The sequence below is a fragment of the Actinoplanes sp. CA-142083 genome (assembly GCF_050942195.1).
In the GTDB taxonomy this organism is placed as follows: Bacteria; Actinomycetota; Actinomycetes; order Mycobacteriales; family Micromonosporaceae; genus Actinoplanes.
This window is the reverse complement of the sequence record NZ_CP192076.1, coordinates 6927914-6983505: the sequence shown is the minus strand read 5'-3', so window position 1 is coordinate 6983505 and position 55592 is coordinate 6927914. Positions and strand designations below refer to the sequence as shown.

Annotated in this window: 52 protein-coding genes and 3 pseudogenes (2 of these 55 running past the window's edge); 33 read left to right on the top strand and 22 right to left on the bottom strand. The window is 70.9% G+C overall.

All coding sequences use genetic code 11. From position 1 onward, the window contains the following. On the top strand, positions 1 to 1001 hold the 3' portion of the coding sequence (locus ACQPZX_RS32185; RefSeq protein ID WP_433363466.1) for a RuBisCO large subunit C-terminal-like domain-containing protein. The gene continues 70 nt to the left of window position 1, outside the view; 1001 of the gene's 1071 nt are visible here — the last part of the coding sequence; its start codon lies beyond the left edge, outside the window; the stop codon is at positions 999 to 1001. Here ACQPZX_RS32185 and ACQPZX_RS32180 read toward each other — a convergent pair. After that, positions 988 to 1428 (bottom strand): cupin domain-containing protein, encoded by a 441-nt coding sequence (locus ACQPZX_RS32180; RefSeq protein ID WP_433363463.1) that lies wholly within the window; start codon positions 1426 to 1428, stop codon positions 988 to 990. The two genes, ACQPZX_RS32185 and ACQPZX_RS32180, sit on opposite strands and share 14 nt — an antisense overlap. A gap of 107 nt (positions 1429 to 1535) precedes the next feature. Here ACQPZX_RS32180 and ACQPZX_RS32175 point away from each other — a divergent pair, with 107 nt between their 5' ends. From ACQPZX_RS32175 to ACQPZX_RS32160, 4 genes are all read left to right on the top strand, one after another. Continuing rightward, on the top strand, positions 1536 to 1820 hold the full coding sequence (locus ACQPZX_RS32175; RefSeq protein WP_433363460.1) for a hypothetical protein: 285 nt from the start codon (positions 1536 to 1538) through the stop codon (positions 1818 to 1820). Next, positions 1817 to 1954 (top strand): hypothetical protein, encoded by a 138-nt coding sequence (locus ACQPZX_RS32170; protein WP_433363457.1) that lies wholly within the window; start codon positions 1817 to 1819, stop codon positions 1952 to 1954. Before ACQPZX_RS32175 ends, ACQPZX_RS32170 begins: the two co-directional genes overlap by 4 nt. Next, positions 1951 to 2118, top strand: coding sequence for a hypothetical protein (locus ACQPZX_RS32165; RefSeq protein WP_433363454.1), 168 nt, complete (start codon positions 1951 to 1953; stop codon positions 2116 to 2118). The genes ACQPZX_RS32170 and ACQPZX_RS32165 overlap by 4 nt, the downstream gene beginning before the upstream one ends. Before the next feature lie 79 nt (positions 2119 to 2197). Beyond that, positions 2198 to 3490, top strand: a complete 1293-nt coding sequence (locus ACQPZX_RS32160; RefSeq protein WP_433363451.1) for an FAD-dependent oxidoreductase — start codon at positions 2198 to 2200, stop codon at positions 3488 to 3490. Here the strand turns inward: ACQPZX_RS32160 and ACQPZX_RS32155 are convergent. Continuing rightward, positions 3487 to 4710: an MFS transporter gene (locus tag ACQPZX_RS32155; RefSeq protein ID WP_433363448.1), complete on the bottom strand. Its 1224-nt coding sequence runs from the start codon at positions 4708 to 4710 to the stop codon at positions 3487 to 3489. The two genes, ACQPZX_RS32160 and ACQPZX_RS32155, sit on opposite strands and share 4 nt — an antisense overlap. Positions 4711 to 4795: 85 nt before the next feature. On the opposite strand from ACQPZX_RS32155, the gene ACQPZX_RS32150 reads away from it, so the two are divergent. Continuing rightward, on the top strand, positions 4796 to 5671 hold the full coding sequence (locus tag ACQPZX_RS32150) for a LysR family transcriptional regulator (RefSeq protein WP_433363445.1): 876 nt from the start codon (positions 4796 to 4798) through the stop codon (positions 5669 to 5671). Here ACQPZX_RS32150 and ACQPZX_RS32145 read toward each other — a convergent pair. Continuing rightward, entirely contained in the window at positions 5662 to 6825 is a 1164-nt protein-coding gene (locus ACQPZX_RS32145) for a glycoside hydrolase family 27 protein (RefSeq protein WP_433363442.1), read from the bottom strand. The genes ACQPZX_RS32150 and ACQPZX_RS32145 overlap by 10 nt on opposite strands. Positions 6826 to 6914: 89 nt before the next feature. Here ACQPZX_RS32145 and ACQPZX_RS32140 point away from each other — a divergent pair, with 89 nt between their 5' ends. Beyond that, the gene (locus ACQPZX_RS32140) at positions 6915 to 7880 is read left to right on the top strand and encodes a cation diffusion facilitator family transporter (RefSeq protein WP_433363440.1); all 966 of its coding nucleotides are present in this window, start codon (positions 6915 to 6917) and stop codon (positions 7878 to 7880) included. Between the two features lie 15 nt (positions 7881 to 7895). After that, a complete protein-coding gene (locus ACQPZX_RS32135; RefSeq protein WP_433363437.1) occupies positions 7896 to 8804 on the top strand; it encodes a PrsW family intramembrane metalloprotease in 909 nt (302 codons plus the stop codon). On the opposite strand, the gene ACQPZX_RS32130 is transcribed toward ACQPZX_RS32135, so the two are convergent. Beyond that, a complete protein-coding gene (locus ACQPZX_RS32130; RefSeq protein ID WP_433363434.1) occupies positions 8785 to 10392 on the bottom strand; it encodes an MFS transporter in 1608 nt (535 codons plus the stop codon). The two genes, ACQPZX_RS32135 and ACQPZX_RS32130, sit on opposite strands and share 20 nt — an antisense overlap. 24 nt (positions 10393 to 10416) lie before the next feature. Then, a complete protein-coding gene (locus ACQPZX_RS32125) occupies positions 10417 to 11160 on the bottom strand; it encodes an esterase family protein (RefSeq protein ID WP_433363431.1) in 744 nt (247 codons plus the stop codon). A gap of 68 nt (positions 11161 to 11228) precedes the next feature. Between ACQPZX_RS32125 and ACQPZX_RS32120 the strand changes: the two genes are divergently transcribed. Further along, positions 11229 to 11801, top strand: coding sequence for a phytanoyl-CoA dioxygenase family protein (locus ACQPZX_RS32120; RefSeq protein WP_433363428.1), 573 nt, complete (start codon positions 11229 to 11231; stop codon positions 11799 to 11801). On the opposite strand, the gene ACQPZX_RS32115 is transcribed toward ACQPZX_RS32120, so the two are convergent. Together ACQPZX_RS32115 and ACQPZX_RS32110 are read right to left on the bottom strand one after the other, a co-directional pair. Continuing rightward, entirely contained in the window at positions 11798 to 12160 is a 363-nt protein-coding gene (locus ACQPZX_RS32115; protein WP_433363425.1) for an ATP-binding protein, read from the bottom strand. The genes ACQPZX_RS32120 and ACQPZX_RS32115 overlap by 4 nt on opposite strands. Before the next feature lie 29 nt (positions 12161 to 12189). Further along, a complete protein-coding gene (locus tag ACQPZX_RS32110) occupies positions 12190 to 14010 on the bottom strand; it encodes a glycosyltransferase (RefSeq protein ID WP_433363422.1) in 1821 nt (606 codons plus the stop codon). Between the two features lie 312 nt (positions 14011 to 14322). Between ACQPZX_RS32110 and ACQPZX_RS32105 the strand changes: the two genes are divergently transcribed. Beyond that, positions 14323 to 15096 carry a dienelactone hydrolase family protein gene (locus tag ACQPZX_RS32105; protein WP_433363419.1) on the top strand — a complete coding sequence of 258 codons (774 nt, stop codon included), beginning with the start codon at positions 14323 to 14325 and terminating at the stop codon, positions 15094 to 15096. 3 nt (positions 15097 to 15099) lie between these two features. Here ACQPZX_RS32105 and ACQPZX_RS32100 read toward each other — a convergent pair whose 3' ends face one another. From ACQPZX_RS32100 to ACQPZX_RS32085, 4 genes are all read right to left on the bottom strand, one after another. Continuing rightward, entirely contained in the window at positions 15100 to 16302 is a 1203-nt protein-coding gene (locus tag ACQPZX_RS32100; RefSeq protein WP_433363416.1) for a PQQ-binding-like beta-propeller repeat protein, read from the bottom strand. A gap of 131 nt (positions 16303 to 16433) precedes the next feature. Further along, entirely contained in the window at positions 16434 to 19502 is a 3069-nt protein-coding gene (locus ACQPZX_RS32095) for a S8 family serine peptidase (protein WP_433363413.1), read from the bottom strand. 98 nt (positions 19503 to 19600) lie between these two features. Then, positions 19601 to 20905, bottom strand: a complete 1305-nt coding sequence (locus tag ACQPZX_RS32090) for an MFS transporter (RefSeq protein ID WP_433363410.1) — start codon at positions 20903 to 20905, stop codon at positions 19601 to 19603. Positions 20906 to 20916: 11 nt separating this feature from the next. Beyond that, positions 20917 to 22092, bottom strand: a complete 1176-nt coding sequence (locus tag ACQPZX_RS32085; protein ID WP_433363407.1) for an extracellular catalytic domain type 1 short-chain-length polyhydroxyalkanoate depolymerase — start codon at positions 22090 to 22092, stop codon at positions 20917 to 20919. A gap of 204 nt (positions 22093 to 22296) precedes the next feature. On the opposite strand from ACQPZX_RS32085, the gene ACQPZX_RS32080 reads away from it, so the two are divergent. From ACQPZX_RS32080 to ACQPZX_RS32060, 5 genes are all read left to right on the top strand, one after another. Beyond that, positions 22297 to 23466 (top strand): substrate-binding domain-containing protein, encoded by a 1170-nt coding sequence (locus tag ACQPZX_RS32080; protein ID WP_433363405.1) that lies wholly within the window; start codon positions 22297 to 22299, stop codon positions 23464 to 23466. 202 nt (positions 23467 to 23668) lie between these two features. Then, positions 23669 to 24406, top strand: a complete 738-nt coding sequence (locus tag ACQPZX_RS32075) for an ABC transporter ATP-binding protein (protein WP_433363402.1) — start codon at positions 23669 to 23671, stop codon at positions 24404 to 24406. Continuing rightward, a complete protein-coding gene (locus ACQPZX_RS32070) occupies positions 24406 to 25161 on the top strand; it encodes an ABC transporter ATP-binding protein (RefSeq protein ID WP_433385518.1) in 756 nt (251 codons plus the stop codon). The genes ACQPZX_RS32075 and ACQPZX_RS32070 overlap by 1 nt, the downstream gene beginning before the upstream one ends. Then, entirely contained in the window at positions 25161 to 26027 is an 867-nt protein-coding gene (locus ACQPZX_RS32065; RefSeq protein WP_433363399.1) for a branched-chain amino acid ABC transporter permease, read from the top strand. The genes ACQPZX_RS32070 and ACQPZX_RS32065 overlap by 1 nt, the downstream gene beginning before the upstream one ends. Continuing rightward, the gene (locus ACQPZX_RS32060; RefSeq protein WP_433363396.1) at positions 26024 to 27004 is read left to right on the top strand and encodes a branched-chain amino acid ABC transporter permease; all 981 of its coding nucleotides are present in this window, start codon (positions 26024 to 26026) and stop codon (positions 27002 to 27004) included. The genes ACQPZX_RS32065 and ACQPZX_RS32060 overlap by 4 nt, the downstream gene beginning before the upstream one ends. Before the next feature lie 171 nt (positions 27005 to 27175). On the opposite strand, the gene ACQPZX_RS32055 is transcribed toward ACQPZX_RS32060, so the two are convergent. Together ACQPZX_RS32055 and ACQPZX_RS32050 are read right to left on the bottom strand one after the other, a co-directional pair. Then, positions 27176 to 27922, bottom strand: coding sequence for a hypothetical protein (locus ACQPZX_RS32055; RefSeq protein ID WP_433363393.1), 747 nt, complete (start codon positions 27920 to 27922; stop codon positions 27176 to 27178). A 68-nt stretch (positions 27923 to 27990) separates the two neighbouring features. Further along, positions 27991 to 29337 carry an APC family permease gene (locus ACQPZX_RS32050; protein WP_433363391.1) on the bottom strand — a complete coding sequence of 449 codons (1347 nt, stop codon included), beginning with the start codon at positions 29335 to 29337 and terminating at the stop codon, positions 27991 to 27993. A gap of 49 nt (positions 29338 to 29386) precedes the next feature. On the opposite strand from ACQPZX_RS32050, the gene ACQPZX_RS32045 reads away from it, so the two are divergent. Further along, on the top strand, positions 29387 to 29809 hold the full coding sequence (locus tag ACQPZX_RS32045) for a universal stress protein (protein WP_433363388.1): 423 nt from the start codon (positions 29387 to 29389) through the stop codon (positions 29807 to 29809). On the opposite strand, the gene ACQPZX_RS32040 is transcribed toward ACQPZX_RS32045, so the two are convergent. Then, positions 29806 to 30486, bottom strand: a complete 681-nt coding sequence (locus ACQPZX_RS32040; RefSeq protein WP_433363385.1) for a response regulator transcription factor — start codon at positions 30484 to 30486, stop codon at positions 29806 to 29808. The two genes, ACQPZX_RS32045 and ACQPZX_RS32040, sit on opposite strands and share 4 nt — an antisense overlap. Before the next feature lie 82 nt (positions 30487 to 30568). Here ACQPZX_RS32040 and ACQPZX_RS32035 point away from each other — a divergent pair, with 82 nt between their 5' ends. Further along, complete coding sequence (locus tag ACQPZX_RS32035; RefSeq protein WP_433363382.1) at positions 30569 to 31939, top strand: ATP-binding protein; 1371 nt, start codon at positions 30569 to 30571, stop codon at positions 31937 to 31939. Between the two features lie 11 nt (positions 31940 to 31950). Then, entirely contained in the window at positions 31951 to 32532 is a 582-nt protein-coding gene (locus ACQPZX_RS32030; protein ID WP_433363379.1) for a DedA family protein, read from the top strand. Between the two features lie 407 nt (positions 32533 to 32939). On the opposite strand, the gene ACQPZX_RS32025 is transcribed toward ACQPZX_RS32030, so the two are convergent. Continuing rightward, complete coding sequence (locus ACQPZX_RS32025; protein ID WP_433363376.1) at positions 32940 to 34394, bottom strand: peptide MFS transporter; 1455 nt, start codon at positions 34392 to 34394, stop codon at positions 32940 to 32942. A gap of 482 nt (positions 34395 to 34876) precedes the next feature. On the opposite strand from ACQPZX_RS32025, the pseudogene ACQPZX_RS32020 reads away from it, so the two are divergent. After that, positions 34877 to 35059 (top strand): annotated as a pseudogene (locus tag ACQPZX_RS32020) (methyl-accepting chemotaxis protein); the annotation flags it as partial. A gap of 50 nt (positions 35060 to 35109) precedes the next feature. Here the strand turns inward: ACQPZX_RS32020 and ACQPZX_RS32015 are convergent. Then, entirely contained in the window at positions 35110 to 36057 is a 948-nt protein-coding gene (locus tag ACQPZX_RS32015) for a GlxA family transcriptional regulator (protein WP_433363373.1), read from the bottom strand. A 30-nt stretch (positions 36058 to 36087) separates the two neighbouring features. Here ACQPZX_RS32015 and ACQPZX_RS32010 point away from each other — a divergent pair. Continuing rightward, positions 36088 to 36900 (top strand): annotated as a pseudogene (locus tag ACQPZX_RS32010) (EamA family transporter); the annotation flags it as partial. 70 nt (positions 36901 to 36970) lie between these two features. On the opposite strand, the gene ACQPZX_RS32005 reads toward ACQPZX_RS32010, so the two are convergent. Genes ACQPZX_RS32005 through ACQPZX_RS31995 form a run of 3 tightly spaced genes read right to left on the bottom strand, consistent with a single transcriptional unit; the run spans position 36971 to position 39539 of the window. Next, the gene (locus tag ACQPZX_RS32005; protein WP_433363370.1) at positions 36971 to 38029 is read right to left on the bottom strand and encodes an NAD(P)-dependent alcohol dehydrogenase; all 1059 of its coding nucleotides are present in this window, start codon (positions 38027 to 38029) and stop codon (positions 36971 to 36973) included. After that, a complete protein-coding gene (locus ACQPZX_RS32000; RefSeq protein ID WP_433363367.1) occupies positions 38029 to 38499 on the bottom strand; it encodes a DUF4334 domain-containing protein in 471 nt (156 codons plus the stop codon). The genes ACQPZX_RS32005 and ACQPZX_RS32000 overlap by 1 nt, the downstream gene beginning before the upstream one ends. 32 nt (positions 38500 to 38531) lie before the next feature. Next, the gene (locus ACQPZX_RS31995; RefSeq protein ID WP_433363365.1) at positions 38532 to 39539 is read right to left on the bottom strand and encodes a LacI family DNA-binding transcriptional regulator; all 1008 of its coding nucleotides are present in this window, start codon (positions 39537 to 39539) and stop codon (positions 38532 to 38534) included. An 80-nt stretch (positions 39540 to 39619) separates the two neighbouring features. Here ACQPZX_RS31995 and ACQPZX_RS31990 point away from each other — a divergent pair, with 80 nt between their 5' ends. Genes ACQPZX_RS31990 through ACQPZX_RS31960 form a run of 7 tightly spaced genes read left to right on the top strand, consistent with a single transcriptional unit; the run spans position 39620 to position 47872 of the window. Next, positions 39620 to 41074 (top strand): alpha-N-arabinofuranosidase, encoded by a 1455-nt coding sequence (locus ACQPZX_RS31990; RefSeq protein ID WP_433363362.1) that lies wholly within the window; start codon positions 39620 to 39622, stop codon positions 41072 to 41074. Between the two features lie 9 nt (positions 41075 to 41083). Next, positions 41084 to 42406 carry an ABC transporter substrate-binding protein gene (locus ACQPZX_RS31985; RefSeq protein WP_433363359.1) on the top strand — a complete coding sequence of 441 codons (1323 nt, stop codon included), beginning with the start codon at positions 41084 to 41086 and terminating at the stop codon, positions 42404 to 42406. 2 nt (positions 42407 to 42408) lie between these two features. Continuing rightward, positions 42409 to 43344, top strand: coding sequence for a carbohydrate ABC transporter permease (locus ACQPZX_RS31980; protein ID WP_433363356.1), 936 nt, complete (start codon positions 42409 to 42411; stop codon positions 43342 to 43344). Next, on the top strand, positions 43341 to 44165 hold the full coding sequence (locus ACQPZX_RS31975) for a carbohydrate ABC transporter permease (protein WP_433363354.1): 825 nt from the start codon (positions 43341 to 43343) through the stop codon (positions 44163 to 44165). Before ACQPZX_RS31980 ends, ACQPZX_RS31975 begins: the two co-directional genes overlap by 4 nt. Before the next feature lie 4 nt (positions 44166 to 44169). Then, positions 44170 to 46341, top strand: a complete 2172-nt coding sequence (locus tag ACQPZX_RS31970; RefSeq protein WP_433363351.1) for a family 43 glycosylhydrolase — start codon at positions 44170 to 44172, stop codon at positions 46339 to 46341. Then, a complete protein-coding gene (locus ACQPZX_RS31965) occupies positions 46338 to 47333 on the top strand; it encodes a glycoside hydrolase family 43 protein (RefSeq protein WP_433363348.1) in 996 nt (331 codons plus the stop codon). The genes ACQPZX_RS31970 and ACQPZX_RS31965 overlap by 4 nt, the downstream gene beginning before the upstream one ends. A 44-nt stretch (positions 47334 to 47377) precedes the next feature. Further along, positions 47378 to 47872, top strand: coding sequence for a response regulator (locus ACQPZX_RS31960; RefSeq protein WP_433363345.1), 495 nt, complete (start codon positions 47378 to 47380; stop codon positions 47870 to 47872). A 40-nt stretch (positions 47873 to 47912) separates the two neighbouring features. On the opposite strand, the gene ACQPZX_RS31955 is transcribed toward ACQPZX_RS31960, so the two are convergent. Beyond that, positions 47913 to 48620 carry a GAF and ANTAR domain-containing protein gene (locus tag ACQPZX_RS31955; RefSeq protein WP_433363342.1) on the bottom strand — a complete coding sequence of 236 codons (708 nt, stop codon included), beginning with the start codon at positions 48618 to 48620 and terminating at the stop codon, positions 47913 to 47915. Positions 48621 to 48728: 108 nt separating this feature from the next. Between ACQPZX_RS31955 and ACQPZX_RS31950 the strand changes: the two genes are divergently transcribed. The 5 genes and pseudogenes from ACQPZX_RS31950 (at position 48729) to ACQPZX_RS31930 (ending at position 51222) form a co-directional block, all read left to right on the top strand. Then, positions 48729 to 49106 carry an STAS domain-containing protein gene (locus ACQPZX_RS31950; RefSeq protein WP_433363339.1) on the top strand — a complete coding sequence of 126 codons (378 nt, stop codon included), beginning with the start codon at positions 48729 to 48731 and terminating at the stop codon, positions 49104 to 49106. Between the two features lie 115 nt (positions 49107 to 49221). Beyond that, positions 49222 to 49959, top strand: coding sequence for an ANTAR domain-containing protein (locus ACQPZX_RS31945; RefSeq protein ID WP_433363336.1), 738 nt, complete (start codon positions 49222 to 49224; stop codon positions 49957 to 49959). 155 nt (positions 49960 to 50114) lie between these two features. Beyond that, positions 50115 to 50354 (top strand): annotated as a pseudogene (locus ACQPZX_RS31940) (ATP-binding protein); the annotation flags it as partial. Positions 50355 to 50496: 142 nt separating this feature from the next. Continuing rightward, positions 50497 to 50808 (top strand): NAD(P)H-hydrate dehydratase, encoded by a 312-nt coding sequence (locus tag ACQPZX_RS31935; protein ID WP_433385515.1) that lies wholly within the window; start codon positions 50497 to 50499, stop codon positions 50806 to 50808. Between the two features lie 75 nt (positions 50809 to 50883). Then, positions 50884 to 51222, top strand: coding sequence for a hypothetical protein (locus tag ACQPZX_RS31930; protein WP_433386071.1), 339 nt, complete (start codon positions 50884 to 50886; stop codon positions 51220 to 51222). Between the two features lie 4 nt (positions 51223 to 51226). Here the strand turns inward: ACQPZX_RS31930 and ACQPZX_RS31925 are convergent, their stop codons facing one another. Together ACQPZX_RS31925 and ACQPZX_RS31920 are read right to left on the bottom strand one after the other, a co-directional pair. Further along, positions 51227 to 53773, bottom strand: coding sequence for an EAL domain-containing protein (locus ACQPZX_RS31925; protein ID WP_433363333.1), 2547 nt, complete (start codon positions 53771 to 53773; stop codon positions 51227 to 51229). Positions 53774 to 53869: 96 nt separating this feature from the next. Then, positions 53870 to 55321: a cellulase family glycosylhydrolase gene (locus ACQPZX_RS31920; RefSeq protein ID WP_433363330.1), complete on the bottom strand. Its 1452-nt coding sequence runs from the start codon at positions 55319 to 55321 to the stop codon at positions 53870 to 53872. Between the two features lie 134 nt (positions 55322 to 55455). Between ACQPZX_RS31920 and ACQPZX_RS31915 the strand changes: the two genes are divergently transcribed. Further along, positions 55456 to 55592, top strand: partial view of a hypothetical protein gene (locus ACQPZX_RS31915; protein WP_433363327.1) — the beginning only. Its footprint extends 322 nt past the window's final position; the window shows 137 of its 459 coding nt (coding positions 1-137); its start codon is at positions 55456 to 55458; its stop codon lies off the right edge, out of view.

The window sequence follows — 55592 nt, the reverse complement described above, 5'->3', positions numbered from 1 at the left end:
CCGTGGAGCAGAGTCACGAGTTGCCGACCGAGCTGGCGCCGGCCAATGCGATTCGCGATTCACTTGCGCATGTCCGCAGCGTCACCGAGCGGGCCGGGCAGCCCGCGCTGGTCACCGTCGACTATCCGGCCGAGCTGGCCGGGGGCCAGCTCGGCCAGCTGCTGGTTCTGCTGATCGGCAACGTTTCGCTCCAAGATGGCGTACGGCTGGTGGACGTCGACCTGCCGGCATCGCTCACCGCGTCGCTGCCGGGACCTCGGCTCGGCGTGGCGGGGATCCGGGCGCTGGTGGGGGAGCCCTCGGGGCCGTTGCTGGCGACGGCGCTGAAGCCGGTCGGGATGACCGTTACGCAGTTGGCCGACCTTGCTTCCGACGTGGCGGCGGGCGGGCTGCACGTGGTGAAGGAGGATCAGGGGCTCGCGAATCAGCCTTGGGCGCCGTTCGCGGAGCGGGTGCCGCGGCTGGCCGAAGCCGTGCGGCGGGCCAGTGATCGGGCCGTTTACCTGCCCGTAGTGGACGGGAGCGCCGAACAGATCGACTTCGCGATGCGGGCCGGTGCTCACGGCGTACTCGTCATGCCTGGTATTGCGGGCTTTGGCGCTCTTGCCCGGGCGGCGGACGGCGGCGGGATCGTGCTGGCGCACCCGTCGTTCCTGGGTGGCTTCACGGCGGCGGCGAGCCACGGCATGGCCCCGGACGTGCTGTTCGGGACGCTGCTGCGGATTGCGGGGGCGGACGCAAGCATCTTTCCGAGTTGGGGCGGGCGCTTCAGCTTCACCCGAGCGGAATGTATCGCGGTCGCCGACGCCTGCCGGCGGCCTTTGCACGGGCTTGCGCCGACGCTGCCGACGCCGGGCGGAGGCATGTCGATCGACCGGGCGCCGGAGATGCTCGACGCCTACGGGCCGGACACGCTGTTCCTCGTCGGCGGCGACCTGCGCCGGGGCGGCGATCCCCGGCGAGCGGCCGAGCGCCTGGTCGCGGCCGTCACGAGCGGATGAACTCGGCGATCTCCGGGTTGCGGCGTAGCTGGGCGAGGTCCGACTCGGTGGGCAGGACCGGGCGGTCGCGATCGATCACGACCGCGCAGAGGAAGCCGAACGGCTCGTCGTCCGCGGCGCGGAACTGGTGCCATCCCCAGCTCGGCACGAAGACGATGTCGTGCGGGGCGAGCGGCACGACCCGGTCGACGATCAGCGCGCCGCCCCGGCCCCGGATCGGGATGACGACGTGGGTGTGCTCGTGGCGCTCCAGCGTGGTGTGCCCGCCCGGCCCGACCTCGAAATACCGAAGCGACGTGCCCTGCCCGTGCTCGGCGCCGGTGAGCTCCTGGCGGGTCACGTCGCGGAAAGTTTCGCCGGTCTCCTTGTAGGCGCGCACCTCCACGCCCTCCCAGCGGAAGGGCGCCGACTGCCCTCGATGCGTCATCAGGCGATGCTAAGTCTTCGGACTCGCCGCTCGTTCGCCGAGGATGGGCCATCGCCAGCGTCGCCGGATTCCGTAAGATCGGGTCATGGCGTATCGGCCGATGACGCTTGTCGAGCTCGCGGGGCACGCCTGCACGGCAGGCGGAGCTGCTGCGCGAGGAGCCGCCCGCGACCGGTGATCAGAAGTGGGACGCCCTGCTGGGCGCGATCGCGGAACACTTGGCGGCCAAGCTCGACGCCGCGCCACCCGAGTGGTCGAGATCCCGGATCCTCGGGACGCCCTGGTTCCCGTCGTCGTTGCCGTCGAAGCGGATGGAAGCCCTGGTCTGGGCTCCTGCCGCGTTCCGGAAACACGGCGTCTATCTCTCCGCACACGACCTGGAAGCGGCATGACCGACGACGGCCTCCTCGGGCGTGCTGAGCTGGAGCGGGCTTTCGCGGCACTCGGCGACCGGCTGGTGCGCAGGGGCGTAGTGGCCGACCTCTTCATCGCGGGTGGCGCTGCGATGGCACTCGTTTCGCCATGAAGGCCTATGCTGCCCGAGCTCGCGACGAGGACGACCTCCGAGCCCTGGCCGGCATCATCGGCGTGACCACGATCGATGCCGCGCTTGAGCATTGCGAGCGGTTCTTCCCTGGTGAGAGGCTCGGTGCCAGGTCGCTGGCGATGCTCGAGGACATCTTCGCCTGAGCCGCGGATCATCATGGTGTGACCACCGTCGCGGGCGAGATTTGGACCTGAAGTCGGGTTTAAGTTTTACCGTTGCGGCGTGGGACGTCAGATCAGGGTTGCTGTTGTCGGGGCCGGGCCGGCGGGGATTTATGCGGCGGACATTTTCGCGAAAGCTGAGCCGGGCGCGCGCGTGGACATCTTTGACCGGCTTCCTACGCCGTTCGGGCTGATTCGGTACGGGGTTGCGCCCGACCATCCGCGGATCAAAGAGGTCATCACGGCTCTGCATCAGGTGCTCGACGAGCCGCGGATCCGGTTTCTGGGGAATGTCGACTACGGCGTCGACGTGAAGGCCGAGGAACTGGATCCGTTCTATGACGCCACGGTGATCGCGACGGGGGCCGACCGGGATCGGGAGCTGGACATTCCGGGGATCGCGCTGCCGGGGAGTTTCGGGGCGGCCGACTTTGTGGCCTGGTATGACGGGCATCCGGACGTACCCGGGGAATGGCCTTTGAGCGCGGAAACGGTGGCGGTCATCGGGGCGGGGAACGTGGCGATCGACGTTGCCCGGATTCTGGCCAAGACAGCGGGGGAGTTGCTCGAGACGGAGATCCCGGACAACGTGCATCGAGGGCTGCTGGCCAGCCGGGTCACGGACGTGCACATTTTCGCGCGGGGTGGGCCGGCTCAGGTGAAGTTCACGCCGATGGAGCTGCGCGAGCTGGACGAGTCGCCGAACGTCGAGGTGATCGTGGACCCGGTGGGGTTCGAGGTCGACGATCAGGCGCTGCGGGGGCGGCGGACGGCGAAAATGTGCGTGCAAACTTTGCGGGGATGGGTGGGGCGGGAACCGCTTGGCCGGCCGCGCCGCGTGCATCTGCATTTCTTTCAGGCCCCGGTGGCGATCCTGGGCGACGAACGGGTCACCGGGGTGCGCACAAACAAGGCGGACTGGGACGTGCAGGCCGTCTATCGCGCGATCGGGTATCGCAGCCGGCCGGTCGCGGATCTGCCGTTCGACCCGGTAACGGCGACGATTCCGCACGAGGGCGGCCGGGTGCTCGATCTCGACGGCAGGCCGGTCCCGGGGCGCTATGTGACGGGGTGGATCAAGCGCGGGCCGGTCGGGCTGATCGGGCACACCAAGAAAGATGCCAAGGAAACTGTCGCGAGCCTGCTCGCCGACCTACCGGAGCTGCCGCCCGCGAGCCGCCCCGACCCGGCCGAGGTGCTCGCCCACCTGGCCCGCCGCGAGGTCGAGCACACCACCTGGGCCGGCTGGCAGCGCCTGGACCGGCACGAGATCGCCCTCGGGGAGCCGCACGGCCGCCGCCGGATCAAGGTCGTGCCGCGCGCGGAGATGATCGCCATCGGACGAAGCGGCTAGGACACGGCCTGGCCGCGCGCCGGCAAAGGCGCGAGGGCAGGAGCCGACGGCCGGGCGGCGGGCGCGAGGGCGGGCACCCGGCGGAGCCGTCCGGCCAGCAGGCCGCTGATCAGGACGAACACTGACGCCAAGGCCACGACGGCCGGCCAGGAACCGAGCGACCAAGCCGTCCCGGACAGGCTGCCGAAGACAGACGAGCCTGCGTAGTAGGCGAACAAATAGAGCGACGCGGCCTGCGCGGGCGGCACCCCGGCCAGGTGCGCGCGGGCCGGCACCCAGCCGCTGGCCAGGCCGTGCACGCAGAAGAAGCCGGCGGTCATCACGGCCAGGCCGGCGATCACCAGCGGCAACCGGTCGGGCAGGGTGAGCAGCAGGCCGGCCGCGGTCAGCAGGCAGCCGAACGGCAGCACGGCGCGGCGGCCGTAGCGGTCGGCCAGGCGGCCGGAGACCGTGGAGCTGAGCGTGCCAACCGGGTACACGAGAAAGATCGCGCCGGCCGCGCCCACGCCCAGTGCGAAAGGTTCGCTGGTCAGGCGGAAACCTATCGCGTTGTAGACGGCCACGAACGCGCCCATCGCGCACGCGCCGATCCCGTAGAGGATCAGGAGCGCCGGATCGGTGAGCGCGCGCCGGTTCATCGCGGCGCCTCGCCGGGCCACGAAATTTCGCGATCGAGGCAGCACTGCGAGCACGAAACCGCTGCAGATCAGGCCGAGGGCCGCCACCGCCGCGAGGGAGAGCCTCCAGCCGTACGCGTCGGAAATTGATCCGGTGATCAGACGGCCCGCCATGCCACCCAGCGCGGTGCCGCCGATGTAGAGGCCGGCCGCTCGGGCGTGCGTGTTGGCGGGCAGTTCCTCGCGCAGATAGGCCGTCGCCACCGCCGGCAGGCCGGCGAGCGCGACCCCCTGCAACAGGCGAAGCCCGAGCAGGACGTGCCAACTCGGCGCGATCGCGCAACCCGCCCCGACGAGAGCCGACAAGATCAAAGACAGATGGATCAGGCGGGTACGGCCGATGCGCTCGGACAGCGGCCCGGTGACCAGGAGGGCGGCGCCGAGTCCGATAGTGGCCAGCGAAAGCGACCACGAGCTTTGCGCGGGAGTCACGTGGAACGCCGCCGAGAGCTCGGGCAGCAGGGCCTGCGTGCTGTAGAGCAGCGCGAAAGTTGCCACGCCCGCGGCGAAAAGGGCGAGGCAGATGCGGCGATATCCGGTCACCCGGCCGACTCTCCGCCGGCCCGTCGGTATACGTCCAATGCATGAAAGCGAGAAAAGACATGCGTAACACGTATGATCGGTGGCTATGCAAATCGAGGATCTCCGGAGCCTGCTGACGCTCGGTGAGCACCGCCACGTCACCGAGGCCGCCGTCGCGCTCGGCACCAGCCAGCCGACACTTTCGCGGCTGCTGTCGCGGGTCGAGGCCGAGCTGGGGACGCGGTTGTTCGAGCGCGACGCCAAGGGCGCGCATCCCAACCCGCTCGGCGATCTGGTGCTGGACGCGGCGCGCGACATCGTCGACCGGCACGATCGGCTGCGGCGCGACCTGGCGGGACTGCTCGACCCCGACTCGGGGACGGTCCGGCTGGCCTTCCTCGACTCGATGTCGACGTCGCTGGTGCCGCGGATCCTGCACGACGTCCGGGTGCGGGCGCCGCGCATGCGGGTCGAGCTGCGGCAGGAGCCCGGCCACGAAATGTTGCGCGATCTGGCGACGGGCGTCAGCGAACTGGCGCTGATCGCCGGGCCGCCGCAGGGGCCGTACGGGTGGATGGCTCTTCAGCGGCAGAGCCTGGTGCTGATCGTTCCGGCCGGTCACCGGTTCGCGGCGCGCCGCCGGGCCCGGCTGGCGGACGTGGCGGGGGAGGACTTCGTGACGATTCCGCCGGGGTTCGGGTTTCGCGCGCTGATCGACGACCTTTTCGCGAAAGCCGGCGTCACGCCGCGGGTAACTTTCCAGATCGGAGATCTGGCGACGGTCGAAGGGCTGGTCGGGGCGGGGCTGGGGGTGGCGATCGTGCCGTCGCAGTTCGCGGGCGCCTCGGGGACGACCGGGATCCCGCTGGTCGCCGAGGGCGCCGAGCGGGTGGTGGGGCTGACCTGGCGGACCGATCGCGCGCTGGGGCCGGCGGCCGCGCGCTTTCGCGAATTCGTGGAACAGGCCGGGCCTTACGACTGACCGACGCGATAAAGCATGGCGCCGTGCGCGGGAACTTCTGTCCGAATTGTCCCCGGGGTGGACTCCCCGCTCCACAGGTCGGTGGCCGACCCGGACAAATCGGCTGCCATGACCGCGGCGGTGTCGGTCTCGTTGAACAACACGACGGCGGTGTCGCCATCCGCGAGCGGCCGTTCCAGCACATAGTGGCCCTGATCGCTGGAGACGACCCGGGCGGGAGCGCCGAGCGGGTCCTGGTCGATCGCGATCACCGCCCGATTCGTCAGCAGCGCCAGCGTCGCGGCGTCGGCGTGCACGAGGTCGGTCCCGGCGATCAGCGGCGCGGCCATTGCGGCCCATAAAGTCATCTCGGTCCGGTCCTCGACCGCCGACATCCCGTTGCCGATCTCCAGCATGTCGGGATCGTTCCAGCCACCCGGCCCCGCGAAGCCGCCGAGCCCGACCGTTTCCTTAAAGAGCAAGACCATGCTTTCGTACGTCGGCTGAATGTCGGCCGTGGTGCGCCAGAGATTGCCGTAACCCGCGCCCCACCGCCACACCGCGTCGGTGCCCCAGCTGCACACGCTGAACACGATCGGCCGGCCGCTCGCGAGCAGCGCGTCCCGCATCGCCGCGTACCTTTCCGTTTCGTTGCTGGAGGAGCAGGTGTATTGCCCGCAACTTTCCGCCGCGTAGCAGTTGTCGTACTTGAGATAGTCGACGCCCCAGGCCGCGAAAGTTTCCGCGTCCGCGGTCTCGTGCCCGAGGCTCCCGGGCAGGCCGCCGCAGGTCTTCACCCCGGCGTCCTCGTAGATGCCGAGCTTGAGCCCCCGCGCATGCACGTAGGCGGCCAGCGCCGCGATCCCGCTCGGGAAACGTTCCGGATCGGCGCGCAAGTTTCCCGAGGCGTCACGCGTGCCCGCCATCCACCCGTCGTCGATCGTGACGTACACGTACCCCGCGTCGCGCATCCCGGACGAGACCATCTTGTCGGCGGTTTCGCGAATCAGCTGCTCGGTGACCTCCAGCCCGTACGCGTTGTAGTTGTTCCACCCCATCGGCGGCGTCGCCGCCAGCCCGTTGTAGCCGCGCGGCAGCGGCCCGCTCGCCGCCCGCTCGCCCGCGACCGTGCCGGCCAGCAGGATCGTCACCAGGGCAAGGATCAGCGCGCGCATCCGACCGAGCCTCCCACCACTTCCTGTGCCAGGCCTGTCCGATCCGCCCGTCGCGTGTGGTGTGTCGCGCTTCGGGGTACGCCGGTGCCGTGGCGAGCGACAAGAAAGCCGGCGACAAGGCGAGCGACAAGAAGGAAAGCGGCGACAGCACCCGGACCGTCCTGGTCGCGGTGATCGCGAACCTGGCGATCGCGGTGGCGAAGACGGTCGCCGCCCTGATGACCGGGTCGGCGTCGATGTGGGCGGAGGCGGCGCACTCGGCCGCCGACACCGGCAACGAGGTGCTGCTCTTCGTCGGGCTGCATCGGTCCAAGCGCGGCCCGGACGAGCGGCATCCCTTCGGGTACGGCCAGGAGCGGTACTTCTGGACGTTCCTGGCGGCGCTCGGCATCTTCCTGATCGGCGGCACCCTGTCGATCGGGGAGGGTGTCCGCAGCCTGCTCGCGCCCGAGCCCCTCGAATCGCTGTGGGTCGGCGTCGCCGTACTCGTGGTGGCGTTTTTCTTTGAAAGTTATTCCTGGTACACGGCCCACAAGCAATTGCGCGCCGAGTCGCGGGAGCGGCAGCGGTCCATGACCGAGCACCTTCGGCGGGCATCGGACCCCAGCGCCACGACGGTCTTTCTCGAGGACACCGCCGCCTTGATCGGGCTCGTCGTCGCCCTGGCCGCGCTGCTGCTGCATGCGGCGACGGGCTGGGCAGCCTGGGACGCGGTCGGCAGCATGGCGATCGGGGTGCTGCTCATCATCGTGGCGTTCCTGCTCGCGCGCCGCTCCAAGACGCTGCTGCTGGACGAATCGGCCCCGCCGGACGTGCTCGAGCCGATCCGCGAGCGGGTGGCCGGCGCCGACTGGATCGAGGAGGTCCGGGAGCTGCAGGCCGTCTACGTCGGACCGTCCAGCCTGCTGGTCAACGTGCGCGTCACGCCCACGACGGCGTCCTCCGACGGGCCCGCCGCCGAGCTGATGGGCCGGATCGACCGGCTGCGAGCGAGCCTGCTCGACGACCCGGCGATCACGCAGGCGACCGTGACCGTGGACGGGCCCGCCACATAGATCCAGACTGTGGCCATGTATGTGAACCGGCGCCGGCCCTGGCTGCATGTCTTCCTCACTGGGCTCGTCCTGTGGTTGCTGACCGTCGTGGTCACGATGCTGACCGAGAACCCCAACCTGATCCCCACGCTGGTTTTGCTGGGCAGCTTCCTGGTGCCGGTCAGCTTCGTCGTGTGGGCGTTCGGCCGGCGGCACAGCGGCGAGGTCACCGCTGAGCTGCTGTTCACCACCTTCGTCACCGGCGGCGTCCTCGGGGTGCTCGCCGCCTCGCTGCTCGAGACCTACCTGTTGCACCCGTCGCCGCTGCTCTTCGTCGGCGTCGGGCTCATCGAGGAGGCCGCGAAGCTGGCGGTGCTGGCCTTCCTGGCCCGCCATCTCGAGCACAAGTACGCCCGCGACGGCCTCATCCTGGGCGCCTCGGTCGGCTTCGGCTTCGCCGCGTTCGAGTCCGCCGGGTACGCCTTCACCGCGCTCTTCACCGAGCAGGGCATCTCGCTGATGCAGCTCGTGCAGACCGAGCTGCTGCGCGGCCTGCTCGCCCCGGTCGGCCACGGCCTGTGGACGGCGATCCTGGGCGGTGTGCTCTTCTCAGCCAGCGGCCGGCGGCATTTCGCCTTCACCGGCCGGTTGCTGCTGACCTATCTGGGTGTCGCGCTGCTGCACGCGCTCTGGGACAGCATGCACAGCATCGCGCTGGTGCTCACCCTCGTGCTGACCGGGACGCCGTACCAGTTCCAGCTGCTGGAGCGCGGCTACGAGCCCGAGCCGACCGCGGCCCAGGCCAACCTGTTCACCGTGCTCTCCTGGGGCGGGCTGATCCTGGTGGCCCTGGCCGGCGTCGTCTGGCTGCTGGCCGTCCGGCGCCGGGCCGACCAGGAGGCCAGCCGGGTGTTGTGGCGCATGCCTATCGGCCGGGCGGGATGACGCCGGGGGCGGAGAGCAGGTGCGAGACCTCGGCCGGGCCGTCGGTCAGGGCCAGGGCCCGCTCCTCCGCCTCGCGGTCGGCGCCGGTCAGCCGGCCGGTGTGCTGCCGCAGGTGCTCCGCCCAGCTCGGCACCAGATAGGCCTCGACGTAGCGGTCGGGCCGCTCGCCGTCGCGGAACAATCCCCACCGCACCGCGCCGGTGCGTCGCCGGCCCCGGCCGACGGCTTCCATCGCCCGCACGAACGCGTCCTGCCGCTCCGCGGCGACCGGGTACGCGACGGTGACGAGGACCGGGCCGTCGTGGTCGTCGGGGTCGATCTCGAGGTGCGGCTCCGGCCAGAACACCGCGGGCTCGCGATTGTCCCCGCTGACGTCGCGCATCGGCCACCAGCGCAGCGTCAGCACGCCGGCCGCCATCACCGCGGCGGCCGCCAGGTGGCTGACGACCAGGCCGGTGGCGTCGGAGAGCGCGCCCCAGAAGAGCGCCCCGGCGGCCTGGGCCCCGGCGAAGACCATCTGGTACACGGCCAGCCCGCGGGCGCGTACCCAATTCGGCAGGAACAGCTGCATGGCGGCGTTGATGTTGGAGAGCACCAGCACCCACGCCACCCCGGCGGGCACCAGCGCCACCACCACGGCGGCCTCGGAGCGGACCAGCGCGAGCACGACGAACACCACGGTGAACGCGCCACCGGCGATGAGCAGGAGCCGGTTCACCGACCACCGGGCGCGCAGGCGCGGCAGCAGCAGGGCGCCGGCCACCGCCCCGACGCCGACCGCGGCCAGCAGGATGCCGTACCCGCTCGAGCCGAGGCCTAGGCGGCGGCTGGCGACCAGCGGCAGCAGCGCCCACAGCGCGCTTCCCGGCACCAGGAAGAGCGCCGCGCGCAGCAGGATGCGCCGCACCACCGGCGAATGCCGCACGTACCGGCCGCCGGCTCGCACGGCGGCGGCGAAGCGCTCCGGAGCGTCGGCGTACTCGGCGGCCGGAGCGCGCCAGCGCCACAGCGCCACGACGAACAGCGCGAAGGACAGTGTGTTGAGCCCGAACACGACACCCGCGCCGGTCTGCGCGATCAGCACGCCGGCCACCGCGGGTCCGACGGCGCGGGCGAGGTTCATGCTCACCGCGCCGAGCGCGGAAGCGGACGCCAGCTGCGAGCGCGGCACCAGCTCGGGGATGATCGCCTGCCACGCCGGGGCGGTCAGGGCCTGCCCGGCCCCCAGCGCGAAGGTCAGCGTGAGCAGCAGGGACGCCGGCATGTGCCCGGTGAGCGTCAGGATGGTGAGCATGGCGCCGACCCCGACGAGCAGGCTCTGGACGGCGATCAGCAGCCGCCGCCGGTCGAGGGTGTCGGCGAGCGCCCCCGAGGGCAGCGCGAACAGCACGATCGGCAGGGTGCTGGCGGTCTGCACCAGGGCCACCAGCGTGTCGCTGCCGGACTGCTCGACCAGCAGCCACTGCGCCCCGACCGTCTGCATCCAGGTGCCGATGTTGCTGGCCAGCAGCGCCAGCCACAGGCTGCGGTAGGCCGCGACGCGCAGCGGCGCCCACGCCGACGGCGGCGCGGCCGTGGTCACGTCCATCGCGGCTGTCTACCCGTCATGATCTCAGCAGAAACGGGGCAGGTGGTGGGCGGCCTGAGCCCGCCACGAGGGCCAGTCGTGCGGCACGTCCGGGCCCCACATGTCCAGCTCGCAGCGGATGCCCTTCGCCTTGAGGATCTCGGCCATGCGGGGTGTCGAGGCGAGCGAGCCGGTCGTGTCCTCCCACTGCCCCTGGCCGCAGACGAGCAGCACCGACACGCGCGAGCGCAACCAGTCGAGATGGTCGCCGTGCAGGTTGGCCGCGTAGTCGGCCGGGCTGTTGAAGTAGAAGGCGTCGCCCCGTTCGCCCCAGGAACCGCGCCAGGTGACGGGCTCGTAGTTGCCGGAGAAGCACAGCGCCAGCGGGAAGAGGTCGGCCCGCCGCAGGCTGAAATTGAGCGCGTGGAAGGCGCCCAGGGAGCAGCCGGCCGTCACGATCTCACTGTCTTCGCCGCTGTCGGCACGGATGTGCGGCACAACGGCATTCAAGATCCATTTTTCGTACGTGTCGTGCCGGCGCGCCCGCTCCTCCAGCGGCTGTTGCTCGTCGGACCAGGTGCCGGCGTCGAAGGAATCCACGCAGTAGAGCTTCAACCGGCCCGCCTCGAGCAGCGGCTCCAGCGTGGCGACCATGCCGGTGTTCGCCCACTCCCAGGCGTTGCCCTTCTCGGTGGGAAAGACGAGCACGGGCCGGCCCCAGTGACCGTAGGCGGCCACCGTCGCGGTCGCGCCGTCGGGCGCGCTCAGCTGTGCGGAGTAATGGCGCATCGACCCCCAGTCTGCCCCTCGCCGGCGCGAACCGGCGATCTTGGAAGCCGCGTTGCACGATGTCGACCATGACGACTTTCGTGAACGAAGCGGGTGAGCAGGCGAGGGAAGCGATCTACACCGACATCCCGTTCGCGGGCGCCGTCAACCAGCCGTGGCACCGCGACTTCCCGATGCCCGAGGTCACCCGTGCCGAGGGCCGGCTCGACTCGCTGGCCTTCAACCTGACCGGCGTCGACACCACCGACGAGATGGGCCCGTTCGAGATCGCCCCGGGCACCCAGTTCGACGACAACCCCGCGTTCGGGCACGGCATGTTTCCGCCGAAGTCGCAGTACGCCCGCTACGACGAGCGCGCGGTGCGGAAGTTTCCGCGCCGCGGCGACATCTCGGCACGGTCGGCGCTGACCATCCACCGGGGGACGAAGAACCGGTCGGAGATGTCGCGGCCGGTGCTGGTGCTCGGTGTCGACGCGCCGGACGCGACCAACGGCGACAAGCACGACCTGGCCGCGACCCACGGTTACTGGGAGTCGCTGCCGCAGGAGGTCCGGAATCACCTGCACTGCCCGGTGGTGGACCGGCTCACCCCGATCGTGCAGAAGCACACCATCGAAGGCCTGGTGATGGGGGAGGCCTAGCCTCCCAGCCGGGCCCAGACGAGCTTTCCGGTTTCGGTCGGGCGGCTGCCCCACGTCTCGGTGAGCGCGGCGACCAGCAGCAGCCCTCGCCCGCCCGGCCGCCGGGGATCGTGGCGCTGCAGGCGCGGGAAGACGCGGCTGCGGTCGTACACCTCGACCCAGACGGCGCCGTTGTCGCTGCGCACGCACAGCTCGCCGCCGTCGTCGGTGTGCTGGACGACGTTGTCGACCAGCTCGGTGATCACGAGCAGCACGTCTTCGACCAGGTCGGGCGATTGGCCGGCCAGCAGCTGAGCGGCGCTGCGCCGGATCGTCGCGCTCTCCCCGGCGTCGGCGAACGGCAGCCGCAGCGCATCCATGGCGCAAGCCTTACCCGGAAGGCTGCGGCCTACGCCACTCGATCGGGTGTTGATTCCCCGACCGCCCGCGGGGCGATCAGATCCTGCATGCGGCGGCGCGCCAGCTCCATGCGGATGGCGCGGTCGCTGCGCGGGTCCGTCGTGGTCGGCACGATCGGGTCGCCCAGCACGATCACCATGGTGGGTTTCTTGCTGATCAGGCGCCGCAAGCCGGTCGGCGGCGTGAAGCGGATGGTCAGCGGCACGACGGGGACGCGGGCCAGCGCGGCCAGGTGGAAGGCGCCCCGCTTGAAGTCGCGCAGGCTCGTGTCGTACGGAATCAATTCGCCCTCGGGAAAGAAGTGAACGATCCTTCCCTTCGCCAGAAAGAGCTCCATCTCGGAGAAGAACAAAGGCAGACCCGATGGCGTGCGGGGTACCGCGACCCCGCCGAGCAGCCGCACCAGGGCGCCGTACAAGCGGTTGGTGAGATTCATCGGCGCCGAGGTGAACACGACCCGGCGCGGGAACAGGGCGAGCCCCACCAGCGCGCTGTCCAGCATGTGCACGTGGTTGCAGACCGTCAGCGCGCCGCCGCGGGGCAACCGGTTGCGGCCCTCGCTGCGGACTCCCAGGATCACCCGCGTGAACAGGAAGAGAAGCGGAATCGCGATGCCGTAGTAGAACGCGGTCGACAGCGCCCGGTAGATCCGGCCGGCGTACCCGGCGGGCAGCTCCGGCTCGCTCCCGGCCCGCGTGTACACCCGCTCGATCGCCTTGACGCTCCGGTCGACCGCGTAGAGCCGGCCGTAGCGCGCGTACGTCTCGGACGCCGACTCGAGGCCGGCCGGATCCTCGAACCATTCGTCGATCCGCCCGGCCAGCGACGACGGGTCGCCGGCCCGGAACAGGTTGCGCGGCTCCAGCGCGAACTGGCCGGTTGCGCTCCGCCGGCTGTCCGAGATGATCGGGACCAGCCCGCAGGAGAACGCCTCCATGCAGGACAATCCCTCGATCTCCACGTCGGAGGCGTGCACGTAGAGGTCGCAGCCGCGGATCAATTCGATCAGCTCGTCCTGCGCGTAGTAGCCGAAGTGCGCGGGGTTCGGCAGCTTCGACGCCATCCGGCGCAACTTTTTCTCGGCCGGTCCGTGGCCCGCGAAGAAAAGCTGGATGTCGGCGGCGTGCCGGGATCGGCGGACGGCCCGGATCAGCACGTCCTGCCGCTTCTCCGGCGAGAAACGGCCCACCATGAGAATGCGAAACTTCTCGCCGCGCTTTCGCATCGAGGCCGGGCCGGGCGTGAAGCTGTCGTCGACGCCGTTGGAGATCACGTGCAGCCGGGCCCGATAGCCGTGGGCGCGCAGTTGCGCCGCGATGAACGTCGACGGGCAGTGGATATCCGCGAAGCGGCCGTAGAAAAGGAGGCGGAAAAGGATGTACACCAGATGCGCCGCCGGCGGGAACCAGCCCAGCCCGATGTTGTAGGTGACGTTCTCGGGCTGCACGTGGAACGCCGCGATCGCCGGCACCCCGAGCCGCCGCGCGATGCGCTCGGCCGCGTGCCCCAGCGCCCACGGCTGATAGATGTGCACCACGTCGGCGCCGTCGATCGCCGCGGTCAGCACGTCGCGGACGGGCTTGGCGAACAGCGTGCCCTGATGATGGGCGAGCCGGGTCGCGAGCGGCACGACAAGCTCCGGCACCCAGAACATTTCCGGGCCCTTGGAAAGTTGCTCTCCGGGTTCGCCGCAGGCCACGACGCGTACGGTGTGGCCGCGCGCCATCAAGGCGGCGGCGAACCGCGTGGCCGACATCGTGGTTCCGTTGTTATTGACATTGAAGGTGTCGGTGACGAGCGTGACGATCACTGCGGCGCCGCCGTTCCCGGGGCCTTTCCACATCGGCCCGCCCGCGTCACGAACATGCGATCATCCCCGACCTGACGAATGATCAGCACGCTAGCCCCGAGCCACCGACCGGTCAATCATTGAGGGCTCCTAATAGACGAGCGACACATCGGGCGGCCTGATAACGTGCTCCCGACCGTGATTCGGCCCGGGGAGGTGAGACCCATGAACGCAGTAGGCACGTGGGAGCTCCCTTGTCGCCACGGTCGGCGATTGACGTAACGGTCGCCGGGAGCGCCCGACCATCACGGCACTCCCGAAAGGCACCAACCCATGCATTCTGTGCAATTCACCGCGGAAACGTCGTCGAACGGCGTCCGCGAACGGGACTTCCTCGTCGGCGACGTTCCCGGCGTGCTCTGGTCGCCGGTGACCGCTTCCGATCACGCGCCGGTGGTGCTGATGGGCCACGGCGGCGGCCTGCACAAGAAGACGCCGGCCCAGGCGGCCCGCGCCCTCGTCACCGTAACCACCTGGGGTTTCCACGTGGTCGCGATCGACGCGCCCGGGCACGGCGAGCGCCCGCGCACGCCGGAGGACGACCGCGCCCGCGACGAGATGCGGCAGGCCATGACGGCCGGCGACAAGGCGCGCTTCGAGTCGGTCAGCGTCCGGTACACCACGTCGCTGGCTTCGCGGGCGGTCCCCGAGTGGCAGGCGACGCTGGACGCCCTTCAGCGGCTGCCCGAGATCGGCGCCGAGGCCCCGATCGGCTACGGCGGCGGCATCTCGATGGGCACCGCGATCGGCATCCCGCTGACGGCGGCCGACCCACGGATCGTCGCGGCCGTCTTCGGTGGCGGCTTTTTCGTGTACGAGTCGCTGCTCGCGGCCGCGCGGAACATCACCGTCCCCGTGCAGTTCCTGCTGCCGTGGGACGACGAATACGTCGACCGCCAGTCGTCGCTGACGTTGTTCGACGCGTTCGCCTCCGCGGAGAAGACGCTGCACGCGAACCCGGGCGACCATCGCCGGATCCGCTGGATCGGCCTCGACAACGAGTTCCTGGCCCGGCACCTCCGCGAGGCCACCACCTCGATGGTCTGACGGTCAGCGCGGCCCCGTGCAGCAGGAGCTGCGCGGGGCCGCGTAGGCGCGCAGCTGCTTGCCGTCGGTCAGGTAGAGGCGCCCGTCGTCGATGACCGGGTGGTCGGCGGGCTTGTAGTGCGGGCGGAAGCCGAGTTGGTGACCGTTCCTGGTGTTCAGGGCCTCGAGGCGGCCTCGCGAGGTGACCGTGTAGACCACGTTGCCGGCGACCACCGGGCGCAGGTCCGCGCCGGCGTTGTTCCGGCGCCAGCGCTCGGTGCCGGTGTCGGCGGCCAGGCTCACCAACGCCGTACCCGAAACAACGTAGATCTGGTCGCGATCGACGGCGAGCGGACCGCTCAGGTCGCTCTTGGTCCAGACGACCTGCCCCGAATCGGCATTAACTTTCAGGAGCGCGCCGGATACGTCGTCGGCGAGGAAGAACCGGCCGGTCTCGTCGGCGGCGCGGACGGACCATGGCTGGTCGGTGTGCCAGAGCGACTTGCCGGTCTTGATGTCGACGGCGACTGCGCCTGTCGGGCGGAACGCGGTGTCGTGCTCGGTGAGCAGCAACGTGCCACGGGCGGAGGCGCCGGCGGTCGCCAGGCCGCGCTCGCGCTCCCAGACCTGCTTGCCGGTGGCGACGCTGAAGGCGGTCGAGGACATCCAACCGGCGTCGGCCCCGCCGACCACCACCACGCCGTCGTCGGCGGCCAGGACTTCGTCGGGGGCCTCGGTTTTCGCCGTCCAGCGTGGCTTGCCGGTGGCCGGGTCGAGCGCAAGTAATTCGCCGTTCGGGTCGCTGACCGACTGACATCCGGACGTGCCGACCAGCAGCGTGCCGTCGTGCAGCGCCAGCAGTGGGGTGCGGGTGTCCATCGGGTCCGAGTAGGGATAGCTCCAGATCTGCTTGCCGGTGGTGGCGTCGTGGGCGGTCAGGCTTTCGCGCCCCGGCAGGTAAATCGTGGTTCCGTCGGTCACCGGCGCGGCTTGGCGGGCGCAGACTTGCTGCCCGATGGCGGGGATCGACCATTGCTGCGCGAGCTGCCCGAGGCGGGCGCCGGCGAGCCACCGCTCGCCGGGGTTGAAGCCGCCGTTGCCCGGGCCGAACCCGTCCTGCGCCCACCCCGGCATTGCCTGCCGTGGCTCGGCTGCCGCAATTCCGCCGGCATTCATGACGAACGTGCTCAGCAGCGCGGCCGCCGCCACCCCGTGTCGCAAGCGCACCTTGGTCCCCTCACCGCGCGCCGACCGCCGCCGCGCAGCCCGACCCTAAGCGAACAAAACCCCTTCTAACGGGAGAAATGCCAAAGCGGCCCGGAACCGCGAGGGTCCCGGGCCGCTTGTTGTGGACGAACTCAGTGGGTGCTGACCGGGATCAGGTGGGTCTCGTCGCCGCTGGCGTTGTCGTGGCTGACGACCATCCAGCCTCGGGCCGGCGACTTCGCGAACTCCGCCTTGTTCAGCGACACCGTCGCGGTGGCGGCCTTGTTCGGGGCCACCTCGTTGGTGAAGCCGGTCGTGAGGGACGGCGCGAACGCGTTGTAGGTCGCCTTTCCGGCGATCTCGTCGTTGTTGCCGTCTATCAGGCCGATGCTCTCCGCGTGGTAAGTGAATCGCGGGTTGTCCGCGGACAGGCAGGGCGAACCCTCCGCGCACAGCTGTGACACCAGCACCGGCAGCACGATCGCGCTGCTGTCGTACGGCGCGTCGGCGAAGAACTCCAGCGTGCCGTCGCCGGTGCGGATGTCGAACACGGCCGTGACCAGCTCGCCGGTGAGGTCGCCGGTGGTGAGCAAGCCGTAGTCGACCGCCACGACGTCGTAGTCGTCCGCGCCGTCCCCGTTGACGTCGACGTACACGTCGAACTCGTTGCGGGCGGCGTTGGACAGGCGGTTGTGCGTGCTGATCGCGAAACCGATCGCCTCGGCGTCATAGGTGGTGGCGCCGACCGCCCGCAGGTCGGCCGCGCCGTTGGCGGCGTCGCGACCGTCGGACAGGCCCCAGGCGAACCAGTCGGCGTTGCCGGCCAGGACGCCGTGCCGGTTGGTCACCGTCGCGGTGGCGGTGCCCTTGCGGCGCAGGGCGCTGGTGTCGACGGAGGGGTCGATGTTCGACACCGCCTGCGGCACCAGGTAGTAGGGCACCCGCAGCGCGACGCCCTTGCCCGACGGGGTGAGGGTGACGAGCCCGGCCACGTCCTGGAACTGCGCGGAGCTCCCGGCGGTCGCGGCCGGCACCGACAGGGTGACCGCAACGTCGACCGAGCCGCGGCCGGGCACAGTCACCTTGGTGCGGGAAAGTTTCACGCTGTGCGGGCTCCCGGAAGGCGACGCAACCAAAAGCGCGAAGCTCTGACTCGTACGTGCGAAATTTTTGACCGTGATTGTCTTGGTCTTGCTGTAGTTGCGGTCGAGCTCGGCGAAGCCGTAGTTGAGCGTCGATGTGCCCTTGTCGCCGAGCGCGATGACCTGCGTGTCGACCGCCCCCGGCGCCTGGATGAGGCCGGCGCCGTCGGCCCGGGTGCTGTATCCGGCGATCCCGCCCGGGTTGGCGGTGTTGACGATCGCGGCCTTCCAGTACGCGACCTTGCGCCAGTCGGGGTGCGCCTGCTTGACGAGCGCGGCCTCACCGGCGGTGTGCGGGGCGGCCATCGACGTGCCCGACTCCACGACCGCGTCGCTGCCCGTGCCCGAGCCGGCCGACGAGATGCTGACGCCGGGCGCGGTGACGTCCGGCTTGAGCCAGCTGTCGCCGACACGCGGGCCGCCGGAGGAGAAACTTGCGGTGGCGGTGTAACTCGGGTTGGCCAGCTGGTTGTTGGTCAGCGTGGTGGTCTGGCCGTTCGCGGCGATCAGGGCCGCGGCAGCGGTGTTCGGGACGCCGAGGAGCGGGATGGTGACGTTCGCGGGCTCGCCGGTGTCGGGGTTGCTGGTGATCGCGCCCTCGAACGGCGGGTAGGAGCCGTCCGAGTTGACCTGCAGCACCGCCGCGGCGCCGGCCGCCTGGCCGTAGATCGCCTTGGCGACCCGGGCGCAGGTGCCCCGGGCGATGACCGCGATCGCGCCGGTCACCCCGGCCGCGGTGAAGTCCGCGACGGAGCAGCCGAGCGAGATGCCGCCGGCGCCGTTGCCGACCACCTTGATGGGCAGCGAAACGCCGTCGGCGAAAGTTGCGCCGTTGGCGTTGATGGCGTCGAGCCCGATCGACAGGTGCGCGCCCGGGAACGACGCGGTCGGGTCGTTGGCGGCGACGCTGATCGTGCTGGTCGCGGTGGACGGGCTGCCGACGATGTACGGCGCGCCGCCGGAGTTGCCGGCCGAGGCGACGACGATGACGCCGTCCTTGGACGCGTTGTCCGCGGCGACCGACTCGGGCGCGTCGGCGGTGCCGAACGGCGAGCCGAGCGACATGTTGATGACGTCCATGTCGTTGGCGACGGCCCACTCGATGGCGTCGACGGTCATGTCGGTCGAGCCTTCGCAGCCGAAGACGCGGATCGCGTACAGGTCGGCCTTGGGCGCGACGCCGGGACCGACCTTCCACGTGTTCGCGCTGACGGTGTTCTTGTCGTACGAGCCCTGGTAGGTCTTCCCGTCGGCGGTCACGCCGTAGCCGCCGATGGTGCCGGCGACGTGCGAGCCGTGGCCGTTGCAGTCCAGGGGGTTCGGGTCCTGGTGCGGGACGGGCTGGTAGTCGGCGCTGTCCGGGTCGGCGTTGTAGCTGTCGCCGACCAGGTCGATGCCGCCCTTGACCTTGGGCGCGCGGGGGCCGAACAGCGTTTTTGCCGCCGGTGCGGTTTCGGTGGCGTGCGCTGCGTTGTAGGCGGCGACGGTGCCGGGGCCGCCGAAGTCGGCGTGCGTGTAGTCGATGCCGGTGTCGATGACGGCGACCTTGATGCCCTCGCCGCGGTACTTGTCGGGAGCGTTCCACACCGCCGGGGCGCCGATCATCGGCACGCCCTTGGTGTTGTCGGGCTTCACCGTCTGCAGCGCGTGGACGCTGACCACGCCGGGGGCGGCGGCGAGCGTGTCCAGCTCGTTCGCGTTGACCCGCACCTTGATGCCGTTGTAGGCGTGCTGGTAGGAGCCCAGCACGGTGCCGCCGAGCTGGCGGGCCTTCTGCTCGACCGGCGCCTGCGCCTTGCGGATCCGGTCGCGGCGCTGGTTCTTCTGCGTGGTGGTCAGCGGCGTCGCGGCGTCGGCGTCGGCCACCGCGACGGGCGCCTCGCTGAGCTGCACCATGACGGTGACCGGCTTGTTGCGCAGGCCGGCCGGCACCTTGGTGATCTTGGATCCGGCCGGGACCGGCTTGAAGTCCTGCCGCACGCCGGGAGCGGCGGCGGCACTCGATGAGGCGCTCACCACCCCCATCGCGGCGAGCAGGATGCCGGCGGCTACCGCCGTGTTGAACCTCTTTGCGCCCACTTGGGCTGCCTCCCCTCACTCAAGACCGGCCGTGGCATCGCCGACGGCCGATCTTGACGGGGGAGTCTGCACAAGATTTGTTTCCAGCGCTATAGGCCCTACGTACGGTCGTGATCAAGCGAGCTGCGGGCGGTTTCCCGCGCCACCAGCACGGCGATCACGCTGAGTGCCGAAGCAATGGCCATGTATATGGCGACCGCCCCCAGATTGGGGTCGTCGGTGTCGCCGAGCAGGGCGAGCGCGATCAGCGGGGCGGGCGCTCCGGCCACGATCGACGCCAGCTGGTAGCCGACCGAGGCGCCCGTGTAGCGGACCGAAGTGCCGAAGAGCTCGGCGAAGAAGGCCGCCTGCGGCGCGTACATCAGGGCGTGCAGGAGGAGGCCGACGACCACGGCGAGGGTGATCGGGCCGGCGTCACGGGTGCCGACCAGCCGCAGGAACGGGTAGATCCAGACGGCCACGCCGATCGCGCCGGCCAGGTACAGCGGGCGGCGGCCGACGCGGTCGGAGACAGCGCCGATCGCGGGAATGACGAAGAACTGCACGGCCGAGCCGACCACCAGCGCGGTGAGGATCGTGCTCTTGTCGGCGGACGTTCCCGCGTACGTCGTCAGGAAAGTTATCGAGATGACCGTGAACAGGTAATAGGAAATGTTCTCCGCCATTCGCATGCCCATGGCGAGCACCACCTCGCGCGGATAGCGGCGAATCACCTCCAGCAGCGGGCTCTTCTGCACCGGCGCCCGCTCGAACAGCGGCGACTCCTCGATCTGCAGACGCACCCACAGGCCGGTCACCACGAGCACCGCGCTGAGCAGGAACGGGATCCGCCAGCCCCAGGAGTTGAAGGCCTCGTCGGGCTGCACGAGCGCGAGCACCCACAGCACGCCGGTCGCGAGCAGGTTGCCGAGGGCCACGCCGGCCTGCGGCCAGGACGACCAGAAGCCGCGGCGTGCGTCGTCACCGTGCTCGGCCGCCATCAGCACGGCGCCGCCCCACTCGCCGCCCACGGCGAAGCCCTGGACCAGCCGGCAGGCAAGCAAGAGCAAAGGAGCAGCAAGACCGATTGACGCGTACGTCGGGAGCAGTCCGATGGCAATCGTGGCCAGCCCCATCGTCAGGAGCGAGACGACCAGCATCTTCTTGCGTCCGACGCGATCGCCGAAGTGGCCGAAGACGATCCCGCCGAGCGGACGGGCGACGAAGCCGAGGGCGTAGGTGCCGAAGGCGAGCAGCGTGCCGGTGACCGGATCGGACTTCGGGAAGAACAGCGAGCCGAAGACGAGCGCGGCGGCCGAGCCGTAGAGGAAGAAGTCGTACCATTCGATGGCCGTGCCGACGAGCGAGGCGGCGACGACCTTGACGATGTTCGTCGTCTTGCGCGTCTCGGTAATTGCGGACATATCGCTCCTTATCAGCACTGGCCGTCGGCGAGCACGTAGTAGTTGTCGGCGGTGCGGCGCAGGGTGTGGGTGATCAGGACGTTCCACAGGCCCATGGCTTGGTTCGAGCCGTTCGCGTACGTGTAGCCGCCGGACTGATGGGCGCGGCCCGCGACGGTGTGGGCGTAGTTGCTGGCGGTGAAGCACGAGCCTCCGCTTGTCGGCGGGGTCGTTGGCGGTGTCGTGGCCGGTGGCGTCGTGGTTGGCGGCGTCGTGGTTCCGGTGAGCCCCCAGAACTGGGCGAGGTAGTAGGACGAGCAGATCGACGCCAGGTAGTACGTGCCCGTCGTGCCGCACTGGCTCTCGGCGCTGCCCGGGGCGACCGGCGTGCCGTGCGCGATCCCTTGCACCCGGTTGAGCTGCACCACGCCGCCGTAGGTCTCCCGTGTCGTGCTGCCGGGAAGTGAATCGGTGTTCGTGGGCGTCTGCGAGACTCCGAGCACGTTCGTCCACTGGTCACGCAGCTCGGTCGCGTTGGCCGGCACGACCGTGGTGTCCGACGTGCCGTACCAGATGGCGACCCGCGGCCAGGGCCCGGCGTAACCGGGATTCGCGGCCCGCACGAGGTTTCCCCACTGTGCCGGCGTCTTGCTCTGCGCCTGGTACTGGCAGACCGTTCCGCAGTTGTAGGGCAGCCCGGCCACCACGCCGCCGCCCGCGAAGACGTCCGGATAGGCGGCGAGCATGACCGCCGTCATCGCGCCGCCCGCGGACAACCCGGTCACGAAGACCTTCGACGGATTCGAGCCGTAGTGCGCGACCGCGTAGTCGACCATCTGCTTGATCGAGAGCGCCTCGCCGCCGCCGCGCGCGATGTCCCCGGCCGTGAACCAGTTGAAGCAGCTCAATGCGTTGTTAGCGGAGGTTTGCTCGGGGAAGACCAGCGCCGCCTGGTAGAGGTCGGCGTACTTGGGCCAGCCCGCATGCCCGTAGTAGTCGGAGGCGCTCTGCGTGCAGCCGTGCAGCGCCACGACGAGCGGCCGGTTGTTCGCCAGGCCGGTGGGGAGATAGCTGTACATGCGCAGGGCGCCGGGGTTGCTGCCGAAGCCGGTCACTTCGGTGAGCGTGGCCGCGGCGCGGGCCGGCGCCACGACGGCGGCGGTCAGGAGCACCGCCGCGACCAGGGACCACCACATCCGTCGATACATGAGCCGAACGTATGACCAGGGTCACATCAAGGCCCATGGATTCGCGGGCCACATTGCGTGCCGCCGCTGTGTAGGAGACCGCCTTCTATGTGTCCCGCGGCCATGCGAACGGGCCGTCCCGTGGCGGCGGCGCACGTAGTTCCCCCTGTCGATGCCGACCTAGCGTGAGCGAACGCGAAACGTCGATGTAACGAAAGGCGTCCGATGAGTGGATCGGCGACATCCCGGCGAGCGGTCGCACTGGCGGCCATCCTCGTCGTCGCGGGCTGTGGCAGCCCGCAACAGGCGGCCGGCGGCGACGGTGACGGCCCGCTGCGGGTGGGCATCGTCTACTCCCAGACGGGACCGCTCGCCAGCTACGGCCAGCAGTACGCGGACGGGTTCAAGGCCGGACTCGCGTACGCCACCCACGACACCGGCAAGATCGGTGACCGTACGGTGGAGGTGACCTACGCCGACGACGCCGGTGACCCGGCCAAGGCGGTAGCGGCCGCGAAGGACCTGATCGGCAAGGGTTACAAGGTGCTCGGCGGCTCGACCGCCTCCGGCGTGGCGACCCAGGTGGCGCCGCTGGCCGCGACCAACAAGGTGCTCTTCATTTCCGGTCCCGCCGCCACTGACGCGCTGACCGGGCTCAACAAATACACGTTCCGCTCCGGGCGGCAGTCCTATCAGGATGTGCAGACCGCCAAGGCGTACCTCGGCGACGGCAAGAAGGTGCTGGTCTTCGCGCCCGACTCGGCCTTCGGCAAGTCCAACGTGGAGGCGGTGAAGGCCGTCATCGGCACGGCCGCCACGGTCGACAGCATCGCGGTGCCGGCCACCGCCACCGACTTCACGCCGTTCGCCAGCCAGGCCAAGGCGGCCGCGGCCGATCTGCTCTTCGTGGCGTGGGCGGGCACGACCGCCAGCGCGATGTGGCAGGCCCTCGACCAGCAGGGCGTGCTCGCCTCGACCACGGTCGTCACCGGCCTGGACATCCGCGCGACGTGGCCCGCTTTCGGCGCCGGCGCTACCCGGCTGCACCTGCTGGCCCACTATTTCGACGGCGCCACCGACAACCCGGCCGAGCAGGCGCTCGCGAAGGCCGTGCCCGGCGGCAAGACCGATCTGTTCCATCCGGATGGCTTCGCGGCGGCCCAGATGATGGTGCACGCCCTGGAGGCGAGCGGCGACGACGTGGACAAGATGGTCGGCGCGCTCGAGGGCTACAGCTTCGACTCGGTGAAGGGCAAGCTGACCGTCCGCAAGGAGGACCACGCCCTGCTCCAGCCGATGTTCCAGGCCAAGCTCACCGGCGCCGACACCGCCGGCCTCACCAACACGATCAGCGCCGACGACACCGCGCCGCCCGCGGCCGTCATGAAGGGCTGACACCCGTATGCCCCGCACCGAGCCTCCGGCGCCGGCCCCCGCCGGCGCCGGACCCGAGCCGCAGTCGCCCCCCACGCAGCATGGTGCCGGACCCGAGTCGCAGTCGGCCTCCACGCAGCGCGGCGCCGGATCTGAGCCGCAGTCGGCCTCCACGGAGCGCGGCGCCGGACCCGGACGGCAGCCGGTCCCCGGGCCTGGCAGCGTGGATGCGCTTGGCGTCGACCACGTTTCCTGGCACGCCGGCGCCATCCCGATCATCGAAGACGTGACGCTGAGTGTCGCGCCCGGCGAGCTCGTCGCCCTGATCGGCCCCAACGGCGCCGGCAAGACCTCCCTGTTCAACGTGATCAGCGGCCTGTACCGGCCGAGCGGAGGCCGGGTGTTGCTAGGCGGCGCCGACGTGACCCGGCTCGCGCCGTACCGCCGGGCGCGGCGCGGCCTCGGCCGCACGTTCCAGACCTCGGCCGTCTTCGCCTCGCTCAGCGTGACCGAGAACGTCGCGCTCGCCGTCCAGGCCGCGCGCGGCGGCAGCATGCGCCCGTGGCGGCGTCGCTCCGACCGCGACATCACCGCCGCTGCCGGCGAGGTGCTGGAGCAGGTTTCGCTGGCGCCCGCGAAAAAGGCCGGGGAACTTTCGCACGGCGAGAAACGGAAACTCGAAATCGCGCTCCTGCTCGCCTCCGCGCCGAAGATGCTGCTGCTCGACGAGCCGATGGCCGGGGTCAGCGCCGAGGACGTGCCCGCCCTCGCCGAGGTGATCCGCGGCCTGACGGCCGACAACCGCGGCGTGCTGATGGTCGAGCACCACATGGACGTCGTGCTCGACCTGGCCGACCGGGTCGCCGTCATGCACCACGGCACCCTGTTGGCATGCGACTCGCCCGCCGCGGTGATGGCCGACGCGACGGTGCAAGAGGCCTACGTCGGGGAGGCCCTGTGATGCTGCAAGTCAACGAGCTTTCGGTGCGCCTCGGCGGTTCACACATCCTGCAGGGCGTCAGCTTCGACGTGCCGCCCACCGGGGTGACCGCCCTGCTCGGCCGCAACGGCGTCGGCAAGACCACGACGTTACGCGCGATTCTCGGCGAGATGCCGGCCACGGGATCGGTCGACTTCGATGGTTCCCCCGCTCTGGGCCGGCCGACCCATCGCCTCGTCCGTGCCGGACTCGGCTACGTGCCCGAGGACCGCTGCGTCTTCGCCGGACTCACGGTCGCGGAAAACTTGCGCCTGGCGGTCCGCGACAAAAACCCCGATTTCCGTACGGTTCATGAGCTGTTCCCCGAGCTCCGGCAACGAGCAGCGCAACGCGCCGGCACGCTTTCCGGCGGTCAGCAGCAGATGCTCGCCCTGGCCCGCGTGCTGCTCAACCCGCAGCGCTTGCTGCTCATCGACGAGCCCACCAAGGGCTTGGCGCCGGCCGTAGTCACCTCGGTGACGCAGGCCCTGGCCCGCATGGCCGATCGGGTGCCGATGCTGCTGGTCGAACAGAACCTCGCCGTAGTCCGCCGCCTGGCCCAGGACGCGGTAGTGCTGGCCGCCGGCCGAGTCGCCTGGCACGGCCCGGCAGCGGAGCTGCTAGGCGATCCCGCCCTGACCCGCGACCTGCTAGGCGTCGGCTCAACCAGCGCACATCACTCACCCCGCTCGACCGATGCTGCTTCCCCTAGCGACGCAGCCGGGAGGCGAGCCTGATGTCGACCGTTGTTCTGTTGACGCTCACCGGGCTTGGGCTGGCCGCGCTCTACTTCCTCATCGCTTCCGGGTTGTCGCTAGTCTTCGGGCTGGCTGGGGTGCTCAATTTCGCGCACGGCCTGTTTCTCTCGGTCGGTGCCTATGCCGCCTGGCAGGCCGCCCAGCACTGGGGGCTCGCCGTTGCCGTACCCGTCGGGATCGGCGCCGGCGCCGCCACTGGCGCCCTCGTCGAGTTAATCGTGATTCGCCCCCTCTATCGCCGGCCCACCGAGCAGGTGCTGGCCACCGTCGGGCTCTCGCTCGCCGGGGTCGCGCTGCTGCAATCGGTCTGGGGCGCCGACCCACGCACCTACCCGCGTCCGGCCTGGACCGCCGACACCACCTCGCTGCTCGGCGCCGAGGTGCCCAACGACCGCTTCCTGCTGATCGCCGCCGCCGTCCTCGTCCTCGGCGCGCTGCTCGCCTTCCTGCGCTGGACCCGGTACGGGCTGATCATCCGGGCCGGCGTGGAGAACCGGGCCATGGTCAGCGCGCTCGGCATCGACGTGCGCACCGCGTTCACGTTGGTCTTCACCCTCGGCGGCGCGCTCGCCGGCACGGCCGGGGTGCTGGGCGGCATGTACTTCGGCTCGGTCTCCCCGTCCCAGGGCGCCGGCTTGCTGATCTTCGCCTTCATCGTGGTGGTCATCGGGGGCCTCGGCTCCATCACCGGCTCGGCGATCGCCGCCGTCGTGGTCGGGGTCCTCCAGCAGTTCGTCAACTACTACGGCACCTCCGGCGCCGGCGACGTGAGCGTGGTGGCGCTGCTCGCCATCGTTCTGCTGCTCCGCCCGGGCGGCCTGGCCGGAAAGGTCACGACCGCATGAGAATCGCGCGTTTTCTGCCGCTGGTGGCGCTGTTGGTGGCGATCGCCGTGCCGTGGTCCACGTTGAGCGTTCCGATGCTGTTCGACGGGCCGCTCAACTCGCCCGGCACCCTGCAACTGCTCGGCGTCTGCCTGGTCTTCGGCGGGCTTGCGCTCGGCTACGACCTGCTGTTCGGCCATGCCGGGCTGCTCTCCTTCGGGCATGCCTTGTTCATCGCGCTCGGCGCCTACGGCACCGGCATCCTTCTCGAGCATCTGCCCCTGTGGACCGCGATGTTAACCGCGGTTCTCCTCGCCGCTGTGGCCGCCGCTCTTCTCGGCGCGGTGGCGCTGCGGGTCGGCGGGATCGCGCTGGCGATGGTGACGCTGGCCTTCGCTCAGGTGGGCTGGATCGTCGTGAACCGTGACCCCGGCGGACTGACCGGCGGCGAAGAAGGTCTGCCGCTCGACGCCGGCGCGCTGCCCTCCGGGCTGGTCGGCGTGGTCAATACGGTGAACCTCTATTGGCTGGCGCTGGCGTTCCTCGTCCTGGTCGTCCTGGTGGTGCACGGCATCCGGCGGGCTCCGCTCGGCCGGGTGCTGACCGGCCTGCGCGACGACGAGCGCCGGATCGCCGTGCTGGGCCTCTCGCCCTACCGGATCAAGTTGGCGACGTTTGTCCTGGCCGCGGCCCTGGCGGCGCTCGGGGGCGCCGTTTACGTGCTGGTGGTCGGCGGCGCGACTCCACATCTCGCGTCCACCGATCTGACCTTGTCCCTGATCGTGATGGCCGTCCTCGGCGGCGCCGGAACCCGGTGGGGCGCGGTGCTGGGCGGCATTCTCTACGCCTACCTGGACCAGCGGCTGACCCACGTGGGCGGGTCGTTGCCCGGCCCACTGAGTCAGCCGCTGTTCGTCCTCGGCGCGCTGTTCGTGCTCGCGGTCGCTTTCCTGCCTGGCGGCCTGACCGGCTCGCTCCGACCGTCCAAGCCCGCCTGACCGGACGGTCGACCGGACGCCCGCCGCCGGCCTGACGTCTTGCTCGGCCTGGCGACCGGGCGGCCCTGCGGCCGGGTGGCCGGGTGGCCCTGTGGCCGGGTGGCCGGGCGGTCCTGTGGCCGGGTGGCCGGGCGTCCGGGCGGTCGCGGGGCCGCAGGGCGGCCCCGGTGGTCACTCGATCTGGCCGTCCAAGGCGGCGACGTTGAGGTAGGCGTCGGCGTCCTTCACGGCCGGCTGGACCTCGACCTTGATGGTGATGCGGAGTGAGTGGACGTTGCGTAGCGGGATGTCGAGGCTCCGCATGAGCTCGGTGTCGTGGCCCGGCTGGTAGGCGATGGTCGTGGTGCTGCCGTTGATGGTCACCGTCAACTTGGCGGTGGCGTTGCGCTCGGTGAAGACGTAGCCGGACAAGGTGAGCAGCAGGTTCTTGCCTTTGCCGTCGCCAGTCACCGGGATTGTCATCTTCTGGGTTCGGCTCGGGCGGCCGATGTCGGTGCCGGACTCCAGCGAGCTGAAGCGGGCGGTGAACGCCTGGCCGTCGCCGGAGACGGCGCAGTCGGCGTCCGACGGCATGGTGGCCGTGCCCAGCCGCGGGGGAGTGGCGGCGGGCGGGTCCACCGGCGGGCGGAAGGGAGGTCGTGCAGGCGGCTTCGACGGCTGCTTCGAGGGCGGATTTGTCCCGGGTTTCGTGGAAGGTTTCGTCGGGCGGGAGCCGCCGTGGGACTGGTTCGATGGGTGCGATGCTTTGCCCGTACGCGTCGGGATTGGCGGCGGCGCGGGCTCGGCGACGCTGGGGGTGGTCGTGGGCTCCTCCGCGTTGGCGATGGGGCCGCGGCCGGCCAGCAGCGAGATGATGATGCCGATCAGGATGGCGATGAGCGCGATGATTGCGGCGGTCAGGGAATGACGAGTGCGCACGACTGCTCCTCGGACGAAGGAAACTTTTCGTAGAGACGTGGGTCCTTCGCCCGCGGGAAATACGTCGGCTAGCTGACTGTCGCGCGGCGGTGCAGGTAGGTGATCGCCCAGAGGACCACGCCGATCACCAGCAGGATGCCGCCCACGCGGTAGTCGTCAGTGGATCGGCCGGAAAGTGGGCTCGCCAGATAGGCGCAGACCAGCGCGCCCAGCACCGGGATCACCGTCGGCGCGTGGAAATGCTTGTGTTCTACCTGGTCACGCCGCAGGACCAGCACCGCGATGTTGACCACCGTGAAGACGCAGAGCAGCAGCAGCGACGTGGTGCCGCCCAGCGCGGTCAGGTCGGCGAACCAGATCAGACCGAAAGCGATCACCGTGGTGAAGACAATTCCCACCCATGGCGTACGGCGTGCGCGATGCACCCGGCCGAGGATCTTGGGCAGCACCCGCTCGTTCGCCATGCCGTAGAGCAGGCGGCTCGCCATCAGCATGTTGATCAGCGCGGAGTTGGCGACCGCGAACATCGTGATGAACGCGAAAATCCACAGCGGGAAACTTGCCGCGCCCGCCTGCACCACCTTGAGCAGCGGCGCGTCGCCCTCGCCGAGCTCCTCGGGCGCGACCAGGGCTACCGAGGAGATGGAGACGAGAACGTAGATCAACCCGGTGATGCACAGGCCCGTGAGCATCACCTTGGGGAAGACGCGCACCGGATCCTTCGTCTCCTCGGCCATGTTCACCGAGTCCTCGAAGCCCACCATCGCGAAGAACGCGAGCGCCGTCGCGGCGGTCACCGAGAAGAACGCGCTCTCGCCCTCGGCCGCGTTGAAGTCGCCGAGCCGGGACAGGTCGCCGTCGCCGCCGCCCAGCGCCCACGCCCCGATGCCGATCACGATGAGCAGGCCGGTCAGCTCGACCAGGGTGAGCACGACGTTGAGCTTCACGCTTTCGCCGACGCCGCGAAAGTTGATGAGCGCGATGAGCGTCATGAACCCGAGCGCGACCGCGGTCAGCCCGATGCCCTCGCTCAGCGAAAGGTCGAACGCCTCGGCGAAGTTCTGCGCGAAGGCCTTCGACGCGCTGGACGCGGAGGTGAGGCCCGAGCACATCACCGCGAAAGTCACCAGGAAAGTCAGGAAGTGCAGACCGAAGGCCTTGTGCGTGTACAGCGCCGCGCCCGCCGCTCGTGGATATTTCGTGACCAGCTCCAGATAGCTGCACGCGGTCAGGAGCGCGACCACGAACGCGATGAGGAACGGCAGCCAGACCGCGCCGCCCACCTCGTTTGCCACCCGGCCGGTCAGCGCGTAGACGCCGGTGCCGAGGATGTCGCCGACGACGAACAGGAGCAGCAGGCCCGGCCCCATGACCCGCTTGAGGGAGGGCTCGGCCTGGGTCACGGTGTCTGCCATGGTCGTGAGCCTATCGACGGAACGCAGTCAGGCGGTAATACTGCGTGACATGCTCATCGTCGTCGCCGCGAAACCCGATGCCGATCAGCCGTGGGTGGCGGCCGCCGTGACCAGCCTGGTCAGGCAGACCGGCGCCGCCGTCACGGTCGTCGCAGCCGACGGGGTCGAATTGGAGCGACTGGCCGCCGTCCCTCGTTCGGTGTTCGACGACAAGGCCCGCGGCGCGACCGAGCGCATGGCCCGCCACCTGCTGGAAGCCGGCGTCGAGGCGGGAACGGCAGTGGTGCCGGGCCGCCCGGTGCCGGCCATTCTGGAGTATGCCGAGCGTTTCCAGGTCGACCTCATCGTGGTCGGGTCGAGCAACCGGCCGGCGGTCGCGGCGCGGCTGCTCGGCAGCGTCCCCCTCGACCTGATCAAGCGCTCGTCCCGCCCGGTCCTGGTGATCACCCACCCGCAGCAGGAGGCACCCTAGACCTCGGTGTCGTGACCGGCGATGCGGTAACCGGAACCGCGGACGGTCTCGATCGACTCGCGGCCGATCTTCTTGCGCAGATAGCCGATGTAGACCTCGACGATGTTGGGGTCGCCGTTGAAATGCGCGTCCCAGACGTTCTCGAGGATAGCCCGCTTGGTGACCGCCTGGCCCGGGTGCCGCATCAGGAACTCCAGCATCGCGAACTCCCGCGGCGTCACCTCGATCGGCTCATCGCCGCGCCGCACCCGCCGCTCGCCCGGGCTGAGCGACAGGTCGCCGGCGGTGAGCACGACCGGGCGGGCCGGGGCGCCCCGCCGGACCAGGGCCCGCAGCCGGGCGATCAGCACGACGAACGAGAAAGGTTTCGTGAGGTAGTCGTCGGCGCCCAGGTCGAAGGCGTCGGCCTGGTCGTACTCGCCGTCCTTCGCGGTGAGCATGAGGATCGGCGTCCACACCTCGCGGGCCCGCAGCGTGCGGCAAACCTCGTAGCCGCTCAGGCCGGGCAGCATGATGTCGAGCACGATCACGTCGTACGCCCCGTGCGGCGCCTCGGTGGCCTGCCACAGCGCGTCGACCCCGTCGTGCACGACGTCGGCGACGAAGCCCGCGCCGGTCAGCCCGTCCCGGATCGTCTCGGCCAGAGCCGCCTCGTCCTCCACCACCAGCACTCGCATGCCTCCAGGGTGACGCCCGGACACCTGAAAATCCGCTGAAGACCACCACGACGCGTACGCCGGCGGGGCTACCGTGGCGGCCATGCTGGTCTCGCTGCGGCGCCGCTTGGGGGTACGGCTGCGGTCCGCCCTCGCCGCCGCCGTGGTGGTGGCGGTCGCGTCGCTGCTGGCCGGCGGAGTGCTGCTGGTCACGGCCCGGATCGCCCTGCTCGACAACGTCAGCTCGGCGGTGACCGACCGGGCCGCGCAGATCGCCGCCGCGCTGGCCGGCGGCCGTTCCGACCTGCCGACGCTGCTGCACCCCTCCGCGGGCGTCCAGGTGCTCGACCCGTCGGGCCGGGTCGTGGCCGCGTCACCCGCGTGGGGCGGGCTGGCGCCGGTCTCGGCGCTGCGCCCGCCGCCCGGCGCCCTGTCGCGGGAGCGCCGGCGCCTGCCGATCGACGTCGGCGACGACCAGTTCCAGATCGTGGCCGAGGGGGTGGCCACGCCGTCCGGCAACCGGATCGTGCTGGTGGCGCAGTCGCTGGACGCGGCCAACGACAGCACCGCGGCGATCCTGGCGGCGCTGCTGGTCGGCATGCCGCTGCTAGCACTGATCGTCGGCGGCGCCACGTTCCTGTTCGTCGGGCGCACGCTGCGGCCGGTCGAGGCGATGCGTCGGCGCGCGGACTCGATCACCGCGCGCAACCTGCACGAGCGGCTGCCGGTGCCGCCCGCCGACGACGAGATCGCCGCCCTGGCCGCGACGATGAACACGATGCTCGACCGGATCGAGGCCTCGTCGGCCGCGCAGCGCCGGTTCGTCTGCGACGCCAGCCATGAGCTGCGCAGCCCGCTCGCGACCGTGCAGGCCAACGCCGACCTGCTCGAGGGCGCCGGGTTGCCGGAGCCGGCCGCGAGGTCGGTGCGCCGGATCCGCGTGGAATCGGACCGGATGGCGCGCCTGGTCGACGATTTGCTGCTCTTGGCGCGGTTGGACAATCTTCCCGTACGGCGGCGCGACGTCGATCTGGATGATCTGGTCTACGAGGTCGTCTCCGCGACGCGGGAACGCAATCCGTCGCTGACGGTGCAAGCAAGATTCTCGCCGGTTCGGATGGGCGGCGACCCGGACGCGTTGCTGCGGGTGCTGCGCAATCTGGCCGACAACGCGGCGCGGCATGCGGCCGGCACGGTGACGATCGACTTACATGCGACCGACCGCGTCGCCGAGATCGTGGTGGGTAACGACGGGCCGCCGATCTCGCCGGACGATCGCGCGAGGGTTTTCGATCGATTCGTGCGGTTGGACGACAGCCGGTCCCGGGCGGACGGAGGTGCAGGGCTGGGGCTGTCCATCGCCCGCGACATCGTTATCGCGCACGGGGGGACGCTGACGGCGGACGCCTTGGACGAAGGGGCGGCGATGCGGATCCGGCTGCCGTTCAACGAATCTTCAGCTTCGGGGACCTAGCTTGTGCGGGCATGAGCCTGCTTGACCCGCAACATCTGATCTCGGCCTTCGGGCTGCTGGGCCTCATGGCGATCGTCTTCGCCGAGTCGGGGCTGCTGATCGGCTTCTTCCTGCCGGGGGACTCGCTGCTGTTCGCGGCGGGCCTGCTGGCGCCGGCGCCGTTGTGGGTGCTGTGCCTGGCGGCGGCGGTCGCGGCGGTGGCGGGGGACCAGGTGGGGTACGCCTTCGGGCGGCGGGTGGGGCCCGCGGCGCTGCGCCGGCGTGCCGGTCACTACGAGCGGGCGCGGCAGTTCTTCGATCGCTATGGCGCGAGCTCGATCGTGCTGGCGCGATTTGTGCCGGTGGTGCGGACGTTCACGCCGATCCTCGCGGGGGCGGTGCACATGCACTACCGCACGTTCCTGCGGAACAACGTGGTGGGTGCGGTGCTGTGGGCGGGCGGGGTTACGGCGTTGGGTCACTTTCTGGGGCGGGTGCCGTTTGTGCGGGGGCATATCGAGCTGATTCTGGTCGCCATCGTGGCGGTGTCGGTGGTGCCGGTGGGGGTGCGGCTGGTGCGCGGGCGGGCCGGGAGCGGCAAGAGCAGCCAGTGAGGGAGCGTCGGGCCGCCGGCAATATCGTGAAAAATCGGGCGGTGGGAGGGTGGACGCGGCCGGCCCGATGAATTGGTGTCCGCGTTGCGCTACGACTCATCAAGATCGACGCGGGTGGGAGGCGCGGGCAGTGGGGCGAGGGGTGGCGCGGCGGAAAGCGCGCGGCGTGGGCGCGGTGCACGGCGTGGGCGGGCGGCGGTGCGCGGTGCGGGCGGGCGGCGGTGCGCGGTGCGGGCGGGCGGCGGTGCGCGGTGCGGGCGGGCGGCGGTGCGCGGCGTGGGCGGGCGGCGGTGCGCGGCGCGGGGGGCGCAAGGGGCACGGCGTGGGCGGGCGGCGGTGCGCGGCGCGGGGGGCGCAAGGGGCACAGCAGGCCGAGCGGCTGGCCCAGGTGGATCCGGCGTGGTGGGTCAGCGGACGCCGCCCATCAGGCGCTCCAAGGGCTTGCGGATCAGCCACAGCAGGAAGCCGAGCACGATGGCGATCGCGCCGAGGATGCCGAAGTAGGCGACCTCGTGGTCCTCGCTGTAGTACGTGGCCAGCGTGCCGGAAAGGGCCGTGCCGAGGGCCACCGACAGGAAGAACAGGGCGACCATCTGGGTGCGGAACGCGTCGGGGGCGAGCTTTGTCGACAGGGAGAGGCCTACGGGGGAGAGCAGCAGCTCGGCGATGGTGAAGACCAGGATGATGCCGGCCAGGCCGAGCAGGGGAACGCCGTTCGGGCCGGTGCCGGCGAACGGCAGGAACAGCAGGAAAGCCACGCCCATGGTGGCCGTTCCGAGGGCGAACTTCACCGGGCTGGACGGCTGGCGGTCGCCCAGGCGCAGCCACAGCGCGGCGAAGACGCCGGAGAGGATAATGATCATGATGGGGTTGATGGACTGGACCCAGGAGACGGGCATGGTCCAGCCGAGGATGGTGCGGTCCAGGCGCTGGTCCGAATAGATCGTCACGACCGTGAACTGTTGCTGGTAGAGCGACCAGAAGGCGGCGCTGGCGATGAACATCGGGATGAAGGCGATCACCCGGCGGCGCTCGGTGGTGTCGATGCGGTGGCTGCTCAGGATCACGGCGAAGTAGGCGACGGCCACCAGGATGCTGAGGACGACCACGATGGTGGACAGGTGCTCGGCGGGGAGCAGGCCGGTGAGGGCCAGCACGGCGATCAGGACGATCGCGGCGGCGGCGATGACGGCCACCAACGGGCGCCGGCCGGCGGGCAGCGGGTTCGCGACCTCGCGGGCGCGTGCGGGCAGGGAACGCCTGCTCATGGCGTACTGGATAAGACCCACCGCCATGCCGGCGGCCGCCGCGCCGAAGCCGTAGTGAAATCCCAGATCCTTCTGCAACAGACCGGTGAGCAATGGTCCTAGGAAGGCGCCGACGTTGATGCCGAGGTAGAACAGCGAGAAGCCGGCGTCACGCCGCGGATCCCCCTCGGCGTAGAGCGTGCCGACGATGGCGGTCGCGGTCGCCTTGACGCCGCCGCTGCCGAGCGCGATGAAGATTAGTCCGATCGCGACGCCCGCCACCCCGGGGAGCAGGGCCAGGCCGAGGTGGCCGCACATGACCAGGATGGCGCTGTAGAACAGGACCTTCTCGGGGCCGAGGACGCGGTCGGCGAGCCAGGCGCCGATCACGGTGGCGAGATAGACCGAGCCGCCGTACGCGCCGACGATGCTGGTCGCGGTGTCCTGGTCGATGCCGAGACCGCCGCGCGAGGCCTCGTAGTACAGGTAGATCAGCAGGATGCCCTGCATACCGTAGAACGAGAACCGCTCCCACAGCTCGACCCCGAACAGGTTGGCGAGCGCCCGCGGCTGCCCGAAGAACGTCTTCTCCCGCGCTTTCTCCTCGACCGGCATGGATGTCGCATACCCCGATGGCCGGGATGGCGAACCGGTTTGCCGGCGGTGACGGCGCCGCCGACGTGGTGCGGTCGGCGAAATGGCGCTTGCCGAAATCGACAAGGTGCAGGCGCAGACCCTCCCGCTGATCGAGCAGGTGGTGAGCCTGCGGCGTGCGGGCAACGACGCCGAGGCCATCAAGGTGCTGACCGAGCAGGCCAAGCCGGCGTTCGTCGAGTGGCTGCGGGTGATCAATGTCTTTATCGACCTCGAGGAGTCGATGAGCCAGAAGGAGACCGCCGCGGCCCGGCAAACGGCGGGCAACTTCATCCTGCTCATGAGCGGCCTGCTGGCCGCGGCCATCGTCGTCGCCGTGCTGGTCGCCTGGCGCAGCACGCGCAGCATCACCCGGCCGCTCGCCGAGGCCGGCGAGGTCATGTCGGCGGTCGCGGCCGGCGATCTCACGCCGCGGCTGGACGTACGTCACGGTGACCGCCACGACCACCGAGACGGTCTCCCGGCTGGGCGCCTCCAGCCAGGAGATCGGCGACGTGGTCAAGGTGATCACCGCGATCGCCGAGCAGACCAACCTGCTCGCGCTCAACGCCACTATCGAGGCGGCCCGGGCGGGCGAGATGGGCAAGGGCTTCGCGGTGGTCGCCGGCGAGGTCAAGGACCTGGCCGCTCCGCGAGCTGGTCGGGACGTTCCGGCTACCGTAAGCGGCGGCGATGTTCAGTCCCGGAAAGCCGCCCGATAGGCCTCCGGGGTCACGCCGCGCACCCGGCGGAACTGGCGCCGCAACGTGTCGGGGCTGCCGAAACCGCAGTGGCGGGCGACCGCGGCGATGGTCGCGTTGTCCTTTTCGAGCAGTTGCTCGGCCTGCCGGACGCGCTGCTCGCGCACCCACGCTCCGGGGGTGGCGCCGGTCGCGGCGGTGAAGCGGCGGATGAACGTACGGGTGGACATGGCGGCCCGCTGGGCCAGGGCCTCGACCGTCAGGTCGTCGCCGAGGTGGTCGGCGGCCCAGTCGAGCAGGCCGGCCAGGTCGCCCGAGCCGGGCAGCGCGACCGGCGCCGCCGAGAACTGGGCCTGGCCGCCGCTGCGGTGGGCGGGCACGACCAGCTCGCGGGCGACGCGGGTGGCCACGTCGGCGCCGTGCTCGCGGCGGATCAGGTGCAGGCACAGGTCGATCGCGGCGGACGAGCCGGCGCTGGTGGCGATCGGGCCGTCGAGCACGTAGATGCGGTCGGGGTCGACCGTGGTGGCCGGATAGTGCCGGGCCAGCTCGGGGGCGTAGGCCCAGTGCGTGGTCGCGGTGCGGCCGTCCAGCAAACCGGTGGCGGCCAGCACGAAAGCGCCGGTGCAGACCGCGGCGACGGTCGCGCCCCGGTCGGCGGCCTGCCGCAGCGCGCCGGCCAGCGCCGGCGTCGGCGGGGGCACCGGTGGCGCCGCGCCGGTGACCACGATCAGGTCGGCGGTGGCCAGCCGGGACAGGTCGTGGGTGGATTGGACGGCGAAGCCGCTGGAGGTGCGCATCGGGGTGCGGCGCTCGGCGCAGACGGCATAGGAGTAGCGCGGCAGCGAGGGGTCGGCCCGGGGCAGCCCGAAGATCTCGCTGACGATGCCCAGCTCGAACGCCGGCACCGGCTCGGTCACGACGACGGCCACGTCGGTCAGCATCCCCCTAGTTTGGCACGAACTGCCGGATGCATGGCACAGCTGCCAACCGGGACGGGGAAGGAAACAGTCATGACCTTCGTCGGACCGCTGCTCATCGTGTACGTCGTCTGGGGCTCGACCTACCTGGCGCTCAAAGTGGGGCTCGAGGCGATGCCACCACTGACCCTCAACGCCGTCCGGTTCCTGATCGCGGGACTGCTGCTGTTCGCGTACTGCCGGTACAAGCGGTGGACAATGCCGGACCGTCGGCAGTGGCGGGCCGGCGCGATCCAGGGTCTGCTGCTGCCGGCGGCCGGGACCGGCGGCGCCACCTGGGCCGAGCAGACGCTGCCGTCCGGGACGACCGCGCTGTTCCTGGCCACGATTCCGCTGTGGATCGTGCTCGGGCGCCGGGTGGCAGACCGCGAGCGGATCACCGCCCCGGTGGCGATCGGCCTGGTGGCGGGTATCGCCGGGGTGGCGATCCTGGTCCGTCCCGGCGGCGGTGGCGACCTGCTGGCGGCCGCGGTCGCGCTGGGCGGGGCGGCGTGCTGGGGGCTCGGGTCGGTCTACGCCGTGCACGCGCCGCGACCGTCGCACGCGCTGATGACGAGTGCCGTGGAGATGGTCAGCGCCGGGGCGATCCTCGGGGTGCTGGCCGCCTTCGCCGGCGAGGTCCCGCGCGTCGAGGTGACCGGGCGGTCGCTGCTGGCGCTGGGCTACCTGATCGTTTTCGGAAGCTTGATCGCCTACACCGCGTACACCTGGCTGCTCGACCACGTCGCGCCGCGGATCGCCGGCACCTACGCCTTCGTCAACCCGGTCGTCGCCGTCTTCCTGGGATGGTGGCTGTTGAGCGAGCCCCTCGATGCCCGAGTGATCGCCGGCACCGCGGTGATCGCGCTGGCCGTGGCGCTCATCGTCCTGACGCCGACTAAAAGATCAAAACCGGTTTTATCGTACGACCGGAAGCGGCGTCCCGGGCAGCCGTCTCCACCTCTTCGAACGGATACTCCGCGACGATCTTCTCGAGCGGAAGCTTCCCCTGCCGATGCAGCTCGATCAGGCGCGGGATGAATGTGGCCGGGTCGGCGTCCCCCTCGATGACCCCGCGCACCGCGATGCCGTTGGCCATCACGGTCATGATGTCCAGCTCCGCCGTCCCACCCATGCCGACCAGCGCGAGCATGCCCCGCCGACGCAGCCCTCGCACGGCCTGGCCGATGACGCCGGCCCGCCCGGTCGTGTCGATGGCGTAGTGGGCCGGGCTCGTGGGCGGGGCGGCGGCGTCGCCGGGGTCGATCGCGGCCGCCGCTCCCAGCTCGCGGGCCAGGTCGCGCCGCGCGGCAACCGGCTCGACCACGATGACGTCGCAGCCGAGGGCTACCGCGGCCATGACGGCGCTGAGGCCGACCGCGCCGGCGCCGAACACGGCGATCGTCTCGCCGGGGGTGGGGCGCAGGACGTTGAGGACGGTTCCGGCGCCGGTCTGGACTCCGCATCCCAGCGGCGCGGTCAGGGCCGACGGGAAGTCGGCGGGGATCTTGACGGTGTTCGAGGCGTAGGCGAGGGCGTGGGTGGCGAGGCTCGACTGGCCGAAGAAGTTGCCGTAGACGGGGGCGCCGTCGAGCGAATGCGGGGTGCTTTCGTCGGCGCGGGTGCCGCGCATGTTGAGGTCGCTGCGCCGGCAGTAGGCGGGGCTGCCGGCCTTGCACTGCTCGCAGGCGCCGCAGCTGCGGTAGCTCAAGCAGACGGTGTCGCCGGGGGCGAAACCGGTCACCGACTCGCCGACGGCCTCGACGACGCCGGCGCCCTCGTGGCCGAAGACCATCGGGAACCGCCGCCAGCCGTGCCGCATCGTGAGGTCGGTGTGGCAGAGGCCGGCCGCGGTGAGCCGCACCAGGATCTCGTCGTCGCGCGGCGGCGCGAGGTCGACGTCGCGAACGGTGAAAGGGCCGCCAGGGCAGGAGACGAGCGCGGCGCGGATCCGCATCAAGAAGACCGCTCGAGCAGGAAGTAGTAATACCGGCCGTTGTCGCGGACGCCCTTGCCGTTCATCACGCCGAGCAGCGTGCGGTCGTCGATGCGCTTGAAGTGGTCGAGGACGGGCTGGCCGTCGTAGACCATCGTGGCAGTGGCCTCGCCTCGGAACTCGACCGTCCAGAGGCTCGCGCCGCCCTTGGCCAGCGAAGTGTTGGCGAAGAGGTTGCCGTCGTCGTCGCGGCACACGATGGGGGCCACGTCGGTCAGCGACGTGAATGACTTGCCGTGCCAGCGAGCCTTCGCCAGCTGGCCCTCGAAGCGGTGGCCGGTGACGAACTCGCTGCCGGCCCAGTCGCCGAGCATCTCCGAAGGGCGGACGGTGGCGAGCGCCGCCCAGATCTCGTCGAGCTCGTCGATTGTCGTCTTGCCGCCCGCGGCGCGGATCTCCGCGATGTGGGTCCGGGCCTCGTCGCGGTCCATGGGCGCTCCCTTGTTGGCAGAATGCCAACAACCTAGCAGGCCGAGCTTTCCCGCACGAGGAGCTCGAACCCGGCGTACGCCTCCTGGGCCGATGTCTCGGCGCCGCTGGTGATGCGCCGGTCGAGCAGGCCCAGCGCGAGCCGGGCGATCTCGCCCCGGTCCGGCCGGATCGTGCTCAGCGACGGGGTGTGGAAGTCGCCCTCCTCGATGCCGTCGAAGCCGATCACCGCGACGTCGGCGGGCACCGGGACCCCGCGCCCGTGCAGCGCCCGCAGCGCGCCGATCGCCATCAGGTCGTTGAAGCAGAAGACCGCGTCGGGCGGGGACGACAGGTCGAGCAGCGCGTTCATCGCCGCGTACCCGTCGGCGCGGTGGTAGCTCGGTGCGGGCATGACCAGCTTCCCGTCGAAAACAACGCCGGCCGAGCGCAGGGCGGCGCGGTAGCCCTTGAGCCGCAGCGCCGCGGTGCCGCCGGAGACGTGCGGCTGGCTGCCGATCGCGGCGATCCGGCGGCGGCCGAGCGAGAGCAGGTGGGCGGTCGCGGCCCGGGCGCCGTCGACGTTGTCGATGCTGACGTGGTCGACCGGCGCGTGCGCGAGCCGCTCGCCCAGCAGCACGAGCGGGGTGCTGTCGCGGCGCGCGTTGATGTCGCCGGCGGTGAGCGCCAGCGGGCTGACGATCAGGCCGTCGACCAGGTGCGACTTGATGCCGTCGAGGACGATCCGCTCGCTGTCGCGGGCGCCCTGGGTCTCGTCGATCAGCACGGTCCAGGCGTGGCTCTTGGCGTGCTGGACGAACTGGGCCGCGAGCTCGGCGAAGTACGGCGAGCTGATCTCGGGAACCGCCAGGGCCACCACGCCGGTGCGGCCGCCGCGCAGCAGGCGGGCCGACAGGTTGGGCCGGTAGTCCAGCTCCTGCAGGGACTGCTGCACCTTGGCCCGGGTCGCCGCCGAGACGAACGGGAAGTCGTTGATCACGTTGGAGACCGTTTTGACCGAGACACCGGCGTGCCGGGCGACGTCCTTGATGCTCGCGCCCACCGGCGGCCTCCTTCATCAGCGGGATCAGGATACTAGCCCGGCTCTTTACAACGATGTATACAACGTTGTAAAACACCAACGTGAATGTCGCGCAGCTCACCCTCGATCCCGCCTTCCGGATCGGCAGCATCGATCGCCGGCTCTTCGGCTCGCTCGTCGAGCACATGGGCCGGTGCGTCTACACCGGCGTCTTCGAGCCGGGCCACCCCGCCGCCGACGAGCTCGGCCTGCGCACGGACGTGCTCGACCTGGCCCGTGAGCTGGGCGTGACCGTCGTGCGCTACCCGGGCGGCAACTTCGTCTCCAACTACCGATGGGAGGACGGCGTCGGGCCGCGCGAGTCCCGGCCCACCCGGCTCGACCTGGCCTGGCGCTCGATCGAGACCAACCAGTTCGGCCTCGGCGAGTACATGGCCTGGGTCCGGCGGCTCGGGGCCGAGCCGATGATGGCGGTCAACCTCGGGACCCGCGGCCTGACCGAGGCGGTCGAGCTGCTCGAATACGCGAACTTCCCGGGCGGCACCCGCCTCTCCGACCAGCGGATCAAGAACGGCGACGCCGAGCCGTACGGGATCAAGCTCTGGTGTTTGGGCAACGAGGCCGACGGGCCCTGGCAGATGGGCCACAAGACCGCGTACGAGTACGGCCGGCTCGCCGCCGAGACCGGGCGGGCCATGCGCCGCCTCGACCCGGAGATCGAGCTGATCGCGTGCGGCAGCTCCGGCCGCCACATGCCGACGTTCGGCTCGTGGGAGGCGACCGTCCTCGAGCAGTGCTACGACCAGGTCGACTACATCTCGATGCACGCGTACTACGAGGAGCACCACGGCGACACCGACAGCTTCCTCGCGTCCGCCGTGGACATGGATGCCTTCATCGACGAGGTGGTCGCCACCGCCGACCACGTCAAGGCCAAGCTGCGCAGCCCCAAGCGCCTCAAGGTCTCGTTCGACGAGTGGAACGTCTGGTACCAGCGCGACTGGCACGGCGAGGCCGCCCTGGAGTGGCGGCAGGCGCCCCGGCTGATCGAGGACGACTACTCCGACATCGACGCGGTGGTCGTCGGCACGTACCTGATCTCGCTGCTCGGGCACGCCGACCGGGTCGGCATCGCCTGCCAGGCGCAGCTCGCCAACGTCATCGCCCCGATCCGCACGGAACCCGGCGGTCCGGCCCGCAAGCAGACCATCTTCCATCCGTTCGCGCACATGGCGGGCCTCGCGCGGGGCGACGCGCTCCGGGTGGAGCCGGTCACGCATCAGATCGACACCGACGCGTACGGGCCGGTGCCCGCTCTCACGGCGGCGGCGAGCCACGACCCCGTGACCGGCGCGGTCGTCGTGTTCGCCGTGAACCGCGACCGCACCGCGCCGATGACGCTCTCGGCCGACCTGCGCGCGTTCTCCGGCGCCGCCCTCAAGTCCCACCGGCTGCTGACGGGCGAGCGTCCCGTCCAGCCGGGTCAGCTCACCGTCGAGCTCCCACCCGCTTCCTGGAACGTCCTCGAGTTCTCCACCGACCACCACGACGCCTAGGAGATACCCATGTCCGATTTGACCCGTCGCCGCTTCCTCGCCCTCTCCGGCGGAGCCGGAACCGCGCTCGCCCTCGCCGCCTGCGGCGGCACCTCCAAGGCCCCGCAGGCCGCGCCGGCCGGCGGCAACGGCGGCGCCAGCTACAGCGGCCCCAGCGTGACGCTCGCCTTCTGGAACGGCTGGACCGGCAGTGACGGCGAGACCGCCCAGGCGATGGTCGACCAGTTCAACAAGGCCAACCCCAACGTCCAGGTGAAGATGAATGTCTTCCAGTGGGCGGACTTCTTCACCAAGCTGCCCGCGGCGGTGCAGAGCGGCAACGGCCCGGACGTGGCGGCGATGCACATCGACGACATCCCGACCCAGGCCGCCCAGCAGGTGATCGTCTCCATCGACGACGTCGCCAAGGCGCTCGGGCTCAAGGAGTCGGACTTCGCGCCGGCCGTCTGGAACGGGGGCGTGTACCAGAACACTCGGTTCGGCATTCCCATCGACGTACACAATCTGGGTCTTTATTACAACAAGACGGTCATGGAGAAGGCGGGCCTCGATCCCGAGAAGCCACCGACCTCCAAAGACGAGTACATGTCCCAGCTGGACGCCCTGAAGAGCAAGGGCATCCAGGGCTCGTGGGTGTCGCCGTTCCAGTTCACCGGCGGCTTCCAGTTCGAGTCGCTGCTCTGGCAGTTCGGCGGGGACGTCTTCAGCTCGGACAACGCGAGCGCCACCTGGAACTCCGACGCCGGCGTGCAGGCGCTGACCTGGATGGTCGACCTGGTCAAGAACGGGTACAGCCCGAAGAACGTGGGCCAGGACGCCGACTACATCGCGCTCAAGAACGGCAGGAACGTCTTCAATTGGCAGGGCATCTGGCAGGTCAACGACGTCACCGCGCTCAAGGCGTACGAGATCGGCACTGCGCCGTTGCCCAAGATCGGCTCGACCGGTGGCGTCTGGGGCAACAGCCACCAGTTCGTGTTGCCCCGCAAGAAGGACAACGACGCGAACAAGGCCAACGCCAGCCGGTTCTTCATCAACTGGTTCACCCAGCAGGCGGCGGCCTGGGCCAAGAGCGCCAAGGTGCCGGCCCGCAACGACCTCGCGCAGAGCGCCGACTTCAAGGCCCTGACCAACCTGCAGTCGTTCGCCGCGGACGTGCAGTACACGCACTTCCCGCCGTCGGTGGCCGGCATCGGGGACGCGCTCGCCCAGCTCTACACCGGCGTGCAGAGCGCGGTGCTGCTCAAGCAGTCGCCGGCGGACGCGCTGACCTCGGCGGCCGACAAGGCCAACAAGATCTTGGCCGACAACAAGAAGAAGTACGGGGCCTGATCATGGCCGTCGACACCGCGCCGGCCCGGCAGGAGAGCCGGGCCGGCCGGGCGAGCGGGAAGAACGGCGTACCGCGTAACGCGCCGCTGACGCCGTACCTCTTCCTGCTGCCTTTCCTGATCTTGTTCTTGGGGTTCGTGCTGATCCCGGCGATCTTCGGCCTCTGGGTCAGCCTCCACGACTACAACTACCTGTTGCCCGGCAAGCCGTGGGTGGGGCTGCGGAACTACATCGACCTGTTCACGCCGGGCAGCCGGGACAGCGGCGACTACTGGAAGAGCATGCTGGCCACCGGGATCTTCACGGTGTTCAGCGTGCCGTTCCTGATCGTCTGCCCGCTCGGGGTGGCGTTGCTGCTCAACCGCGCCTTCCCCGGCCGGTCGTTCTTCCGCGCGGTGTTCTTCGCGCCCTACGTGCTCGGCGTCGCGGTGGTCGGCATCCTCTTCCGCTTCGTGCTCGACCCCAACATCGGCCTGGTCAACTACTACCTCGGCCGCGCCATCCCGTGGACCACCGACCTGCCGTGGGCGTGGATCTCGCTGATCGGCATGACGGTCTGGTGGACGCTCGGCTTCAACGCCGTCATCTACCTGGCCGGCCTGCAGGACATCTCGCAGGAGCTGTACGAGGCGGCCCGCGTCGACGGCGCGTCCAAGTGGGACGAGTTCCGCAACGTGACGCTGCCCGGGCTGCGGCCGGTGATGGCGTTCGTGACGACCGTGACGATCCTGGCCTCGGCCAACATGTTCGGCCAGTCGTTCCTGCTCACCAAGGGCGCGCCCGCCAACGAGACCCGGACGGCGATCATGTACATCGCCGAGACCGGCCTGGCCAACAACCGCCAGGGCATGGCCGCCGCGATGAGCTACATCCTCGCGCTGATCCTGCTGGGGGTCAGCGTCCTCAACCTGCGCCTGACCCAACGGAGGTCGTTGTGAGGGCCGGCCGGTTCTTCTTCTGGCTCACGCTCGCGGTGCTCACGGTGATCTTCGTGGCGCCCCTGGTGTGGATGCTCACCACCTCCTTCAAGACCAACAACGACGCCACCGCGCTGCCGCTGTCCTGGCTGCCGCGCCCGGCCACCGGCGAGGCCTACTCGACGGTGCTGACCACCAACTCGGCCACGCCGGTGCTGCGCTGGTTCGTCAACAGCCTGATCGCGGCCACCGCCAACGCGGTGCTGATCGTGGCGGTCGACGCGATGGCCGCGTACGCCCTCGCCCGGCTGCGGTTCCGCGGCCGCAAGCTGATGTTCGCGACGGTCGTCGGCACGCTGTTCGTGCCGCCCTTCCTGTTCCTCGTGCCCAACTACCTGATCGTCAGCCAGCTCGGCTGGCTCGACTCGCTGTGGGCGCTGATCGTCCCGTCGGCCGGCGGCGCGTTCGGCGTCTTCTTCCTCCGCCAGTTCTTCTCGGCGCTGCCCGCCGACCTCGAGGAGGCCGCGCTGATCGAGGGCGCCAACCAGTGGCAGATCTTCACCCGGATCGTGCTGCCGCTGGCCCGGCCCGCCCTCGCCACGCTGACGGTGCTGTCGTTCCTGACCAACTGGAACGACTTCCTGTGGCCGCTCTACGTGCTGTTCAGCGCCGACCGGCTGACCCTGCCCGCCGGCCTGGGCAACCTGCAGAACGCCGCCACCACCAACTATCCGATCGCGATGGCCGGGGCGGTGGTGGCCAGCGTGCCCGTGCTCATCCTCTTCGTGGCCGCCCAGCGGCACGTCATCCAGAGCGTCACGCACACCGGAATCAAGGGGTGATCTCATGTTCCGCGCGCTGCTGCTGTTCGTGAGCCTGCTGGTCAATCCCGTGTCGCAGTCCTTCGCCGACACCTTCGCCGATCCGACGGTGATCCGAGGCCAGGACGGTTACTGGTACGCCTACGCCACCAGCGACCCCTTGCGGTCCGGTGACACGGCGCACCACATCCCCATGTCGCGCTCCACCGATCTGGTGACGTGGTCCTACGTCGGGGACGCCCTGACCGGTCCGTCGGCGCCCTATGTCGCTCCGGGAGCGTCCTACTGGGCGCCGGACGTTCGCTACCTGGACGGCCGGTATGTCATGTACTACGCCGTTACTGATACCACTATTTCTCCCGACAACTCGGACTTTGCGATCGGGGTGGCCACCGCTCCGGCGCCGGCCGGGCCCTGGACCCAGCAGGCCGCGCCGGTCGTGGCGCCCCGGCCGGGTGGCGGTGGGGGATACCTGAGCACGATCGACCCCGCCGAGCTCACGGCCGCCGACGGCACGCGATACCTGTACTTCGGCAGCTACTACGGCGGGATCTCGGTGGTGCAGCTCGCTCCGGACGGGCTGAGCGCGGTGGGTGCGCCGACCCTGGTGGCTCTCGACAACAAGTACGAGGGCGCCTACGTCGTCAGCCACGACGGCTGGTACTACCTGTTCGCCTCGTCGGCGAACTGCTGCGCGGGGCCGGCGACCGGTTATTCGGTGTCGGCCGGGCGGTCGCGGTCGCCGCTCGGGCCGTTTGTGGACGCGCGCGGGGTGTCGCTGCTCGACTCGCGGGTGGGCGGCACGCCGGTGGTGACGCAGAACGGCAACCGGTGGATCGGCGCGGGGCACAACGGCCTGGTCACCGATCTGTCCGGGCAGGACTACCTGGTCTATCACGCGATCGACCGCCACCAGCCCTACCTGGACCAGCCCTTCGGGATCAACCGGCGCCCGATGCTGCTCGACCGCCTCGACTGGATCTCGGGGTGGCCGGTGGTGCGGGCCGGCGCGGGCCCGTCCGACACGCCGCAGCCGGCGCCGGTAGCCACCGGGGCGGAGACCTTCGACCGGCGGCCGTCCTGGTTGCCGGGCGGCTGGCGGGTGACCGACGGCTACGCGACCGGCAGCGGAACCGCGCTGCGCCCGTCGCCCGGCGGCGACGTGCGGGTCGAGGCCGACCTCCGGCTGCCGGCGCGGGCCGCGGCCGGGTCCGTGGCGGGCGTCGGACCGGCGGCCTGGTCTGCGCCGGGCGGCGGGTCCTCGGTCGGACTCCTCGTCGGTGGTGCCCAAGTCGTGATCGACCGGGCTGCTGGGCGGCTCGTAGCCAGCTCGGGCGCGGCGCGCGCGTCGGCGCCTCTGCCGGCGGGCCTTGACTACGGCACCTGGCACAACCTGGCCGTCTCGGTGCGCGGAGATCGGCTGGTCGCCGAGTTGACGGAGGCGCGGCAGAACGGACCGATCGTGTCCCTGTCGCTCCCCGCCTCCCGATCCGGATTTATCGGATTTGTCGGACGGGGCGATGTGGACAACTTCAGCGTGCAGCGGCTCTACCGGCCCGTCACCCATGCGGCGCCGGCGCCGGCGCTGGGACGGCTGGCGTGGTCCGACGAGTTCCAGGGGGACTCGCTGGGCGGCGGGTGGAGCTGGGTGCGGCCCGACGCCGCGGTCACCGTCTCCGGCGGCAGTCTCAACTGGCCGGTCGAGGGCGGCGACCTGACCGGCACGGGCAACAACGCCTCGGTGCTGCTGCGCCAACCGCCTTCGGGGAACTGGACGGCCGAGACCAAGCTGACCCTCGATCTCGGCGTCGACGATGTCCGCAACTACCAGCAGGCCGGGATGATCGCCTACGCCGGCGACGACGACTTCGCCCGGCTCGATGTCGTGTCGATCTGGAACACCAGGCAGATCGAGTACGGGCGGGAGCTGCCGTACGCGGGCTCGCTCGCCTACGGCGGGATCACCCTCGGAACGCCGGCCACGACGACCTGGCTGCGGCTGGTGCACCGGCTCGACCCGGCCACCGGTGAGCATCTGCTGCGGTCGGAATCGAGCACCGACGGGCGCGCCTGGACGCTCGGCGGGGTGTGGACCTTCCCGGCCGGCGCCCCCTTGCGGATCGGCCTGGACGCGCACGGCGGCGCCACTCCGCCGGTGACCGCACAGTTCGACTATTTCCGGATCTATCGCTCGTGAAGCGTTCGACGTCGCTGCTGGTGGCCGCGCTCGCCCTGGCCGCCTGCAGCGACACCGCCCCCGCACCCACCGGAGCCGCCGTCATGACGTACCAGAATCCGGTCTTCGACAAGAACTTCCCCGACCCCGGCGTGCTGCACGAGGACGGCACCTGGTTCGCCTACGGCACCAACAACGCGTCGCAGAACGTGCCGCTGCTGAGCAGCACCGACCTGGTCAACTGGACCGAGGCCGGGGACGTGCTCCCGTCGGTCGGCGCATGGGCGGAAACCGGCAACACCTGGGCGCCCGAGGTGGTCCGCACCGAGGCCGGGAAGTACGTGCTCTACTACACCGCCCGCTGGAACAAGGCCGACCGCCAGTGCATCGGCGCGGCCGTCGCCGACAACCCGCACGGCCCGTTCGCCGACCCGTCGCCCGAGCCACTGATCTGCCAGGCCGACGAGGGCGGCTCGATCGACGCGAGCCCGTTCCGCGACGAGGACGGCACCCTCTATCTCTACTGGAAGAACGACGGCAACCACATCGGCGTGCCGTCCCACCTGTACGCCCAGCGGCTCGCCCCGGACGGGCTGTCGCTCACCGGCGATCGGGTCCGGCTGCTCACCAACGACAAGCCCTGGCAGGGTGCCGTGATCGAGGCGCCGGAGATGCTGCGCCACGAGGGGCGGCTCTACCTGTTCTACTCGGGCGGCGCCTTCGACTCCGACGGGTACGCCGTCGGATACGCCACCTGCGACGGCCCGATGGGCCCGTGCCACGACGCGCCGGAGAACCCGATCCTGCGCTCGTCGGACGCGGCGGCCGGCCCGGGCCACTGCTACCCGGTGACGCTGCCGGACGGCACGACCTGGCTGCTCTATCACGCGTGGCCACCGGACGGCATCGGCAGCATCAGCCCGGGACGGCAGATGTGGCTCGACCGCGTCGACTGGGCCGATGGCCGGCCCGTCGTCCACGGCCCGACTGCCGATCCGCAGCCGATGCCCTAGCGGAGACTCGCATGAGATCCGCTCGCACGGGGCATCCGGGTCCTATGCCCCCGAGCGTCCGGATCGCGGTCGTCGACGATCACCCCATGTTCGTCCGCGGCCTGGAGTTGCTGCTGCCGGAGATGAGCGACGGCCGGATCGCCGTGGTGGCGAGCACCGGCGATGCCGCGTCGGCGGGCGGACTGGTCCGCCGGTCGCTGCCCGACGTGGCGCTGGTGGATCTGCACATGCCGCCGCCGGGTGGCCTGCGGGCGGTGGTGGCGGCCCGGCAGGCCGACGAGAGGGTCCGGGTGCTCGCCATGTCGAGCGACCCGGATCCCGCCGCGGTGCTTGGCGCCCTGAGCGCGGGCGCCTCCGGTTTCCTGCCCAAGAGCAGCGAGCCGGCCGACCTCCTCCAGGTGCTGCTGGCCGCCGTGGACGGATGGGTCGTGCTCCCGGAGGTGGTGCTTTCCGCACTCGCCGGCGAGGATGGCCGCGTGGTCAGGCGGGCTCCGGCGCGGGCCGGGCGGTCCCGGTGGCGGTGCCGGCCCATGCGGTGACCTCGCCCTCGTCGTCGGGCAGGGGCACGGCGCGGGACAACTATCGAGGGTGCTGGGCGCGGTGGACCAGGTCGGTCGCCACCTCGCGCAGCTTGCGGTTGGACGCCTGGGAGGCCTTGGACAGCACCGCGAACGCTTCGTCGGGGGTGCAGTGCCGCTGGCCCATGATGATGCCCTTGGCCTGCTCGATGACCGCCCGGCCGGCGAGCGCCTTCTCCAGGTGCCGGGCGAAGGCCATGGTGGTCTCGTACAGGTGGGCGTTGCCCAGGCACACGGCGGCGTAACCGGCGAACGTCTCGGCCATGTCCACCGCGTCCTCGTCGAAGGCATCCGGCCTGGTGCCGTAGATGTTGAGCGCGCCGGTCACCGGCTCCCCGACGGGCAGGCCCACCGACATCGTGCTGCGGATGCCCTGGCCCGCGACCCGCTCGCTCCAGCCGGGCCAGCGCCGCTCGGCCGTCGTGTCGGCGACCACGATCGAGGTACGGGACTCGGCGGCGTCCAGGCACGGCCCGTACCCGCAGCGGTACTGCCACTCGTCGACCACCAGGGCCGGCTGGCCGGTGTGCGCGGCGGTGCGGGCCGAGCCGTCGCGGACCAGCGTCACCGAGACCTCGGCGGCGCCCGGTACGGCCCGGGCGGCGAGATGCGACACCCGGTCGAGGACGCCGGCCAGGTCGGTCTCGCCCAACCGGATCCGGCCGAGCTCGTGGAAGGCGCCGGCCGGGTCGAGCGGCTTCGTAGTCATGACCGTGTTCCCGTCCGGGCGCTTCGAGTTGCGTGCCGCCGATTCGCGGTTACCGTGAGGGCGGGTCAAACAGGGTGCCCGTCAACTGTCGACGGGAGGGGTTTGCCCATGGTGGCCTGGTCGTATGCGTACGAATCCTGCGATCCTTCGGCGGTGATCGGCTTCGACGGGACCGTGCTGGCCCGGATCACCTGGCACGCGGAGGGCGCGGAGGACGCCCGGGTCGTCGTCGACGGAGACATCGACCGCGACACCGCCCCGCTGCTGAGCGATCAGCTCCTCGCGGCGCTGGAACACCGGCGGGTGGTCCGCTGCGATCTCTCGAAGACCGGCTTCCTCGGCGCGGCCGGCGTCGGCGCGCTGGTGCGGGCACAGGTGGCGGCCGCCGGGTCGGGCCGGAAACTGCTGCTCACCGGGGTCGGCCAAGCGGTGGACTACGTGCTGTGCCGATGCGGTGTCCTCGGGGTGCTGGCCGTCGAACGGTGAGCGCCGGCCCGATGTTATGTTCTATCCGCGGCCGGCTCTGCCGGCTTCGAGCGTCAAACAGCGGCGCCGATCCGGAGTCTCGTGCTCCGTGGAGCATCACGATCGATTCCGCTGCATGGGGTTCTTGACGCTCATGGCCTACGAGCCTTTCGACTCCCTCTCCGCCCTCGCCGAACTGGGACGGATCAAACTGGGCGAAACGGACCTCAACGGGGTCTTGCAGCGGGTCGCCGAGCTGGCGCGGCGGGCGCTTCCGGGTGCGGCCGAAGTGTCCGTCACGCTGGTCCGGGGCGAGCGCGCCCACACCGCCGCGCAGACCGGCGAGACCGCGCTGCGGCTGGACGAGTACCAGTACGAGCAGGCCGCCGGCCCATGCCTGGAGGCCGCGGCGCGGCACGCGACCGTGTCGGTGCCGCACGCCGCCACCGACCCGCGCTGGTCCGGCTGGGCGGCGCGGGCCGCCGAGGCCGGCATGGGCAGCGTGCTGTCGGTGGGACTGCCGATCCTGGACGACGTCAGCGGCGCCTTGAACATCTACGGCGCCGCCGGGGCGTTCGACGACGACACGGTCGCGCTGGCGCAGACCTTCGTCGGTTACGCGGCGGTCGCGCTGGCCAACGCCCACCGGTACGACACCACCGCCACCCTCGCCCAGCACATGCAGGCGGCGATGGCCAGCCGGGCCGTGATCGAGCAGGCCAAGGGCATCATCATGGGCCGCCGGCACTGCACCGCCGAGGAGGCGTTCACGATCCTCACCCAGGTCTCGCAGCGCACCAACCGCAAACTCCGGGAGGTCGCCGCCGACCTGGTCGCCGGGGTGCTGCGCGGTCCGGGACCGCCGCTGACATGATCGGCCGTTTGGCCGGCGACCCTGGGGGAATGCTGCGGGCTCGCTGAGCGAGCGCCGCGGACGCTCTCCGCACAGGGCGTGAGGGGACCGACGTGCCACCGTTGCTCACGGATCAATTGTTCCCGGCGGCCGGCGCGGCCCGGCACGCCCGGAACATGGTCACCCAGGCCTGCGCCATGTGGGACCTGCCCGAGCTGGTCGGCCCAGCCAGCCTGGTCGTCGACGAGCTGGTCAACAACGGCGTCGAGCACGCCGGCACCCTGATGACGCTGCGGATCAGCCGGCGCGACCACTACCTGCACCTCGCGGTCGGCGACGGCTCCCCGGAACCGCCGCGGCTGCACGCGCCCCCGCCGCCTACCCAGCCGCACGGCCGCGGGCTGATGCTGGTCGACGCGATCGCCGCGCGCTGGGGATGGCTGCCCTCGAGCGAGGGCAAGGTGGTCTGGGCGACGCTGTTGATGGGTAGTCGGCGACCCGTGGAGACATTGGACTGGCTGGCCGTGGTGCGCCACGGCGAGAGCATCGGCAACGCCGCTGCGGCGGCCGCGGAGGCCGGCGCGGCAGACCGCGGAGACCGCGCTGACCGGCCTGAACGCCGCCCCGGACGGCCGGTTCTGGCACGAGGAGAGCGGCGACGCCGGCCTGGGCACGTCGGGCAGCGGCGACGCCCGCGCCGGAGTCGTGGCCGGCCTGCTCGGCCGCGGCGCCGACCGGGCTCAGGCCGCGTGCTGGGGCGCGTACGCCCACGCGGTGGGCGGCCAGCGGCTGAGCCAGCGATTCGGCCGCAGCGGCTTCCTGGCCCGCGAGATCGTCGGCGAGGTCGCCTCCACGATCGCCTCGGTGTAGAGCCTGCCGAGAGACTGTTTGGGCCGCGCCGCGGTGGGCAACCTTTCCGCGTACGACACGGGAGAGAGGTTGCTGATGAGAATCGTGAAGCTGGCCGCCGGCCTCGCCATCGGTTACGTGCTCGGCGCCCGCGCCGGGCGGGAGCAGTACGAGAAGATCGCGGAGGCCGCGCGCGGGCTGAGCGGCAGCCCCAAGGTCGAGCAGGCGAAGCAGAAGGTCAAGGACACGGCCGGCGCGAAGCTCGACCAGGTCGCGGACAAGGCCGGGGCGCCGCGCAAGCCGCGCTCGCCGCGAAGCAAGCCGGCCGGGAGCACGCCGGCCGGGAGCGGGACGGCCGGGAGCGGAACGGTCGGGACCACGCCGGTCGAGACGGTCACGGTCGAGAGCACGCCGGCCGGGAGCTCGCCGCTCTGACCGCCTAGCCGTGGGGGTGGCGGGCGTCGCGGCGCAGTTCCAGGAGGGCCTCGAAGTGCTCGGCGGGCATCGGCCTGCCGAGCAGGGCTCCCTGGCCCAGGCGGCAGCCCGCCGCCCGTACGATGTCGAGGTCCTCCTGGGTCTGAAGGCCGTCGGCGATCACCTCCATGCCCAGGCGGCGGCCCAGTGTCACGGTCACGTCGAGGACCGCGCCGGCCTGGCGGGCGGTGTCGGACTCCGGGCCGAAGACGTGGCGATCGATCTTGAGCAGGTCGATCGGCAGGATGCGCAGGCGACTCAGCGAGGTCGGGCCGGCGCCGAAGCCGCCGACCGCGGTGCGCAGGCCCTGCGCGCGGAGCCGGCCGAGGTGCGCCGCGAGATCGGGCTGGTGCTCATCCCGTACGAAAGACAGGTCCTGCTCCTTGATCTCCACGACCAGGTCCGCGGGCGGGATCTGATAGAGGTCGAGCGCGGTCTGCAGGCTCGCCTGGAAGGCCGGATCGGCCAGCGTGCGAGGGCGGACGGTGAGGCCCAGCCACAGCTGCTCGCGCTGACGCCAGCCGACCAGCAGACGGCAGGAGGCGTGCAGCGCCCAATGCGCGATCGGGCCGAGCAGACCCAGATCCTCGGCCAGCGGCAGCAGCTCGCCGGCCGGCACCGCGCCCAGCGTGGGATGCCGCCACGACGGCACCGCCTGCACCCCGACCGGACGGCGGCTCGCCAGGTCGACGATCGGCTGGTAGGCCAGCTCGAGCTCGCCGCGGGACACCGCGCCCGGCAGATCCTGCTCCAACGTGGACCGGCGTAGCAGCCGGACCTCCAGCTGCTCGTCATACCACTCGACCGCGCCCGGCGGGCCCTGGCGGACCGACCGCAGCGCCAGGACCGCGCGGCGGATCACCTCGTCGACACCTGCCTCCGGCGCCAGGTCGGCCAGGCCCGCCCACGCGGACAGGTGCGAGACCGTGCCGGCCGCCTCGTAGGGAGCGGTCAACGCGTTGATCAATTGGCTGGCCAGCAAGTGGGCGCGGACCGCGCCGCAGTGGGTCAGCACGGCGAACCGGGTCTCGCCCAGCCGCGCGGGCACGTCGGCGCCGGCCACGAACGTGCGCAACCGGCGGGCCGCCTCGACCACGACCACCTCGGCCTGGTCGGGCCCGCAGACGTCGCCGATCGCGGTGAGCCCGCCCAGCTCGATCACGATCATCGCGCCGGCGTCCGGGATCAGCTCGCCCGCCCGGCGCAGGCCCTCCCGGTTGGCCAGGCTCGTCGCCGGATCGAGGTGGGCGGCCTGGCGTAGCGCCCGCTCGAGGTCGCGCACGTTGCTCACGTCGCTGACGTGCACGACCAGGGTCCGTCCGGGCTCGGCCGGGTCGGCGCCGCTGGTCGTCCACTCGGTCTCCCGCCACTGGCCGAAGCCGTCCCGCAGGCGGACCGTCAGGCTCTCCTCGGCGCCGCGCCCGGCGATCCGCTCGGTGAGATAGGCGTGCACGGCGTCGGCCTGGACCGGATGCACCAGCGCGGACGCGGCGTGCCCGAGAACGTCCTGATCGGAGAGCCCGAACTGGCGGGCCGCGGCCGGCGACTGCCAGCGCACCGCGAGGTCGGCGTCCAGGACCATCGCCACGTCGGCCGAGCCGAAGACCAGGCTGCGCAGCCGGTTGCCCTGCACGGTGAGGTGATCGGCGTGCCGGCGCAGGGCGATTGCCGACAGCCACTCGCGGGCGGCGACCGCGGTGACCGCGGTGAGGCCGAGGACGATCGACACGGTGTCCATGCCGCCGTCGTTGATCAGGTGGTACACGGCGATCAGGGCGGCCGCGATCATCGGCAGCGCCAGCAGCGGGAAGCCGGCCGACGGCTCGCTGCCCGCCGGCGGCAGGGGGCGCGCGTCCGGGCCGATCCGCACCGAGCCGTGCCACATCAGCGCGGCGGCCGCGTTGACCGCGACGGCGGCGGCGAGGGCGGCGATCTTGGCGTTGGGCTCGCCGTCCGCGTCCTGAGCGATGATCAGGGCGGTCAGGGCGACCAGCGAGAGCGAGGCGCCGGGCGCGCACCACTGCAGGGCGGCCCGATGCCGGATCGCGTACACGCCGGTCACGGCGATGGCCGCGGCCGCGCCGCCGCCGAAGATCAGCGCGGTGATCGAGGCGCCGCGCCGCTCGTTGCCCTCCGCTCCGAACAGGAGCAGCCACGGCGGGAAGATCAGGCAGGCGGCGACGGCCAGGGTGTCGAGGCCGGCGCGCAGGTCGCGCTTCTGGTGCGGGCGCAGGACGGCCGGGAGGTACAGGCCGGCCACGAAGAAGAGGCTGACCAGGGGAATCTCGGCCGGCAGCGGGACACCGCCGACCAGCGCGTCCGGGGCCAGCAGGACGGCGAGCCCGCTGGCGGCGCCGGCCAGCGCGGTCACCAGGATGCCGCCGGCCAGCGCGAGGACACGCAGGCGGGGACCCTGCGGGCGGGCCCGCAGCATGAGTACGGCGATGCCGGCCGAGCACGCGGTCAGCAGGCCGGCGGCGGCGTCCGCGGGCAGCAGGGCGAGCCCTGTCACGATGCAGACGGCAGCCGCCGACCAGGCGACCTGCCGATCGGTCGGGCGGGAGGGGTGTCCTGCCATTAAGCCTTCAACGACCGATCTTTCTTTTGGTTACGACACTGTCAGCGCCACGTCGTCGAACCAGACCGTGCCGGTGTTGGCGCCCGACTTCAGGTGGATCTGGAGGCTGGCGGCGCCGGCCGGAGCGGCCTGGTCGACGGACAGCTTCGTCCAGCCGGTGGTGCCGGCCGGCAGGCTCGCCGACGAGGCGCCACCGAGCCATTTGTTGTTCACGTCGAACCAGCTCAGCGCGATCTGGGTGGCGCCGGTCGCGGCGTTGCCGCGCGCCCACACCTCGGCGTGCCACTTCTGGCCGGCCTGGACCGGGACGATCGGCGCCACCCGGTACGACGGGGAGCCGGCCGACGTCTTGCCGGTGTTCTTCATCGTCACCGACCATTTGCCGGACCGCGCGACGGCCGTGGTCTTGGTGGCCACGCCGAGCTCGGGCAGGTACGGGCTCCACGGCGACTGGCCGGACGCGTTCTCGAAACCGAGGTCCAGCAAGGACGACGGGTACGCCGTGCCGGCCCAGGCGGCCTGCACCACACCGGCGGCCGGCTTGGCGGTGCCATCGGTGCGGTAGAGGCCGAACTTGTACTGCGCCGCGCTCTGCGCCACCCCGGAGCTGGGGATGGCGCCGGTGGCGAAGTCGTTGAGCGTCCACGGCGCCACCGCCCGGATCCCGGCGACCTTCGCGGCCTCGAAGACCCGGGCCAGGTACGCGGCCTGCTCGCCCTCGGTGTTGGTCACCGTGCTGGCGCCGGCCTCGCCGATCACCAGGGGCGCCGGGGCGACCGCGGCCTGCGCCAGCCGGATCTCGGCGAGGGCCGCCTCGGAGTTGCCGTAGAAGTGGTAGTCGTAGTAGTCGACCGGGACGGCGGCCTTCAGCTTCGCCAGGTCGGAGGCCTCGTTCACCGAGATGGTCACCGGGATCTCCGGGGCGGCGGCGCGCACCACCGGGACGAGCTTCTTCGCCCAGGCGATGGCGGCGGCGTTGGTGGGCTCGAGCTCGTTCTGCAGGCCGATCGCGATGACCCGGGTGTCGTAGCGGTAGGGGGCGAGGATCGCGTTCGCCCAGGTGGTGCTGCCGGTGATGTCGGTGTAGCCGTCCCACCAGTCGAAGAGGGTGAGCTTCACGGTCATGTCGTGCGCCGCCGCGAGGGAGACGAACTGGGCGAGCTTGGCGGTGTATTCCGCCTTCGGCGTGGGGTAGCCGAAGACGGACGGGAAGACGATCGCTCGCACGCTGTCGGCGCCGAGCGCCGCGGCCTTCGCCAGGTCGGCGTTGATCGTGTCGGCGTCGAAGTCGGTCCACATCCGGCTCCAGCCGGCCGCCGACGGGTAGTAGTTGATCTGCTTGGCCGTCTTGACCGCCGCGAGCCGCCCGGACAGCGTGGTCGCGGTGGCGGCCGTGCCGGCGGCCGTCGCGCTCGCGGGGACGGTCACCAGCGGCAGCGCCGCGATCATGGCCGCGGTCATCCCGCGAGCGAACTTGCGCACTTTTCAGAGCCCTTCTTGCAGCCGGACGGAGGTTGGTAGCTCCTGTCGGCCACGGGCGGCCCCGGAAAAGGTCTGTTGATTGCGTACCGCGTGGTGATTGGGTTGCGTTCTGGTTGTTCGGGTACTCGGGCAGCATGCGGACGGGAATCCTGGCCGGTGCGGTCGCGGGCGCGGCGGGGACGGCCGCGCTGAACGCGGTGACGTATGTCGACATGGCGGTGCGCGGGCGCGGCGGCAGCGAGACACCCCAGCAGTCGGTCGAGGCGATGGA

What these genes read in the sequence shown, in the direction of transcription:
- ACQPZX_RS32180 (WP_433363463.1), bottom strand. Translation starts at nt 1,428, where the DNA reads ATGACGCATCGAGGGCAGTCGGCGCCCTTCCGCTGGGAGGGCGTGGAG.
- ACQPZX_RS32170 (WP_433363457.1), top strand. Translation starts at nt 1,817, where the DNA reads ATGACCGACGACGGCCTCCTCGGGCGTGCTGAGCTGGAGCGGGCTTTC.
- ACQPZX_RS32165 (WP_433363454.1), top strand. Translation starts at nt 1,951, where the DNA reads ATGAAGGCCTATGCTGCCCGAGCTCGCGACGAGGACGACCTCCGAGCC.
- ACQPZX_RS32150 (WP_433363445.1), top strand. Translation starts at nt 4,796, where the DNA reads ATGCAAATCGAGGATCTCCGGAGCCTGCTGACGCTCGGTGAGCACCGC.
- ACQPZX_RS32145 (WP_433363442.1), bottom strand. Translation starts at nt 6,825, where the DNA reads ATGCGCGCGCTGATCCTTGCCCTGGTGACGATCCTGCTGGCCGGCACG.
- ACQPZX_RS32135 (WP_433363437.1), top strand. Translation starts at nt 7,896, where the DNA reads ATGTATGTGAACCGGCGCCGGCCCTGGCTGCATGTCTTCCTCACTGGG.
- ACQPZX_RS32130 (WP_433363434.1), bottom strand. Translation starts at nt 10,392, where the DNA reads ATGGACGTGACCACGGCCGCGCCGCCGTCGGCGTGGGCGCCGCTGCGC.
- ACQPZX_RS32125 (WP_433363431.1), bottom strand. Translation starts at nt 11,160, where the DNA reads ATGCGCCATTACTCCGCACAGCTGAGCGCGCCCGACGGCGCGACCGCG.
- ACQPZX_RS32120 (WP_433363428.1), top strand. Translation starts at nt 11,229, where the DNA reads ATGACGACTTTCGTGAACGAAGCGGGTGAGCAGGCGAGGGAAGCGATC.
- ACQPZX_RS32115 (WP_433363425.1), bottom strand. Translation starts at nt 12,160, where the DNA reads ATGGATGCGCTGCGGCTGCCGTTCGCCGACGCCGGGGAGAGCGCGACG.
- ACQPZX_RS32105 (WP_433363419.1), top strand. Translation starts at nt 14,323, where the DNA reads ATGCATTCTGTGCAATTCACCGCGGAAACGTCGTCGAACGGCGTCCGC.
- ACQPZX_RS32090 (WP_433363410.1), bottom strand. Translation starts at nt 20,905, where the DNA reads ATGTCCGCAATTACCGAGACGCGCAAGACGACGAACATCGTCAAGGTC.
- ACQPZX_RS32085 (WP_433363407.1), bottom strand. Translation starts at nt 22,092, where the DNA reads ATGTATCGACGGATGTGGTGGTCCCTGGTCGCGGCGGTGCTCCTGACC.
- ACQPZX_RS32080 (WP_433363405.1), top strand. Translation starts at nt 22,297, where the DNA reads ATGAGTGGATCGGCGACATCCCGGCGAGCGGTCGCACTGGCGGCCATC.
- ACQPZX_RS32070 (WP_433385518.1), top strand. Translation starts at nt 24,406, where the DNA reads ATGCTGCAAGTCAACGAGCTTTCGGTGCGCCTCGGCGGTTCACACATC.
- ACQPZX_RS32065 (WP_433363399.1), top strand. Translation starts at nt 25,161, where the DNA reads ATGTCGACCGTTGTTCTGTTGACGCTCACCGGGCTTGGGCTGGCCGCG.
- ACQPZX_RS32060 (WP_433363396.1), top strand. Translation starts at nt 26,024, where the DNA reads ATGAGAATCGCGCGTTTTCTGCCGCTGGTGGCGCTGTTGGTGGCGATC.
- ACQPZX_RS32050 (WP_433363391.1), bottom strand. Translation starts at nt 29,337, where the DNA reads ATGGCAGACACCGTGACCCAGGCCGAGCCCTCCCTCAAGCGGGTCATG.
- ACQPZX_RS32045 (WP_433363388.1), top strand. Translation starts at nt 29,387, where the DNA reads ATGCTCATCGTCGTCGCCGCGAAACCCGATGCCGATCAGCCGTGGGTG.
- ACQPZX_RS32040 (WP_433363385.1), bottom strand. Translation starts at nt 30,486, where the DNA reads ATGCGAGTGCTGGTGGTGGAGGACGAGGCGGCTCTGGCCGAGACGATC.
- ACQPZX_RS32035 (WP_433363382.1), top strand. Translation starts at nt 30,569, where the DNA reads ATGCTGGTCTCGCTGCGGCGCCGCTTGGGGGTACGGCTGCGGTCCGCC.
- ACQPZX_RS32030 (WP_433363379.1), top strand. Translation starts at nt 31,951, where the DNA reads ATGAGCCTGCTTGACCCGCAACATCTGATCTCGGCCTTCGGGCTGCTG.
- ACQPZX_RS32025 (WP_433363376.1), bottom strand. Translation starts at nt 34,394, where the DNA reads ATGCCGGTCGAGGAGAAAGCGCGGGAGAAGACGTTCTTCGGGCAGCCG.
- ACQPZX_RS32015 (WP_433363373.1), bottom strand. Translation starts at nt 36,057, where the DNA reads ATGCTGACCGACGTGGCCGTCGTCGTGACCGAGCCGGTGCCGGCGTTC.
- ACQPZX_RS32005 (WP_433363370.1), bottom strand. Translation starts at nt 38,029, where the DNA reads ATGCGGATCCGCGCCGCGCTCGTCTCCTGCCCTGGCGGCCCTTTCACC.
- ACQPZX_RS32000 (WP_433363367.1), bottom strand. Translation starts at nt 38,499, where the DNA reads ATGGACCGCGACGAGGCCCGGACCCACATCGCGGAGATCCGCGCCGCG.
- ACQPZX_RS31985 (WP_433363359.1), top strand. Translation starts at nt 41,084, where the DNA reads ATGTCCGATTTGACCCGTCGCCGCTTCCTCGCCCTCTCCGGCGGAGCC.
- ACQPZX_RS31980 (WP_433363356.1), top strand. Translation starts at nt 42,409, where the DNA reads ATGGCCGTCGACACCGCGCCGGCCCGGCAGGAGAGCCGGGCCGGCCGG.
- ACQPZX_RS31970 (WP_433363351.1), top strand. Translation starts at nt 44,170, where the DNA reads ATGTTCCGCGCGCTGCTGCTGTTCGTGAGCCTGCTGGTCAATCCCGTG.
- ACQPZX_RS31960 (WP_433363345.1), top strand. Translation starts at nt 47,378, where the DNA reads ATGCCCCCGAGCGTCCGGATCGCGGTCGTCGACGATCACCCCATGTTC.
- ACQPZX_RS31955 (WP_433363342.1), bottom strand. Translation starts at nt 48,620, where the DNA reads ATGACTACGAAGCCGCTCGACCCGGCCGGCGCCTTCCACGAGCTCGGC.
- ACQPZX_RS31950 (WP_433363339.1), top strand. Translation starts at nt 48,729, where the DNA reads ATGGTGGCCTGGTCGTATGCGTACGAATCCTGCGATCCTTCGGCGGTG.
- ACQPZX_RS31945 (WP_433363336.1), top strand. Translation starts at nt 49,222, where the DNA reads ATGGGGTTCTTGACGCTCATGGCCTACGAGCCTTTCGACTCCCTCTCC.
- ACQPZX_RS31930 (WP_433386071.1), top strand. Translation starts at nt 50,884, where the DNA reads ATGAGAATCGTGAAGCTGGCCGCCGGCCTCGCCATCGGTTACGTGCTC.